The 57,671-nt window shown below is 62.8% G+C and carries 36 protein-coding genes (2 of these 36 cut by a window edge); 27 read left to right on the forward strand and 9 right to left on the reverse strand.

Annotation, left to right across the window (positions count from 1 at the left end; genetic code table 11):
- A protein-coding gene (locus BLT65_RS16420) for an ABC transporter substrate-binding protein (RefSeq protein WP_091779160.1) crosses the window boundary here: on the forward strand, positions 1-370 show its 3' end. 662 nt of this gene lie to the left of the window's left edge; 370 of the gene's 1,032 nt are visible here — the last part of the coding sequence; its start codon lies beyond the left edge, outside the window; the stop codon is at positions 368-370.
- An 876-nt stretch (positions 371-1,246) separates the two neighbouring features.
- On the opposite strand, the gene BLT65_RS16425 is transcribed toward BLT65_RS16420, so the two are convergent.
- Entirely contained in the window at positions 1,247-3,043 is a 1,797-nt protein-coding gene (locus BLT65_RS16425; RefSeq protein WP_091779162.1) for a cyclic peptide export ABC transporter, read from the reverse strand.
- A 255-nt stretch (positions 3,044-3,298) separates the two neighbouring features.
- Here BLT65_RS16425 and BLT65_RS16430 point away from each other — a divergent pair, with 255 nt between their 5' ends.
- From BLT65_RS16430 to BLT65_RS16470, 9 genes are all read left to right on the forward strand, one after another.
- Positions 3,299-12,895: a non-ribosomal peptide synthetase gene (locus BLT65_RS16430; RefSeq protein ID WP_091779164.1), complete on the forward strand. Its 9,597-nt coding sequence runs from the start codon at positions 3,299-3,301 to the stop codon at positions 12,893-12,895.
- Positions 12,896-12,906: 11 nt separating this feature from the next.
- On the forward strand, positions 12,907-17,889 hold the full coding sequence (locus BLT65_RS16435; RefSeq protein WP_091779166.1) for a non-ribosomal peptide synthetase: 4,983 nt from the start codon (positions 12,907-12,909) through the stop codon (positions 17,887-17,889).
- A gap of 16 nt (positions 17,890-17,905) precedes the next feature.
- The gene (locus BLT65_RS16440; RefSeq protein WP_244186508.1) at positions 17,906-18,904 is read left to right on the forward strand and encodes a GNAT family N-acetyltransferase; all 999 of its coding nucleotides are present in this window, start codon (positions 17,906-17,908) and stop codon (positions 18,902-18,904) included.
- 64 nt (positions 18,905-18,968) lie between these two features.
- The gene (locus BLT65_RS16445; RefSeq protein WP_091779170.1) at positions 18,969-20,354 is read left to right on the forward strand and encodes a lysine N(6)-hydroxylase/L-ornithine N(5)-oxygenase family protein; all 1,386 of its coding nucleotides are present in this window, start codon (positions 18,969-18,971) and stop codon (positions 20,352-20,354) included.
- Positions 20,355-20,402: 48 nt separating this feature from the next.
- Positions 20,403-22,592 carry a TonB-dependent siderophore receptor gene (locus tag BLT65_RS16450; RefSeq protein ID WP_091779172.1) on the forward strand — a complete coding sequence of 730 codons (2,190 nt, stop codon included), beginning with the start codon at positions 20,403-20,405 and terminating at the stop codon, positions 22,590-22,592.
- 41 nt (positions 22,593-22,633) lie between these two features.
- Positions 22,634-23,584 (forward strand): GNAT family N-acetyltransferase, encoded by a 951-nt coding sequence (locus BLT65_RS16455; RefSeq protein ID WP_091779174.1) that lies wholly within the window; start codon positions 22,634-22,636, stop codon positions 23,582-23,584.
- A 545-nt stretch (positions 23,585-24,129) separates the two neighbouring features.
- Positions 24,130-25,599 (forward strand): NCS1 family nucleobase:cation symporter-1, encoded by a 1,470-nt coding sequence (locus BLT65_RS16460; protein ID WP_091779176.1) that lies wholly within the window; start codon positions 24,130-24,132, stop codon positions 25,597-25,599.
- Positions 25,600-25,841: 242 nt separating this feature from the next.
- Positions 25,842-26,768: a LysR family transcriptional regulator gene (locus BLT65_RS16465; RefSeq protein WP_042304260.1), complete on the forward strand. Its 927-nt coding sequence runs from the start codon at positions 25,842-25,844 to the stop codon at positions 26,766-26,768.
- A 105-nt stretch (positions 26,769-26,873) separates the two neighbouring features.
- The gene (locus BLT65_RS16470) at positions 26,874-27,437 is read left to right on the forward strand and encodes an RrF2 family transcriptional regulator (RefSeq protein ID WP_042304259.1); all 564 of its coding nucleotides are present in this window, start codon (positions 26,874-26,876) and stop codon (positions 27,435-27,437) included.
- Positions 27,438-27,514: 77 nt separating this feature from the next.
- Here BLT65_RS16470 and BLT65_RS16475 read toward each other — a convergent pair whose 3' ends face one another.
- The 3 genes from BLT65_RS16475 to BLT65_RS16485 form a co-directional block, all read right to left on the reverse strand.
- Positions 27,515-28,186: an FMN-dependent NADH-azoreductase gene (locus BLT65_RS16475; protein ID WP_091779178.1), complete on the reverse strand. Its 672-nt coding sequence runs from the start codon at positions 28,184-28,186 to the stop codon at positions 27,515-27,517.
- Between the two features lie 519 nt (positions 28,187-28,705).
- Positions 28,706-29,146: a DUF3331 domain-containing protein gene (locus tag BLT65_RS16480; protein ID WP_091779180.1), complete on the reverse strand. Its 441-nt coding sequence runs from the start codon at positions 29,144-29,146 to the stop codon at positions 28,706-28,708.
- Positions 29,147-29,471: 325 nt separating this feature from the next.
- Positions 29,472-29,903, reverse strand: a complete 432-nt coding sequence (locus BLT65_RS16485) for a cupin domain-containing protein (protein ID WP_007586358.1) — start codon at positions 29,901-29,903, stop codon at positions 29,472-29,474.
- Between the two features lie 330 nt (positions 29,904-30,233).
- Between BLT65_RS16485 and BLT65_RS16490 the strand changes: the two genes are divergently transcribed.
- Positions 30,234-31,469 (forward strand): YbfB/YjiJ family MFS transporter, encoded by a 1,236-nt coding sequence (locus tag BLT65_RS16490; protein ID WP_091779182.1) that lies wholly within the window; start codon positions 30,234-30,236, stop codon positions 31,467-31,469.
- A gap of 186 nt (positions 31,470-31,655) precedes the next feature.
- Positions 31,656-32,153: a hypothetical protein gene (locus BLT65_RS16495; protein ID WP_091779183.1), complete on the forward strand. Its 498-nt coding sequence runs from the start codon at positions 31,656-31,658 to the stop codon at positions 32,151-32,153.
- A gap of 57 nt (positions 32,154-32,210) precedes the next feature.
- Here BLT65_RS16495 and BLT65_RS16500 read toward each other — a convergent pair whose 3' ends face one another.
- Positions 32,211-33,104 carry a LysR family transcriptional regulator gene (locus BLT65_RS16500; protein WP_091779185.1) on the reverse strand — a complete coding sequence of 298 codons (894 nt, stop codon included), beginning with the start codon at positions 33,102-33,104 and terminating at the stop codon, positions 32,211-32,213.
- 90 nt (positions 33,105-33,194) lie between these two features.
- On the opposite strand from BLT65_RS16500, the gene BLT65_RS16505 reads away from it, so the two are divergent.
- The 3 genes from BLT65_RS16505 to catC all read left to right on the forward strand — a co-directional run bounded on the left by BLT65_RS16505 (position 33,195) and on the right by catC (position 35,757).
- Positions 33,195-34,352, forward strand: a complete 1,158-nt coding sequence (locus BLT65_RS16505; RefSeq protein WP_091779187.1) for a muconate/chloromuconate family cycloisomerase — start codon at positions 33,195-33,197, stop codon at positions 34,350-34,352.
- 91 nt (positions 34,353-34,443) lie between these two features.
- A complete protein-coding gene (catA, locus tag BLT65_RS16510; protein WP_091779189.1) occupies positions 34,444-35,346 on the forward strand; it encodes a catechol 1,2-dioxygenase in 903 nt (300 codons plus the stop codon).
- 120 nt (positions 35,347-35,466) lie between these two features.
- Positions 35,467-35,757, forward strand: coding sequence for a muconolactone Delta-isomerase (gene catC / locus BLT65_RS16515; protein WP_007586367.1), 291 nt, complete (start codon positions 35,467-35,469; stop codon positions 35,755-35,757).
- Between the two features lie 107 nt (positions 35,758-35,864).
- On the opposite strand, the gene hmpA is transcribed toward catC, so the two are convergent.
- Positions 35,865-37,046: an NO-inducible flavohemoprotein gene (gene hmpA / locus BLT65_RS16520; protein ID WP_091779191.1), complete on the reverse strand. Its 1,182-nt coding sequence runs from the start codon at positions 37,044-37,046 to the stop codon at positions 35,865-35,867.
- 134 nt (positions 37,047-37,180) lie between these two features.
- Here hmpA and norR point away from each other — a divergent pair, with 134 nt between their 5' ends.
- From norR to BLT65_RS16550, 6 genes are all read left to right on the forward strand, one after another.
- Positions 37,181-38,779, forward strand: a complete 1,599-nt coding sequence (gene norR, locus BLT65_RS16525; RefSeq protein WP_091779193.1) for a nitric oxide reductase transcriptional regulator NorR — start codon at positions 37,181-37,183, stop codon at positions 38,777-38,779.
- An 83-nt stretch (positions 38,780-38,862) separates the two neighbouring features.
- The gene (locus tag BLT65_RS16530; protein WP_007742890.1) at positions 38,863-39,300 is read left to right on the forward strand and encodes a MarR family winged helix-turn-helix transcriptional regulator; all 438 of its coding nucleotides are present in this window, start codon (positions 38,863-38,865) and stop codon (positions 39,298-39,300) included.
- 185 nt (positions 39,301-39,485) lie between these two features.
- Positions 39,486-39,923 carry a MarR family winged helix-turn-helix transcriptional regulator gene (locus tag BLT65_RS16535; protein WP_042304250.1) on the forward strand — a complete coding sequence of 146 codons (438 nt, stop codon included), beginning with the start codon at positions 39,486-39,488 and terminating at the stop codon, positions 39,921-39,923.
- A 35-nt stretch (positions 39,924-39,958) separates the two neighbouring features.
- Positions 39,959-41,482, forward strand: a complete 1,524-nt coding sequence (locus BLT65_RS16540) for an efflux transporter outer membrane subunit (RefSeq protein ID WP_091779195.1) — start codon at positions 39,959-39,961, stop codon at positions 41,480-41,482.
- A gap of 34 nt (positions 41,483-41,516) precedes the next feature.
- The gene (locus tag BLT65_RS16545) at positions 41,517-42,821 is read left to right on the forward strand and encodes an HlyD/EmrA/EmrK family protein (RefSeq protein ID WP_091779197.1); all 1,305 of its coding nucleotides are present in this window, start codon (positions 41,517-41,519) and stop codon (positions 42,819-42,821) included.
- A 76-nt stretch (positions 42,822-42,897) separates the two neighbouring features.
- Positions 42,898-44,457, forward strand: coding sequence for a DHA2 family efflux MFS transporter permease subunit (locus tag BLT65_RS16550; RefSeq protein ID WP_091779200.1), 1,560 nt, complete (start codon positions 42,898-42,900; stop codon positions 44,455-44,457).
- Positions 44,458-44,537: 80 nt separating this feature from the next.
- Here the strand turns inward: BLT65_RS16550 and BLT65_RS16555 are convergent, their stop codons facing one another.
- Positions 44,538-46,172, reverse strand: a complete 1,635-nt coding sequence (locus BLT65_RS16555) for a tetratricopeptide repeat protein (RefSeq protein WP_091779202.1) — start codon at positions 46,170-46,172, stop codon at positions 44,538-44,540.
- 714 nt (positions 46,173-46,886) lie between these two features.
- Between BLT65_RS16555 and mprF the strand changes: the two genes are divergently transcribed.
- The 4 genes from mprF to BLT65_RS16575 all read left to right on the forward strand — a co-directional run bounded on the left by mprF (position 46,887) and on the right by BLT65_RS16575 (position 54,164).
- Positions 46,887-49,481, forward strand: coding sequence for a bifunctional lysylphosphatidylglycerol flippase/synthetase MprF (gene mprF, locus BLT65_RS16560; protein WP_091779204.1), 2,595 nt, complete (start codon positions 46,887-46,889; stop codon positions 49,479-49,481).
- A complete protein-coding gene (locus tag BLT65_RS16565; RefSeq protein ID WP_091779206.1) occupies positions 49,478-50,755 on the forward strand; it encodes a virulence factor family protein in 1,278 nt (425 codons plus the stop codon). The genes mprF and BLT65_RS16565 overlap by 4 nt, the downstream gene beginning before the upstream one ends.
- A 653-nt stretch (positions 50,756-51,408) precedes the next feature.
- Positions 51,409-53,709, forward strand: a complete 2,301-nt coding sequence (locus BLT65_RS16570) for a xanthine dehydrogenase family protein molybdopterin-binding subunit (RefSeq protein WP_091779208.1) — start codon at positions 51,409-51,411, stop codon at positions 53,707-53,709.
- A complete protein-coding gene (locus BLT65_RS16575) occupies positions 53,703-54,164 on the forward strand; it encodes a (2Fe-2S)-binding protein (RefSeq protein ID WP_091779210.1) in 462 nt (153 codons plus the stop codon). The genes BLT65_RS16570 and BLT65_RS16575 overlap by 7 nt, the downstream gene beginning before the upstream one ends.
- A 29-nt stretch (positions 54,165-54,193) precedes the next feature.
- Here the strand turns inward: BLT65_RS16575 and BLT65_RS16580 are convergent, their stop codons facing one another.
- Positions 54,194-54,550 carry a BON domain-containing protein gene (locus BLT65_RS16580; protein WP_042304241.1) on the reverse strand — a complete coding sequence of 119 codons (357 nt, stop codon included), beginning with the start codon at positions 54,548-54,550 and terminating at the stop codon, positions 54,194-54,196.
- Positions 54,551-54,769: 219 nt separating this feature from the next.
- Here BLT65_RS16580 and BLT65_RS16585 point away from each other — a divergent pair, with 219 nt between their 5' ends.
- A complete protein-coding gene (locus BLT65_RS16585) occupies positions 54,770-55,942 on the forward strand; it encodes a 4-hydroxybenzoate 3-monooxygenase (RefSeq protein ID WP_091779212.1) in 1,173 nt (390 codons plus the stop codon).
- 11 nt (positions 55,943-55,953) lie between these two features.
- Here the strand turns inward: BLT65_RS16585 and BLT65_RS16590 are convergent, their stop codons facing one another.
- Positions 55,954-56,847: a helix-turn-helix domain-containing protein gene (locus BLT65_RS16590; protein WP_091779214.1), complete on the reverse strand. Its 894-nt coding sequence runs from the start codon at positions 56,845-56,847 to the stop codon at positions 55,954-55,956.
- A gap of 145 nt (positions 56,848-56,992) precedes the next feature.
- Between BLT65_RS16590 and BLT65_RS16595 the strand changes: the two genes are divergently transcribed.
- Positions 56,993-57,671, forward strand: the 5' portion of a protein-coding gene (locus BLT65_RS16595) for an SDR family NAD(P)-dependent oxidoreductase (RefSeq protein ID WP_091779216.1). It continues 152 nt past the right edge of the window; the window shows 679 of its 831 coding nt (coding positions 1-679); it begins with the start codon at positions 56,993-56,995; its stop codon lies off the right edge, out of view.

A 57,671-nucleotide genomic window follows, 5' to 3' on the forward strand; every position in this document is an offset into this window, starting at 1 on the left:
GTACTGGGCCTATACGAGCAACAGTATGGCGGGCGGTGTCGCGAAGAAGCTCGGCGTGACGCTATGGCCTTCGAAGCCGACTCGCGAAGGTACGACCTATCTGACGTCGGAAGATTTCTTGAAACGTCCGCAGACGAGTGTGTTGCTGACGAGCGCAACTGGCCCGGAAGTGAAGCTGGAGGCGAAGCTCGATTCGCCGGTTTGGCGGTTTGTGCCTGCACGGCGTGAAGGACGCGTGACGTTGGTCGAACGTAATGTGTGGGGGTTTGGTGGGCCGATGTCGGCGTTGAAGTTGTCGCATGCGATGACGGATGCGTTGCTTTTGCTGCCGGCGGCGGCTTTGCAATCGGAAGCTTCCGCTTCGCGGTGATGGTGTTGGTGGTTTGGTTTTGGTTTTGCTTTTCGCTGGCATCCGCGCTTTGTTAGCGTGCTTCACACGTCGCCCCTGTGCGGGGCGGCACCTACTTTTCTTTGCCGCCGCAAAGAAAAGTAGGCAAAAGAAAGCGGCTAACACCGCCAGCTCGTGTATTTGCCTGAGGGCCCCCACAGGGTCTTACACTTCACACGGCAATCACGTGACCCACGCGCGTTGCCAGCGCTCTGAATCAGCGCCTCATCCGCTTCACGCACCCACAATCCAGTATGCCGCGCCAGACAGTCCACCGCCGCCCAGGTGGCAAACTGTGTGTCGGCTTCCTGTGCTTCGCACGCGTCACTTCGGACCGATTGCGCATGCGTCCCACCCTGTAAGAGCGCTAACGTGTACGTCGCGACAACCTACACACAGTTTGCCACCTGGGCGGCACATACCGTTCGCTGCCGCTGGCCCGTGCAGAAGCATTCGAAGCGGGTGAGGCATTCATTCAAAGCGTTGGCAACAAGCACGAACAGAAATGCTGCCGTGTGAAGCGCGGGGACGTTGGGGGCCCGTGGATAGAGGTCAAGTGTTGGCGGTGTTAGCCGCTTTCTTTTGCCTACTTTTCTTTGCGGCGGCAAAGAAAAGTAGGTGCCGCCCCGCACAGGGGCAACGCGTGAAGCACGAAGACATAACGCGGATGCCAGCACAAATGCCCAACAATCCCGCCAGCGTCGCAGACAAAGTAGGCGCCGCCCCGCACAGGGGGACGCTTGAAGCACGAAGACATAACGCGGACGGCAGCGAAAAGCCCAGAACACCAAACGGCGACGCCCGCGCCGCGCAGGCACAACACGGATGCCACCAAAAGCAAAAAACAAACCCCAACCTTCAGCCCGCATCAATCCTGCTCTGCCGCACATCCCCCCGAACGTACGGCACACGTACTGTGCCATTTCCAGCAACTGCACGTGGCACACCGTGCGTTTCATTAACGATTGCGCCGTTATCCAGCTTCAGCACGCGATCGGCAAGCGGAAAGTAACGGTCATCATGCGTAATCACGACGACCGTCTTGCCGCGACCTCGCAACTCCGGTAACAGTTGCTCATAGAACACAGCCTTGAACGACGGGTCCTGATCCGCCGCCCATTCATCGAACAGATAGAACGGTCGATCCTCCAGATACGCAACGACCAGCGCAAGGCGCTTGCGCTGCCCCGTCGACAGCGCGCGAGTCGAGAACGTGCCGTTTTCAACGCTAACCTTGTGATCGAGCGCAAGCTTGGCGATCAGTGCATTGGCGCGGGCATCGGCGGCGGCGCGGGCGCCGTCGTTCGTGTCGTCGGGATCGACGATGCCGAGCAGCGTGTCGAACAGATGGAAGTCGTTGAACACCGTCGAGAAGCGCTCGCGATATGCGGGCCGTGTGTCCCGCGTGACTGGCGAGCCATCCACTTCGATGACGCCGCCTTCCGGCTCATATAGACCCGTCAGCACCTTCGCGAGCGTCGTCTTGCCGCTGCCGTTGCCGCCGACGATAAACACCAGCTCGCCCGGCTTGAACGTCAGATCGATCGGCCCGATGCGGAACATGCGCTCGTCGCGCTCGTGGAAGTACGCGTGCGTGATACCGCGCAGCGTGAGCGTGTCGAAGGCGGAAGCCAGAGCGCCGGAAGCCGGCAAGGCCGCCGCCGTGCGATGCGGCTCCTCGAATTCGGCGAGCACGCGCTCGATGCGTTCGAGCGACACCCGAGCCGCGTTGACTGTCGGCAGATTGTTCAGCAGCCCATCGAGCGGAACCAGCATGAAAAGGAACACGATCACATAACCAGCGGCCGCTTGCGCATCGGCATGCACGCCGATGGACGGCAGGAAAGTCGCCGCGCCCAGGAACACATAGAACAGAAAGATGATCCAGCCCACGCCGATCGCATAGGCAACGAATGCGCGGCGCCGATGGTCGCGCACTTCGTTGATCGCTGCGCCCAGTTGTCCGTCGACGAATTGCCGCGCGCGCTCGCGATGCAGCTTCAGTTCCTTGGCACCCGCGAACAGCGAGCCCAGGTAATCGAACAGCCTGTCTTGCGCGCTGCCCGCTGCTTCGAGCGACGCGATCGCGCGAATATCGCCGAAGCGATAACCCAGCGAGCCGACGACGATCGCGCTGAGCGCCAGCACGCAAACGGGCCACGACAGCCACGCGAGATACGCAAGGCAGCCCGCGACGATCGAGCCATGCATGACGATGTTCGGCAGCGCGAAGAACAGCATCGATACGTTGGTGGCGTCGTCGGTGAGGATCGATTGCACGGGCGCCGCGCCGACACGCTCGACGTCGCGCAACTCGGCAGCCGCGACGCGCGCGGAAACATGCTCGCGCATGCGGCCCATCGTGTCCTGCGAAAGCCCCGCGAACAGCACGCCCGAAACGATGCGTGCGATCAGCGCGACCAGCGCGCACGCGGCGAAACGCAACGCGAGCGGAAGATCTGCAGCGGTGGGCGCGCTCAGCGCTCGGTTGAGCGTCGCGACCAGCAGCACGCTCGATACGCCATTCGCAATGCATGCGACCAGCGCGAGCGCAAGCGCGCCGCGCGAGCGTCGTAATAGCGACAACAGCAGACGGGTAGCGGGTTTGTTCGGGCGATCCGAACCATTCACGGGCGGTGCGTTGGAAGCAGTCATCGAAAGCGGGCGTGAGAGTGAAGGCGCGCAGAGCGCATGAAGGGTCATCAATCGAATAGACGTTTGGGCATCGCAAAACTTTAGTTAAATCGCCGCGAGCGCGAGCAATCAAGGACTCCGCAGAATTTATTCCACAAAAGGGGTAAATTTTTTTTCGTGCGATTCGTCACCTGTGTGAAGCCGCTGAAATTGGGACCGGGACAAACCGTGCCCCGATGCAGCGGCATAGCGGCCTTGCCGAAGGACTTCACACGAATGACGACTTTTCCGACTGCCTTGCATCAGCGACTGTGCGAACTCGCGCGCAGTACACCCAACGCACCCGCGCTCGCCGCGTTTTCGCCGCATACCGTGCGCATGTCGCGCGGCGAACTCGACGCTCGCGCGTCGAACGTCGCAGCGGTGTTGCGCGCGCGTGGCGTCGGTGCGGAAGTGCGGGTGGGCGTGTGCATCGACAGGTCGTGCGATCTGTTTGTCGCGTTGCTCGCCGTGCTGAAGGCGGGCGGCGTGTTCGTGCCGCTCGATCCGCGTCATCCCGCGCAACGTCTCGACTGGATGGCGCGCGACGCGGGTCTGCGGCATGGCATCGTCACGCGCGCTGCGGACGCAACGATGCGCGCCAGGTTCGAGCACTGCATCGAAGTGGATGCGATCGACAGCACGCAAGCCGTTATATTCGACGATGCGCAGGTTCATCCACGTTCGGCTGCGTACATGATCTACACGTCGGGTTCGACGGGTACGCCGAAAGCCGTGGTCGTCGAGCATGGTGCGCTTGCCGCGCATTGCGATGCCGTGATCGATGCTTATCCGATGACGGACGCAGACCGCGTGCTGCATTTCGCTTCCGTGAATTTCGATCTCGCGCACGAGTATTGGCTCGCGCCGCTGGCCGCAGGCGCGAGCATCGCGATTACCGCGCCCGGCACGGTCGCGCCCGACGATGCGCGTGCGCTGGTCGAGCAGGAGCGCGTGACGATCGCCGCGTTTCCGCCTGCCTATCTGCGTGAATTCGCGCAAGCCGCGCGGCGTCATGGCGTGCCCGCTGCATTGCGCGTGCTCGCGTTCGGAGGCGAAGCGATGCCCGGCGATGTATTCGCCGATATCAGGCAAACGTTTAACGACGTGCGTTTGATCAACGGCTATGGTCCGACGGAGACCGTGATCTCGCCGATGCTGTGGCCGCTCGATGCTCAAGCTGCCTTCAGCGACACGTCTTGCGCATCGTTGCCGATCGGCAGGCCGATTGGTTTGCGCACGGCTCGCGTCAGCACGCCGGGATCGGCTGATGGCGCGTCGATCGGAGATGGATCGACAGGCGAGCTGCTGCTGGGTGGCGCATGTCTCGCGCGCGGCTATCACGGACGCGCGGCGCAAACGGCCGAGCGGTTCATCCCCGATGCGGACGGCGCGCCAGGCTCGCGCGTGTATCGCACCGGCGATCTCGCACGTCTGCGCGCGGACGGCGCTTATGACTACATGGGCCGCATCGACGATCAGGTGCAGATTCGTGGCGTGCGCGTCGAGCCCGGCGAGATCGCACAATGTCTGCGTTCGCATTCCGGTGTGCGCGATGCGGCTATGCTCGTTGAACAGAGTGCAACGCGCGTGCAGTTGACCGCCTGTGTCGTGATTGAAAGCGCAGCTGATGAAAGCGCGTTGCGCGAGCATCTGTTGCGGCACTTGCCGGAAGCCTGGCAGCCGCATCGCTTTGCGCTGCTCGATGCACTGCCTTATACGCTGAATGGCAAGCTGGATCGTGAGTTGCTGCGCGCACGCGTTGCGTCGCAAACGGCGGTTGCGTCGTATCGCGAGCCGCAAGGCGAAACGGCGCGCAAGCTCGCTGCGATCTGGCAGGCAATTTTGGGCGACGAGCCTGTCGGCCTCGATGACAGTTTTCATGCGCGCGGCGGCGACTCGATTGCGATCATGCGCCTGCAAGCCGCGATCCGCGCGGAACTGCGCGTGAATCTGCGGCTGGATGCGCTGTTCGTTGATCGTTCGCTCGAAGAACTCGCGGCGCTCGTCGATGCGAGCGAAGTGGAAGACCTTACGCAGCCGCTTCCATTGAAAGCGCCCGCGCGAAGCACGATGGAGACCGATTACACGGACTATCGCGCGTCATTTGCACAGCAGCGTTTCTGGGTGCTCGCGCAAACGCGCGACGCCGGCGATGCCTATCACATCGCAGCGCATTGGAACATTCGCGGTTCGATCGATCACGCGTTGCTGAAAAAGGCGCTCGCGCAAGTGATCGAGCGTCATGAAGCGTGGCGCACGACGCTGCACGAAGACGACGACGGCATCGTGATGCAGCGCGTTCATGCGCGCACCGCCGTGCCGGTCGATCAACCCGATTTGCGCGGCATCGCGCTCGAGTCACGCAAGGCACGTGCAAGCGAACTCGCCGATGAACATGCGACGCGTCCTTTCGATCTGCAGCGCGGCCCGTTGCTGCGCGCATCGCTTGTTACGTTCGCTGATGACGAGCATTGCCTGATGTTGACGGCGCATCACGCGATCAGCGACGGCTGGTCGTCGCGTTGCGCGTTCGCGGAACTGGCGGAAGCCTACGCTGCGTTGTCGGAAAACCGCGCCGCTGCATTGCCCATGCTCACCGCGCAATACGCGGACTTCGCGCAATGGCAGCGCGAATGGCTCGACGGCGCGGAACGAGAGCGGCAACTCGGTTATTGGCGCGACACGTTGAAGGATGCACCCGCGCCGCTCGCATTGCCCGTTGATCGGACTATACCCGCAGAGCGCACGCTCATCGGCAAGCGCGCTTCGCGGCGTCTCGATCAGCATGTATCGGCGGCTGTACGCGATCTCGCAAGCGGCGCGCACGCATCGACATTCATCGTGCTGCTGACGGCATTGCACGCATGGCTGCATCGGCTGACGGCTGCGACGGATGTCGTGATTGCCGCGCCTGTCGCCAACCGGCAGCGCGCCGAAGTGGCGAATCTGCTCGGTCTTTTCATCAACACCGTGGCATTGCGCGCTCGCGTGTCGCCCCACGCGCCGTTCAATGCGTTGCTCGCGCAAGTGCGCGACACGACCCTCGGCGCATACGCAAACCAGGACATCCCTTTCGATCAGGTGATCGATGCCGTCAAGCCGCCCGTGCGGCGCGGCGAAGAATGGCTGCGCGTGAAGTTCGCGCAGCAGTTCGTGTTCGACGAACCCGTCGCGTTGCCGGGTGCCGTCGCAACGTTGACGCCCGGCCCCGACAACGCGGCGCGCTTCGACTTCGCGCTGGATTTCACCGACGACGCGCGCGGTATCGAACTGGTCGCCGCATGGGCGACGGATTGCATCGACGATGCGACCGCGCAGGCATGGCTCGACAGTTTCGTTGCGCTTCTGACGGATAGCGTGGCGAATCCTGCGTTGGCTGTCAGTTCGCTCGCTTGTGCCGAGCCTCGCAGCAACCTGCTGCAAGGCCGCGCGCAGACGTCCGAGTTCGCTGATGTCGTTGCAGCGTTCACGCATCACGCGAACGCAACGCCAAAGCAGATCGCCGTCACGGACGCGCAACGGCAACTCACATTCGAAGAACTCGACCGCGCTTCGTCGCGTGCCGCCCGCGCGTTGATCGAACATGGCGCAGTCGCGGAACGGGCTGTTGCGCTGTGCATCGACCGCTCTGTCGATTTCGTCGTCGCATTGCTCGCCGTCTTGAAGTCGGGCGCGATGGCCGTGCCGCTCGATCCCGCGGCGCCGCGTGAGCGTATCGAAGCGTCGATCGCCGCATGTGACGCATGCGGCGTGTTCGTGGCCGCCAATGCACTACAGATCGAAACCAAAGCGCCTGTGCTGTCGCTCGATAAATTGATCGACACACACAGCGAAGCCGCATGCGCTCCGATTGCGCCAGAACAGGCCGCTTACCTGATCTACACATCGGGTTCGACGGGCACCCCAAAGGGTGTCGTCGTTTCGCATCGCGCGCTTGCCGACTACGTGCAGGGCATGCTCGACGAACTGAAGTTCGTGCCCGGCGCGAGCATGGCGATGGTATCGACAGTTGCCGCCGATCTCGGCCATACGACGCTGTTCGGCGCGTTGTGCTCGGGCCGCACGCTGCATCTGCTGCCGAAAGAAGCCGCGTTCGATCCCGATCGATTTGCCGCGACGATGCGCGAGCGTGGCGTCGGGGTGTTGAAGATCGTGCCGAGCCATCTGCATGCGCTGCTCGAAGCGCAACAGCCCGCCGATGTTCTGCCGGCGCACGCGCTGGTGCTGGGCGGTGAGTCGCTGCCGTGGACGCTGGTCGAACGGATCACGTCGTTGCGGCCGGCGTGCCGCGTGATCAATCACTATGGCCCGACGGAAGCGACCGTCGGCGCGCTCACGTTCGACGCGACCGCGAACATGAGCGGCGCGAGCGCATCGGCGGGCGTACCCACGGGACGTCCGTTGCCGAACTCGCGCGCGTTCGTGCTCGATGCGAACGGCGCGCCCGTTCCTGTGGGCGGAATCGGTGAACTGTATCTGGGCGGACCGGGCGTTGCGCGCGGCTATCTGGGCCGCGCCTCCGCGACTGCGGAGCGTTTCGTGCCGGACGCAAGCGGCGCGCGCATGTACCGCACGGGCGACCGCGTGCGCCTGCGTGCGGACGGCGCGATCGACTATCTGGGCCGTCTCGACGATCAGGTGAAGATTCGCGGCTATCGCGTCGAGCCCGGCGAAGTGAGCGCGACGTTGCGCGCGCTCGGCGGCGTCAGGCAGGCGGAAACGCTGGCGATCCAGGAAGACGGGCGCGCGCGCCTCGCGTCGTTCGTCGTCGTGCAAGGTGAGAGCGATGAAGCATCGCTGCGCACGCAACTCGCCGCGCGACTGCCCGACTACATGGTGCCCGCGACGTTGACGCTGTGCGACGCCTTCCCCGTCACGCCGAACGGCAAGATCGACCGTGCGAAGCTGCGCGAGCTTGCGCAACAGCCTGTCGTGCAATCGGCAAGCGAAGCACCGCTCGAAGGCATAGAGCGAATTCTCGCGGACGTGTGGAAAGAAGTGCTGCGCGCGGAACGCGTGGGCCGCGACGACAACTTCTTCGAACTGGGCGGCGATTCGATTCTCGCGTTGCAGGTGATCGCGCGTTCGCGCAAACGCGGCGTGCGCTTCACGCCAAAACAACTGTTCGACAAGCCGACCGTCCAGCAACTGGCGCAAGTCGCTCAAGCGGTTGCCGTCGCAGAGCCGAAAGCGGAAACGCGCGCTGTTTCAAAACCGGATGCCTCGCATGTCACGTTGACACCCGCGCAGCGGCGATTTTTTGAGTTGACGATTCCCGCTCGTCACCACTGGAATCAGGCGATCGAGCTGCATGCGACCGAACACTTCGATCTCGACGCATTCGCGCAGGCATTCGACGCGGCGCTTGCACATCACGACGCATTCCGCCTGCGCTTCACACAAGACGCGTCCTCTTCGTGGAGCGGGCGCTACGCCGACAAACCATTCGACACGCTGCCTCTCGTCGCTATTGAAGCGCGCGACGCGCACGACGCGCTCGCGCAATTCGACGAGTTGCAGCGCAGCTTCGATCTCGCGCGCGGTCCGCTTGCGGGCGCGCTCGTCGCGGTGTTGCCCGATGGCACGCCGCGTGTGTGGATCGCAGTTCACCATCTGATCGTCGATGGCGTGTCGTGGCGCGTGCTGCTCGAAGACCTTGATGCCGCCTACGTCGCGGCACGCGAGCGGCGTGCCATCAGGCTCGCGGCGCAAGGCGCGCATGCGTCGGGCTGGGCGCAACGTCTCGCCAACAACGCAGCGGCGCTTTTCAGCAAAGAACTGCCGTACTGGACCTCGATGCAGCACGCGAACGCCGCCGTGCCGTTCGACAATCCGCAAGGCACGGCGACCAATGCCGACGCATGCACGGTCGAATGGACGATCGACGCCACGCTCACGCAGACGCTGCTGACCGATGCGAACGCCGCATGGCGTACGCAGACTATCGATCTGCTCGTCGCTGCGCTCGCTCACACGCTGGGCGCAAGTGTCGAAGCGAATTCGCTGCTGATCGAACTCGAAGGCCACGGACGCGAAGCGCTGTTTGAAGACTTTGACGCGAGCCGCTCGATCGGCTGGCTGACGAGCCACTATCCTGTCGCGCTGCCCATCGGCGCATCGAGCACCGACACGCTCACGGCCGTCAAGGACGCATTGCGCGCGGTACCGAACAAGGGCGTCGGCTTCGGCGTACTGCGCTATCTCGCCGATTACGCGACGCGAACGACGCTTGCCGCGCTGCCGCGTCCGCGCGTGACTTTTAATTACCTGGGCCAGTTCGGCGAAACATCGACCGAGCGCGCGCTGAACGCACGCTTCGGAGGCGCAGGCTGCGAGCGCGATCCAGCCGGGCCGATGTCGAATGCACTGGCGATTCACGCGCATATCGACGGCGCGCGCAAGCTCAAGGTGCATTGGGTCTATAGCGCGGCGATGTTCGAGGCCGGCACGGTCGAAAAACTTGCGCGCACATTCGAAAGCACGCTGCGCGATATCGCGGCGCGCTGCATCGAACGCGTGTCGAAGCGCGGTGCGAGCGCCACGCCCGCTGACTTTCCGCTTGCGCAGCGCGCGGGTCTCTCGCAACCGATGCTCGAGCGCCTCGACCTCGATTTGCGCACCGTCGACGATATCTATCCGCTGTCGCCAATGCAGCAGGGCATTCTGTTCCACTCGCTGTATGCGCCCGACCGCACCACGTACGTCAACCAACTCGTCGCGACGCTGAAATCGCCGGATATCACGCGCGTGACGGACGCGTTCAATCGCGTCGTGCCGCAGCACGACATCTTGCGCACGAGCTTCTGGCATGACGCCGACGTGCCGCTGCAAATCGTGCATCGTCAGGCGAAGTTGCCGGTCGCCGTGCTCGACTGGCGTGGCCGCGATGCGCAAGACGCGAACTTCGAGCAATGGCTGACGGAAGATCGTGCGCAAGGCTTTGATCTGTCGCAAGCGCCGCTAATGCGCGTGACGCTTGTCCGCCTCACGGACGACGAATGGCGTCTCGTGTGGACGCGTCATCACCTGCTGCTCGACGGCTGGAGCACGGCGCGCATGTTTGCCGACGTGTTGCGCGATTACATGAGCGAGCGCCGCGCGTTGTCGTTCGGCCAGGGGGCGCGGCTGCGTTACCGCGATTTCATTGCATGGCTCGATGCCCGCGATCACGATGCCGACAAGGCATTCTGGATCGAACGACTCGCCCGGTTCGACGAACCGACGCTGGTCGCGCCGAACGTGTCGCCGGAGTCGGCCGCCGCTGCGCCGCATGATGTCTGGCGCGCGCAGTTCGATGCCGCCACGACCGCGAAGCTGACCGCGCTTGCGCGCAGCCTCAGGCTGACCGTGAACACGCTGGTGCAGGGCGCGTGGGCGCTCGCATTGCAGCGCATGACCCATCACGCGACAGTCGCATTCGGCGCGACCGTCGCTGGGCGGCCCGACTCGCTGCCCGACGTGGAAAGCGTGTTTGGCCTGTTCATCAACACATTGCCCGTCATCGCCACGCCTGCGCCGCAACGGCGCATCGCCGACTGGCTCGCCGATCTTCAACGCGACAACGCGGCGAATGCCGAGCATGCGCATACGCCGCTCTTCGACATTCAACGCTGGGCCGGCCAGGGCGGCGGCGCAATGTTCGACACGCTTGTCGTGTTCGAAAACTATCCCGTCGATCCGGCGTGGTCGGCGACCGACGAACGCGCGCTGCGCCTGTCGGACATTCACAGCGTCGAATCGACGGATCTGGCCGTCACGCTGGTCGTTCAGGCCGGCGACACGCTGACGATCGACTACGGCTACGACACGGCGCGTATCGACGAAGCGCGCGTGCAGACGCTGCATCGCGCGTTCAATGCCAGCATTGAAGCGTTCATCGCCGATCCACATGCGCTGCTCGGAAGCGTGTCGATCGCGACGCAGGACGACTGCACGCAACTCGCGCGCTTTAACGATACCGCGCACACGTGGCGCGATGAACAACAACTGGCGCTTCATCGTCAGTTCGAACGGCATGCTGCTGCGACGCCAAATGCAATCGCGCTGGATTTCATCGACGCCACCGCAAACCGCACGCGCGTCACGTATGCCGAGCTCGATGACCACGCGAACCGCGTGGCCGCTGCGTTGCTGAATGCAGGCGTCAAGGCGGACAGCGTGGTCGCGCTATGCGTCGAGCGTTCTATCGACATGGTGGTCGCGCTGTTCGGCGTGTTGAAGGCGGGCGCCGCCTATCTGCCCGTCGATCCCGACTATCCCGCCGATCGCATCGCCTATCTGCTCGACGATGCGCAGCCCGCAGTCGTGTTGACTCAACGGGCGCTGCATGCGCGCGTCGTCGCTTCGATCCGCAGCGGCAGCGCGCATGTGCTGTGCGTCGAAGGACTCGATGCGAAAGCCGCGCTCGAAACGCCCATCGCCGTCGAGCCCGATCAGCTTGCGTATCTGATCTACACATCGGGCTCGACAGGCAAGCCGAAGGGCGCGGGCAATACGCATCGCGCGCTCGCGAACCGCATTGCGTGGATGCAGGACGCGTATCGGCTGACGCCGCAGGACGTCGTGCTGCACAAGACGCCGTTCGGCTTTGATGTTTCGGTGTGGGAATTCGTGTGGCCGTTGTCGGTCGGCGCAACGCTCGCCATCGCCGCACCAGGCGATCATCGCGACCCGGCGCGCCTCGCGTCCGCCATCGCAACCTTTGGCGTAACGACACTGCATTTCGTACCGTCGATGCTTGGCGCGTTCCTCGGCCATCTGAAGGACTTCGATGCCGCCGCGCAATGCACGAGCATCGCGCGCATCGTGGCCAGCGGCGAGGCGCTGTCGCCCGAACTCGTGGCGCGCGCGCGCGTGCTGCTGCCGCAAGCGCAATTGCACAACCTGTACGGCCCGACGGAGGCCGCAATCGACGTATCGCACTGGACCTGCACGGAGGCCGATGCACAGGCCGTCGCAGTCCCCATCGGCAAGCCGATTGCAAACATCCAACTGCATGCGCTCGATGCGTCGCTGCATCCGTTGCCCGCGGGCGCAATCGGTGAACTGTATCTGGGCGGCGTCGGGCTCGCGCGTGGTTATCTCGGGCGCGCCGCGCTGACGGCAGAGCGCTTCATCCCCGATCCGTTCACGCCGGGCGCGCGTCTCTATCGCACGGGCGATCTTGTCTGCCGCCGTGCGGACGGCGTGTTCGACTATCTCGGCCGGGCCGATCAGCAGGTCAAGTTGCGCGGTTTGCGTATCGAGCCGGGCGAAATCGAAGCGCTGTTGCGCGCTGCGCCCGGCGTGCATGACGCCGTCGTGATCGTGCGCGACGAGCAGTTGATCGGCTATGTCGCGCGACGCGCCGAAGAATCATTCGATCAAGCGGCGCTGTTCGCGACGTTGAACGCGCAGTTGCCTGCCTACATGGTGCCCGCGCATGTGATCGAACTCGACGCGCTGCCCGTCACGCCGAACGGAAAGTGCGACCGCAACGCATTGCCCGCGCCGTCGCTACAAACGACAGAAGTGGCCGAACCGCAGACCGACACCGAGCGCGAACTCGCCGCGATCTGGACACGCGTGCTGCGCATCGACGCGAGCCACGCGATTGGCCGCGACGCCGACTTCTTCGCGCTAGGCGGACATTCGCTGCTGGCGACGCAGGCGAACGCGCAAATCAATCTGCACTGGTCGCTCGCGCTGCCGCTGCGCACGCTGTTCGATGCCCGCACGCTGTCGCGCTGCGCGGCTGCCATCGACGCGGCGCTCGAAGCGCGCGGCGCTCACTCACTCGACGACGCAGCGCGCGCGATCGACGCGCTGCTCGGTGAACTCGAAGCGCAATGAGGAACGATCGAATGACATTCAAACCCGATCTGCTGGCGCTCGCCGCGCGTTTCGCGCAATTGCCGGACGCGCAGCGCAAGCTGTTCATCACGAAGCTCGGTGAAGCGGGCATCGACTTTCGCGTGCTGCCGATTCCGGCGCGCGCGGACCGCTCGTCGGCCGTGCCCGCATCGTTCGCGCAGACGCGGCTGTGGCTGCACGCGCGCATGATCGACGAGCCGGCGGCGTATCACGTGACGAGCCGGCTGCGGCTCGACGGCGAACTGAATCGCGCGGTGCTGCGGCACGCATTCGATGCGCTGATTGCGCGTCATGAAGCATTGCGCACCACCTTTGCCGAATCCGCAGATGGCGGCGTCGAGCAGGTCGTGCAAGCGCCTGCGCGTTGCCCGTGGCGCTTCACCGATCTGTCGCGCGCGGCGAACGACGAGCGCGAACGCATCGCCTCGGACATTGCGGCGAAAGACGAAGATCAACCGTTCGATCTGGCCCAGGACTCACTCGTGCGCGTGCATCTGATCGCGCTCGACGACTCGACACACTGGCTCGTGCTGACGATGCACCACATCGTCTCCGACGGCTGGTCGATCGACGTGCTGCTCGATGAGCTGGCCGCGTTCTACCGTGCGTACGCCAACGGCGACACCGTTGCGCTCGCGCCGCTGCCGGTTCAATACGCGGACTTTTCGCTGTGGCAGCGCCGCTGGCTAGACGCGGGCGAGGCTGAACGTCAGCTGCAATTCTGGCGCGAGCAGGTGCGAGCGGACGCGGGTGTGATCGCATTGCCCGGCAGCGGCGCGCGCCCGATGCAGCGCAGCGCGCGCGGCGGACGTCATTACTTCACCGTCGATGCAACGACGGCACAACGTGTTCGCACGCTCGCGCAAGCGCGTCGCGCGACGCCGTTCGCGGTGCTGCTCGCGGCCTTGCACGCATTGCTCGCGCGGGCGAGCGGCGAGTCGCACGTGCAGATCGGCGTGCCCGCCGCGAATCGCGAGCGCGCGGAAACGGCGGGGCTGATCGGCTTTTTTGTCAATACGCTCGCGGTGGGCGCACACGTCGATATGCGCGAGCCGTTCGAGGCATTGATCGACAACGTGCAGCGCGCGCTCGTCGATGGTCAATCGCACCAGGACGTGCCGTTCGAGCAGGTGGTTGAAGCGCTCGGTGTGCCGCGCAGCGCGAGTCATCATCCGTTGTTTCAGGTGATGGCGTCGTATGCGGCGCGCCGCGCATTGCCCGCATTCGACGACGTGCGCGTGACCGATCTCCCGTTTGGTGCGCCGTATGCGAAGTTCGATCTGACGCTCGGCTTCGAGGAACGCGAAGACGGCGCGCTCGATGCCGCGTTCGTCTATTCGACCGATCTGTTCAACGCGCAGGCCGTGCAGCGGATCGCGGGCGAGTACGCACAGTTGCTCGACAGCGCGCTTGCGTCGTCGCACGCGCCCGTGGGTGACCTCGAATGGCTGACGCGGGACGAACGTGAGCAACTGGATGCGTGGAACGCGTATGAACATGCAGACGGGCCGTTTGTCCCCGTGCATGTGAAGCTCGCCCAGCACGCGAAGAAAAAGCCCGACGTGAGCGCGGTGATGAACGCCGAAAAGACGCTCACGCGCGCCGAACTCGACGCACGCGCCGCGCGGCTCGCGGCGCGGATGATGGCGGCGGGTGTCGGCGCGGAAACACGGGTCGGCATCGCAGTGGGCCGCTCGACGGATCTGTTCGTTGGGCTGCTGGCTATTCTCAAGTCGGGCGGCGCGTTCGTGCCGCTCGACCCGACGCATCCGCGCGACCGCCTTGCGCATATCGTCGACGACGCGTCGATCGAGCATGTCGTCACCGAGCGGCGCCATGTGCCGAAGCTTCCGCTGCGGCACGGCACCCGCCTATGGTTGATTGACGCGGAAGACGAGTCAGCGCAAGACGACGTTGCCTATCACGAACCGGCCATTGCACCGACGCAGGCCGCGTATCTGATCTACACGTCGGGTTCGACGGGCAAGCCGAAGGGTGTCGTGGTCGATCACGCATCGATCGCGATGCACTGCGCGGCGATTGCCGCGCGCTACGGCATGCGCGAGAAGGACCGCGTGCTGCACTTCATGTCGATCAATTTCGACGGCGCGCATGAATGCTGGCTCGCGCCGCTGACGGCGGGCGTCGACATCCGCATCACCGACGATGCGTTGTGGCCACCCGCGCAAACCTGCGAAACGATCGCGAGCGAACGGATCACGATTGCTGCATTCCCGCCGAGCTACGCGCTGCAAATGGCCGAATGGGCGCGCGCGCATGGCGCGCCGCGTTCGCTGCGCTCGCTCACGGTCGGCGGCGAGGCGACCTCGCGCGAAGCGTTCGCCGCGCTGCGTCAGGCGTTTCCCGATGTGCGCGTCGTGAACGGTTATGGTCCGACGGAGACGGTGATTACGCCGTTGCTGTGGATGATCGACGCGCACGAAGACGCGAGCGATATCGCGGATGCCGCTTACTTGCCCATTGGCACGCCCGTCGGCGAGCGCACCGCGCATGTGCTCGATGCGAGCCTGCGGCCGTTGCCGATTGGCGTGACGGGCGAACTGTATCTGGGCGGCACGGGCGTCGCGCGCGGTTATCACGCGCGCGCTGCGTTGACGGCTGAGCGCTTCGTGCCCGATCCATTCGGGGCGCCGGGCACGCGGCTGTATCGAACGGGCGATCTGGTTCGGCGGCGTGCGAATGGCGTGCTGGAGTTTGTCGGGCGTATCGATCATCAGGTGAAGGTGCGTGGGTTGCGTATCGAGCTCGGCGAGATCGAAGCGCGCCTGATGGCGCACGACGATGTGCGTGACGCGGTGGCCGTGGTGCGCGGCAGCGGCGCCGACGCTGCGCTCGCTGCGTATGTCGAACTCAGCGACGAGGCACGCAAGCGCAGCGAGCGGGTCGATGGCGATGCGCTCGCAGCGCATTTGCGCCGTGCGTTGCCGGACTATATGGTGCCGCCGCATATCGTCGTGCTCGATGCGCTGCCGCGCAACGCGAACCGCAAGATCGACCGCGCGGCGTTGCCGGAACCGGTACGCGTCGAGCGTGCGTTCGATGCGCCCGCAGCGGGCATCGAAACGGCGCTCGCGGCGATCTGGTGCGAAGTGCTGCGCGTCGAGCGCGTGGGCCGCGCCGATCACTTCTTCGAACTGGGCGGCCATTCGCTGGCGGCCGTGAGCGTGGCAACGCGCGTCAGCGAACGGCTCGCGCACGACGTGCCCGTTCGCACGCTGTTCGAAGCGCCGACGCTCGCTGCGTACGCGCAACGCGTGGCCGAAGCGCCGCGTGTCGGGGCGCGTGAGAACGAGCGTCACGAGCCGGAATCGAAAGACGCGAGCGACCTCGCGTTGAGCGATGCGCAACGCGCGCTGTGGTTTCTGTGGCGCGCGCAGCCGGAAAGCGCGGCGTACAACATTCCCGTCGCGCTGCACCTGCGTGGCGCCGTGGATGCGGCCGCGCTGGAAAACGCATTCGATCACGCAGCGCACAAGCATCCCGCGTTGCGCGCGCGCCTGGTATCGGCAAAGGGTGCGGCCGAACCGCGTCAGGTGATCGACGCGTATCGTCGCGTGACGTTGCCCGTCGTCGATCTGCGAGCGCTGGCGTCGATGGATGAACGCATTGCTGCAGCGACGCAGCTAACAGATGAAGACGCGCTCACGCCGTTTGATCTCGCCAAAGCGCCGCTGTGGCGCGCGCGCCTGATCCGTCTCGCCGACGACGATCATGTGTTGTCGGTCGTGATCCATCACATCGTTGCAGACGGTCATTCGATCGACGTATGGCTCAACGACGTGCAGAGCGCTTATTCGGCACCCGCAACAGGCGAGCCGTTGAGCACGTCGCCGCTGAAACCCGTATTCGCCTCCCGCACGAAGCCGAGGCAAGTCGACCTGAAGTACTGGCGCGACGCATTGCGCGACGTACCGTTGATGCGTTTGCCGCAGCCTTCGGGCGAGCGTCCCGTTTCGCCCGAATGGAGCGCGGGACGCATCGCGTTCGAGTTCGACGCGCAGACGGTCGAACGCGCGAAGGCGTTGGCGATGTCGTCGCACGCAACACTGCCGATGCTGTTGCACGCGGTGCTGAACGTCGTGCTCGCACGGCAGACGGGCGCGCTCGATCAGGCTGTCGGCGTACTCGCATCGACGCGCGATGCCGGCACCGACGACGTGATTGGTCTCTTCATCAACGCTGTCGTCGTGCGCACGGCGATGCGCGAAGCGGGATCGCCGCGCGAAGTAATTGCCGCCGTGCGCGAAGCCGCGCTGGGCGCGTATGCGCATGTCGCCGCGCCGTTCGCGCAGGTTGTCGATAGTGTGCGCGCGTCGCGCACCGCGAACGGCAATCCGCTCTTCCAGGTGATGTTCAACTATCTGCGGCCTGCGCAAAGCGATACGCGCCAATGGCATGGCATCGAAGTGGATGAGTTCAACGACGTGCGTCATCGCGTCGTGTTCGATCTCGAACTCGATATCGTCGAGCATCCGGATGGCCGCGTGACGGGCGCGTTCTCGTATGGACGCGAACTGGTGGCTGGCGAGTTCGTTGCGCGGTTGTGCGCCGACTATCTGGCCGACGTCACGCGCTTTATTGAAGCGCCAGAAGAAGCGATTGTCATTTCGGGCGAGACGCCCATCACCGCGCAGACGAAAGCGCATCAAGCGTCCATCGATCCTTCGCCGCGTACCGAACGACTCATGCATGCGCTCGCACGCATCTGGGCCAATACCTTCGACGGTGACGCGCCCAATCACGACGACAACCTGTTCGAAGCAGGCGCGACGTCTTTCGACGTCGTGCGCTTCGTCGATGCGGCGAGCGCGGCGGGCTACGCGATCACGATCGACGACGTGTTCGTCCATCAAACGCTAACGAGCGTGGCCCATGCGCTGGCGCTGCGACTCGACGCGAACATCGAACAGGAAGCACGCGAACCGGCTACGGAGGTGCGCGATGCACGCTGATTTCATACGGAGTGACATGAACACGTTCAAGCAACCGTCGCTGGCGGCGTATCTGGAAGGCGACGCGATCACGGTGGCCGAAGACGGCCGCGCCGAAGGCATCGTGCTGCACGCGCGCTGGACGCGTGAAGCGGGCCTGCGCATCGTCGAATGGTGCAAGGGGATTTCGCCGCTGGGGCAACGCCGCGCGGTCCTGGCCGCGTTGCGCGCGGCATTCGGCGCGAGTCGCGACAGCAAGTCCATCGCGCTCGATATCGACAAGCTGCATCGCGACGCGTTCGACCCGCTGCGTCACAGCGGCGTGCTGACCGCGCAGAACCTGTGCCTGCGCGACGCTTGGGCGCAGCAGCCTGATTTGTGGCTCACGCGCGATGCGTCGACGCCGCACGCGGCGCTGTCCTATGCGATGACGGACGGCGCGCGGCACCCGCGGCGCGCGCCTTATGTCGACGGCGTCGTGTATGCGCGCGATGTGCCCGAGTTCGGACACCGCTTCACGTTGCACACGGCTTGCGTCGCGCAGCACCTCGAACACCTGCATGCGTGGATGAACGAACCGCGCGTCAACGCGTTCTGGGGCGAGGCGGGCACGCTCGACGCGCATCGCGCGTACCTCGAACGCGTGCTGTCGACGCCGCATGTGCATCCGTTGATCGGCGCGTTCGACGGCGAGCCCTTCGGTTACTTCGAAGCGTATTGGGCGAAGGAGGACCGCATTGCGCCGTTCGCGGCATCGACGGATTTCGACAGAGGTCTGCACATGCTGGTCGGTGATACGCGCTGGCGCGGCGCCGCCTGTGTGGCGGCATGGCTGCCGTCGCTGGTCCATTACCTCTTTCTCGACGATCCGCGTACCCAGGCTGTCGTGTGCGAGCCGCGTCACGACAACGCTCGCATGATCGATTACCTGAAGCAGCACGGCTTTTCGAGCATCGCGCATTTTGATTTTCCGCACAAACGGGCGTTGCTGATGCGCGTGGTTCGCGAAGCGTTCTTCGACGGTCGTCATCTGTGATGCCCCGCTGCGCTTTCCGTCACACGCACAACGTTCGTCGCCACTGGTAGAAGGGAGACATTTCATGAGTCAACGAGAATACATTCACGATCTGATCGGCGTCGGCTTCGGGCCGTCGAATCTCGCGCTGGCCGTGCGCCTCGCGGAAAACGGCGGCGCGCCGGGCGCGCACTGCTTCATCGAACGGCAGCCGGAGTTCGGCTGGCATCGCGGCATGCTGCTCGACGACAGCCGCATGCAGATTTCCTTCCTCAAGGATCTCGTCACGATGCGCGATCCGAAGAGCCGCTTCACGTTCATCAACTATCTGTTCGAGCGTGGACGTCTGCAGGATTTCGTCAACCTGAAGAATTTCTATCCGACGCGGATCGAGTTTCATGACTATCTGCGCTGGGTCGCAAGCGCCTTCGACGATCAGGTGCATTACGGCGAATCGGTCACGCAGATCGAGTCCGTCGCGGACGAGAACGATGCGCGCACCGTCACGCACTTGCGTGTGCATTCGCGCGATGGGCAAGGCAAGGAGCGTCATCGGCTGACGCGTGCGTTGTCGGTCGGCATGGGCGGCGTGCCGCAGATTCCGGCGGCGTTCGCAGCCTTGCGCGATGCCGCCGTGGTTCACTCGTCGAACTATCTGACGACGATCGGCGATGTGATCGGCGACGGCAAAGGCGACACGGCACGGCGTCGCGTCGCTGTCGTCGGCAGTGGCCAGAGCGCGGCTGAAGTGTTCATCGACCTGACTCGCCGCTTCCCGCACGTCGACGCGACGCTCGTGATGCGCGCGCCCGCGCTGAAACCAGCGGACGACAGCCCGTTCGTCAATGAAATCTTCAACCCGTCATTTACCGATCTCATCTATTCGCAGCCGAAGGACGCGCGCCGCTCGCTGCTCGATACGTTCCGCGACACCAACTACTCGGTGGTGGACCGGCCATTGATCGAGCAGATCTATGAGCTGCTGTATGTGCAAAACGTGAGCGGCACGGCGCGTCATCGTCTGCTGAACAACTGCGCGATCGAATCCGTGCGTGAAGTGCAAGGCGCGCAAGGGAATGAAATCGACATGCGTCTGCGCGACCGCATGGACGGCGATGCGCGTGGCGAGCGTTTCGACGCCGTCGTGCTCGCGACGGGCTATCGGCGCGACGCACATCACGCGTTGCTCGACCCGCTCGCCGACGCATTGGGCAAACCCGTCGAGCAATGCGAAGTCGCGCGCGACTACATGCTCGCAACGCCGGCGCATTTCCACCCGCGCATCTATCTGCAAGGGTGCTGCGAAGACAGTCACGGCCTGAGCGACACGCTGCTGTCGATCCTCGCGCGCCGCGCAGACGAAATCGCCGGCTCGCTCGAAGCAGGCAACAACGAAAACAGTTTCGCAGTTCAAGCGCGCACAGGGGCGCAAACCGGGGTGAGCGGCGGCCGCGTGGCTTTCGCTCTTTGATAACAACAAGCGGCGCGACGCGCCGTCATCAATATTCCGAGGTATCAGATGGAGTGGGTCACAGGCACGCAGCGGCGTGCCATTGCTGCGGCAGCCAGCATGACTTTTCTCGCCACGGCAACGGGTTACGCGCAGGCGCAACAGGCGCCGGATAACCAGAACAGCGCGCAAGACAAGACAGCGACGTTGCCCGCCGTGAAGGTGCAAGGCACGGCGGCGGGCGATACGGAAGGCTTCGTCGCGCATCGAACCGCGACGGCGACGAAGACGGATACGCCGCTCGACGAAGTGCCGCAGACGGTGAACATCGTGACGGCGGCGCAAATCGAAGAGCAGGGCGCGACGTCGATCAATCAGGCGCTGCGTTATGTGCCGGGCTTTTCGTCGTACGGCGCGAGCACGCGCTCGGACTGGTACACGGCAATTCGCGGCTTCACGCCGAGTGTGTTCGTCGATGGGTTGCAGGTGCCCAACACGCTGAACCTCGCGAGCTGGCGCGTCGATCCGTATCAGGTGGAAAGTATCACGGTGCTGCGCGGACCGACGTCGGTGCTTTACGGACAAGGCGACCCGGGCTCGCTCGTCGACATTCAGACGAAGCAGCCGACAGCCGAGCGTATCCGCGAAATCGAATTGCAGATCGGTACCGATGCACGCAAGCAGATCGGTATCGACCTGGGCGGCAAGATCGACAAGGACGGCACGCTCACGTATCGCTTCGTCGGCGTGGGGCGCGACGGCAACATGCCGACGGGGCCGAATGCGGATCAACGACTGATGTTCGCGCCGTCGATCAAATGGCAGCCCACGGCCGATACCTCGTTGACGCTGTACGCGACCTATCTGCGCGATAACACCGACGTGTCGGATAACTTCCTGCCCGCGTCCGGCACGATTCTGCCGAACCCGAATGGCGTGATCTCGAACGACCTCTATACGGGCGACGGCAACTTTGCGCGTTATGACAAGCGGCAGTGGTCGGTCGGCTATCAGTTCGAGCAGCGCTTGAATCCGACCTGGACGTTCCGACAGAACACGCGCTACATGCACCTGTCGTTGAACAACTCGACGGTGTACGGCGGCGGCCTCGATCCAACCGACCCGACGGAAGCGTCGCTGACGCGTTACGCGGGCCAGTTCCAGCCGAACTACTCGCGCTTCGACATCGACAATCAGGCGCAGGCGCAATTCCACACCGGCTCGATCGAGCATACGGTGCTGCTCGGCTTCGAATACAACCGGCAATTGTCGACGGACAGCGAACAGCTCGCGCTGGCGCCGAGTCTGAACATGTTCAATCCCGTCTACGTTCCCGTGACGTCGGATATCTTCAGCGGGCCGAATTCGTTCGGTTATAGCGATACCAAAACGAAGCTCGACAGCTTTGGCGTCTACGCGCAGGACCAGATCAAGCTGACGCCGCGCATCGTCTTCACGATTGGCGGCCGCCAGGACTGGAGCCGTAACACGACGACAAATACCGTCGCGAACACCGAACAGCGGCAGAACGATCACGCGTTCACGTATCGCGTGGGCGCCGTGTATCTCGGCGATTACGGTTTGTCTCCGTATATCAGCTACGCGACGTCGTTCAATCCCGTGATTGGCGTGAATGCGGACGGCACGCCGTTCCAGCCGACCAAGGGCAAGCAGATCGAACTCGGTTTGCGCTGGCAGCCGTTCAACAAGAACCTGATGTTGAACGCGGCCATCTATCAGATCAACCAGACCAACGTCACGACACCCGATCCGAACGATCCAACGGGAACGTTCAGCGTGCAGACGGGTGAAGTGCGTTCGCGCGGCATCGAGTTCAGCGCCGTTGGCAACGTCACGCGCGATCTGAGCATCATCGCTTCGTACGCGTATCAGGATGTGAAGAACATCAAGGCCAACGACGCTTCGCTGAACAAGTGGCCAGTCGCGATTCCGTTGCCGCACCAGACGGCTTCGCTGTGGGCCGACTGGACGTGGCACACGGGGCCGCTGACGGGTCTTGGCTTCGGCGCAGGGCTGCGTTACGCGAGCTATAGCGCGGGCGCGGCGGACAACTCGCTGCACGTGCCGGGCTATACCGTGTACGACGCTGCCGTCCACTACAACATCAGCAAATGGCGCTTCGCGGTGAACGCGACGAATATTTTCAACCGCCGCTATGTGACCGGTTGCCAGAGCGCGTTTGCGTGCTTCTACGGCAACCAGCGCACGGTATTGGCGACGGCGCGTTACGACTGGTAAGCGCCGCGACCATTGGATCATTTGAGGAAAGGAAGACAAGCATGAACGCTCGCGTGGCCTTTGAGGAACTTGTTCCGACGCCGGACGGCTTTGCATTGTCGGCGTGGCCGCGCGATGCGGCACCCGTGCAGCTATTGCCCGCGCTCGCGGAGATCTTTTGCCGCGATGCGAAGCGACAGCAGGTGTCGCTGACCTTGCCGTTCGAACATGACGACGATGCGACGCATGCGTTCGTCACGCGTGCGATCCGCGAAGGTATCGTCGATACTGCGGCGCATGAAGGCTCGATGCTGCGGCTCATGACGTCGCGCGTGACCTTCTGGCAGCAGCCGTCGCTGTGGCTCACAGCGCCTTCTTCGGCAGGCATGCCGATGCGCTACACGATCCATCACAACCGGCGCCATCCCGTGCGCGCGCCGAAGCCGAAGGGTACGGTGTATCGGCGCTTCATGCCGACGGTCGGCATGACTTTCACGCTGCGCACGGTCGACGTCGAGCGCGACACGGACCTCTTTCACCATTGGCAGAATCAGGATCGCGTTGCGCACTTCTGGGATTTCAAGGGGACGCGCGAGCAGCATGCGGCGTACCTGGCCGAGCAGTGCGCGGACCCGCATGTGCATCCGCTGATCGGATGCTTCGACGACGAACCGTTCGCGTACTTCGAGGTCTATTGGGCGAAGGAAGATCGCGTCGCGCCGTTCTATGATGCCGGCGATTTCGATCGCGGCCTGCATCTGCTCGTCGGCAACAGCGACTATCAGAGCGCGGGCAAGCTGCGCGCGTGGTTCAACGGCATCCTGCATTACATGTTTCTCGACGATCCGCGCACGCAACGCATCGTCGGCGAGCCGCGCATCGATCACACGCGGCACATTGCATGGATGCACCGGCTGGGCGCCTTCACGCTGAAGGAGTTCGATTTTCCGCACAAGCGTGCGGCGCTCGTGATCGTCGAGCGCGAGACGTACTTCGGGCAGTTCGGGCCTTGAGGTGTTGCGCGGTTAGACCTGCACCTGCACGCAGTGGTCGACATTGCCGACGCGATTGCGGGCTTGCAGATTGGATCTGAAATAATGTTCTGATTATTTCTGTTACGAAGGAATAATCTTCCGGTTTGTGGCGGTCGAAACCCGTAAACAGGGAGCCTATCCACAATGTGACCCGGTATATTCTTCCACATGCTTCCTTGCCCGCAACGACAGCGGATTACCCTCCGCCGACGGGCGCCGCGTCATCCGCAAGATGACGCCGGCAGGGGCGGTCAGCGGCGAAACCCACGCCGTGCGACGCGTTCATCGGTCACGGAAGCATTCATCCCTCCGCGCTTTTCTCCTCCTCTGTTCTCCCCGCTTTTTTGAAAGCATCGACAGACGCTTTTATTACTAAAACAATCTATATTGCAGAAACAAGACCCTTCATCGCGAGACGCGACTCCCATCGGGCTTGTGGTAGACCGTGCCTGCGCGCCACGTCGCATCGTCAGATCATGGCGGTCTTCAGAAGACGGCCATGCTTCAACCAGCAGGGGGGAGCCATGTCTTCGTCACCGCTTTTCGATGCGCCGCACGGTCTTGGCGATTCCGGCGAACAGGTCGATTCGCGTCTGCACAATCACGATCTAGCGCCCGTGCCGCACGCCCGGCGCACGTGGACGGGCTATAGCATCTTCGCGATGTGGATGTCCGACGTGCATAGCGTCGGCGGCTATACGTTCGCTGCGAGTCTGTTTCTGCTCGGTATTTCCGGCTGGCAGGTGCTGATTGCGCTGACGGTCGGCATTCTCGTCGTCTACATGCTGATGAACTGGGTGGGCAAGCCGAGCTATATGCACGGCATTCCGTTCCCGGTCATGGCGCGCGTGAGCATGGGCGTGATGGGCGCGAACCTCGCCGCCGTGATTCGCGGCGTGGTCGGTATCGTCTGGTATGGCGTGCAAACTTACTTCGCTTCGAAAGCGGTCGCGACGCTGCTGGTTTTGTTTCTTCCAGCATCGACGGCATTGCAAGGCTTCAGCTTTCTGCGCCTGGACGGTTTGGGGTGGGTGAGCTTCCTGTTCATGTGGTTCTTCCAGTTAGTGATCTTTCAACGCGGCATGGAGACGATCCGCAAGTTCATCGACTTTTGCGGGCCGGCCGTGTATGTGGTGATGTTCGTCTTGATGGCGTGGATACTCTCGCAGGCCGGGCTTGGCAGTTTGAATCTGACGCTCGGCGGTAAAGCGCTAACAGGCGCGGAACAGTTCGCGGGCATGGGCAATGCCGTGCTGCTCGTCGTCAGCTATTTCGCTGCGTTGCTGTTGAATTTCGGCGATTTCTCGCGCTTTGCGAAAAGCGAACATCAAATGAAGGTCGGCAACTTTTTGGGGCTGCCCGTCAATTTCATCGTGTTCGCGATCATCACGGTGATCGTGACTTCGGGTAGCGCGACCGTGTTCGGCTCGATGATCATGGACCCGGTGGCGATCGTCGCGCACATCCAGAACAAGGTGGCCGTGGTGATCGGCAGCGTCACGTTTATCGTGGCGACAATGGGCATCAATATCGTCGCCAATTTCGTTTCGCCCGCCTACGACATCGCGAATCTTTTCCCCAAACATGTCGATTTCAAGCGCGGCGGCCTGATCGCTTCCATTCTCGCGGTACTCGTGTGCCCGTGGATATTCGTCGACAGTCCCAAGGCCATTACGATTTTCGTCAGCGTGTTCGGCGCCGTGCTTGCGCCGCTCTATGGCGTGATGATGGCCGACTTCTATCTGATCAAAAAACAGCAGGTGCAAACGGCCGAGTTGTACACGATGTCGTCGACGGGCCGCTTCTATTACGACGGTGGCTGGAACAAGGTCGGCGTCGCGGCGCTCGTGCTGTCGGGCTGCATTTCTATTGGCTGGGAATTGTGTACACAACTACTGCACGTCCTGCCTGAAAACAACTTTGGCTGGCTGATCGGCGCGGTGGCGGGCGCGGTTCTCTACGTTGGGATGATGCGCGCTGCCCACAGAACCTGACGCAACTGAAACCGGCCGCATTGGCGCGATAGCACGAATACTGACGCAATAGCGTTATGGACCGATTTAAGCGCTAGTTTGTCTTTAGAGACCGATCAAAGTATTCGATACTCAGGAGTCGATTCGCGACGTGCGATGGCGGGCCACTGTCGTTATATGCGTGCATATCCGACCGTATATGGCGGCAAGGCCACCGAATCGAAATAACTCCATACTGCTACGACTTTCGAACGGACACGAAGATGGACCGGCTTGACGCGTTAAGGCTGTTTGTCGAAATCGCCGAGGCCGGGAGCTTTTCCGCGGCCGCGCGAAAGAGCACGGTGTCGACATCGACAGTCACGCTCGCGCTGCAAAAGCTGGAAGAGGAAGTGGGCGCGCGCCTAATCATGCGCACGACTCGCCGCCTCGCCTTTACCCATGAAGGTCAGCGCTTTCTCGACGACGCGCGCCGCGTACTCGCGGATTGGGATGCCGCAATTCTGAGCCTGCGCGAAGACGGTCCATTGAACGGGCCGATCCGGCTGACCGCCAGCAACGATTTCGGCCGCACACGCGTCGTACCATTGCTCGACAAGTTCATGAGCGAGCATCCGCAAGTGCAGGTGTCGCTGCTGCTGACGGATGGCCATGTCGATCTCGTCGATCAACATCTGGATCTCGCGCTGCGCAACGGCCCGCTGATCGACTCGCGGCTCAAGGCGCGGCTGTTGCTGACGGGGCCGCGTGTGGTATGCGCCGCGCCGTCGTATTGGGCGACGCATGGCAAGCCGATGCACCCGGCGCAATTGTCTTCGCACAACTGCCTGATTCTCGCGCGTCCCGATGCGCCGTTTTCGAACTGGCCGTTCGTCGTCGACGGCAAGCAGATTGCGGTGAGAGTGTCTGGCAACCGTGTGGCGAGCGACGGCGGCGTATTGCGCGAATGGGCCGTGCATGGCTACGGCGTGATACTGAAGAACCGCTGGGATATCTATCATGAACTGATGTCGGGCCGACTCGAAACGGCGCTTGATTCTTTCATCGGCGAGCGCGTCGATCTGTTCGCCGTCTATGCGGGCGCGGTGCCGAGCCGCCGCGTTGGCACGTTTATCGACTTCATCGCGCGCGAACTGTCGGTCGACGATACGCTCGAACTGCATCCGCTCGACAGTCTGCGCCCGCTTTAGCGACGGGCTTCGATTGTTCAGACTTTAATAGACCTTCCGTGACGCCGGTTGCACCGGCTTGCAAAAGCGGGTAGCCTAACTCCGATTGTACTTGTCGGAGTGGCTATGTCTCATATCAGCGCAGGCGTCGAATATGGGTTGCACTGCCTGCTTTTTTTGACGGAAGCGGCGCCCGGCGGCGTGGCCGAAGCGAGTGTGCGCGATCTGGCGGAACTGCAAGGCGTGCCCGCCGACTACGTCGCGAAGCTGTTTACGAAATTACATAAGGCCGGGCTGGTCATTGCAACGGAAGGGGCGAAGGGCGGTTTTGCGCTCGCGCGTCCGGCAAACCAGATTTCGGTGCTCGACGTGGTGACGGCGATCGATGGCGACAAGTCCTTGTTCGAGTGCCGGGAAGTGCGCACGCGCTGTGCGGTGTTCGGCGAGACCGCGCCAACGTGGGCGACGAGCGGCGTGTGCTCGATTCATGCCGTGATGCAGAACGCCGAGAAGCGCATGCGCGAGGCGCTGGCATCGCAATCGCTGGAGGACCTGGCGGTCCGCACGACGGCAAAGGCGCCGCGCACCTATGGCCCGCAAGTCGTGAAGTGGCTGGACGGCCGCACGACGGGCAGGCGGCGCGAGCGTGGTGGTTCGCGCAGTGGTTCAACGCCCGGCGCGCGTTCCTGAGCGACACGCCGTTGACATGACAAAGGCCGCAGCCTTGAAAGCTGCGGCCTTTTTGTTTTGCGGCTTTGTGCTGACGATTACGCCGTCTCTTGCAACTCGCTGCCCACGCGCGCACGCTCCCATGCGGCCCAATCGGCTGCGACGCTTGCCAGCTCGGCGTGCGCGCGTTTCAGCGCCTCGATGCGCGCTTCCTGATCGGAGAACTGCAATGGCTGTGCATCAACGAAGCGCGGATCGTTGGCACCGATGAAAGCAAATGCGGCTTTGAGCGCCGGCGTCAGCGCATCCATCGACGAAAACGGGTTCCCGGGACGCAAATCTGCGCCGCGCGTCGTGATGAACAGCACCTTCTGACGGCTCAACTGGCCGACGATGTTTCCGGCCGCGTCCGCCTTGTAGGTAATGCCGGGACGCGTGGCGCTGTCGATGAACGCCTTGAATGCCGAAGGCATCGACCAGTTGTACATCGGCATCGCAAACACGAACGCGTCGGCTTCGAGCAGCCGTTTGCAGAGCGCGTCGGAGGCGGCCAGCGTAGCGCGCATCTCAGCCGTGCGCTCGTGCTCTTCCTTGTAGGTCGCGATGGCAAAGGCCTCGGTGACGTGCGGCGGCGTATCGACCGTGACGTCCAGATAGTCGAGCTCGACATCCACGCCCTCGGCGCGCAGGTTTTCGATGAACTGGCGCGACAGGGCGCGGGAGTTGGACCGTTCGCGCTTGGCGCTCGAATCGACGTGGAAAATTTTCATCTGGATCTCCAGTAACTGCGATCAAAGTTGTCGTAGTTGTGAGGATAGAGAGTTTGCCCGCAGTGCGCAACAGAGGGGGCGCGAGCGCGGGTGGACGCGCGTGCATTTCGACGGGGCGCAGGAAAGCGGCGAACGCCTTACGCAGCAAGGCATTGCGGGGTTGTTGCGCAGCGCGACGGGCTGATAAGAGAGAAAAACGGGATTCAGTGTTGCGCGGGACGACTGCGGTTGCGACGCAGGTTTCACCTCGGTGCCGCCGTGCCATCGAATGGGCGAATGGGCGCTTTTCGCGTAACCCTTGCAAAAGTCATGCGTATGACAAAGGAACGCAACGCCATAACAGGCCATGCGTACACAGAAGGATGGATGCTGCGCGTGCAACGAATGTTGCCGCGTGAAGCGCATGCGTCAATCGACGACGCGCAGCACCAATATGTGGAAGCGCCGGAGCTTCACAGCCTGTGGCGTTTAAGGTTTGTTCAGGTTTTTCGCCGCACACACAAGAACGTGTATGTGACATCAATCGAGCATGATTGCGCTCGGACAGGACGGCACGGCGGATGCCAGAATCATCCTGTCGCGGTTAGCGGGGAAATAGCTTTCGCAAGCCCTCGGTCGAAACACCGGGTCGCCACGCCGGATCGGCATACCCGTCAGCACGCAGAACGAGTCCATGCGTGCGAGACCGATTCGCCATACCTGATCCGCGTAATGACCTGAGCGTGGATCGCTCCAGCACACGCTAAGTGTCTTCGATGACAGCTGTTCAAGAATGGAGATATGCGCCGGCGGTGGCTCGACCTCGACAGGCTCTAACGCTTCAGGCGGTGGCCGCTTGGTCATGCGAAATTTCTTTTTTGGACCGTATTGTGCTTTCCTGGCAGATTCAATGGGTGTGGGCATCAGGACGCCTACCAATGCGCGTCTAACGATATCTTCTTCAACCGGACGAGTCATCATTCACCTCCGTCACAGAGTTTGGCTGGCGGCACGCTCCTTCGCGGCCGAGGTGCTGCTGCTGACGTCAACAGTGTTGTACGGTGTGGCTCGCAAGGCAGATCAGCGACTTGCCTGCATGGCGCGCAGCGATACGCGAAACCGAGTCCCGACATCAACGCGCCGTGACTCTATATTGGACGTTCAGGCGGCCATACAGCAAGTTAAGCGTTGTTAACCGGAAAGTGCAACGTAATACTTTCCACTTCAGGTGTCTTTTCTTAACGCCCGATAAAGCCTGCGCTAACTATATGTAAAGCAAGCATGTCGGCTTAAAGATGTATTGCCATTACTTCTTGTCCCATGTGACGAGGTCTTTATCGTTGTCGTCAGCGACAAAGATGGCGAGCAGCTTTGCAGGCTTCGTCTTGCTTGCGTTTTCGCTGACCATGTGATGCACGCCCGGTGCTTCTGTCCAGCTTTCACCTGCGTGATACACGCGCGCTTCGCCATCGTCGACCTTGCTTCGGATCTCGCCCTGCAGCACGTAGCCGACCACGAATGCCTGACCATGACGATGCGACGGCGACACGCCGCCCGGTTTGTAGTCGACGACGATGGCCGTCATGGTCTTGCCGGGCACATTTGCAATCGGCGTCTGGAACGCCGGGCTGATGTGCTCGCGCGGCCCATCGACACCATGCGCGTGCGCCGCGTGAGGCGCCGTCAGTGCGATGCAGGCTGCCGCCGTGGAGGCAAGAACGGTCTGAACGAAATTCACTTTAACTCTCCGAAGAATGAATGGTTTGCAATGGCGCCGCGCAGCAAGCGGGCCAGGCCGGCATCGTCTGCATGACGGCTATGTTATGCAGACGTTTTAACTACGACTAACAAAGTCGTAGTTCGGAGAGTAAACGCTTTTTTGACGGCATGCAACGGAACGTACGTTCACCTCCTTGCGATTTCCATTTTCACGGAATGGATTCTTGCCATCTTTGTCATCTGTGTCTAGAATTCGCGAAATTGACAACTATGTCAAAGATGGCGGGAAAATGACCCGAACATGACAAAACTGCCACGCGTCGCGCGGCCTCAAGCGGAATCCATACTCATGTCCACCGATGCTTCACTTCCAACAACATCTGCCAACGGTCAAACTGCCGTATGGCGGCACATCTTCGCGGGCTTCTGCGCGAGCCTCGTCGGCATCGGGCTGGCGCGCTTCGCCTATACACCGCTGATTCCGCCGCTCATTCAGGCGCGCTGGTTCGCCGCATCGGACGTGGTGTACCTGGGCGCAGCGAATCTTGCCGGGTATCTGCTCGGTGCGTTGCTCGGCCGTCCGGTCGCGCATCGTCTGACGAACACACATACGTTGCGGGCCATGATGGTGCTGGTCACGGTGACCTTTCTGGCGTGCGCGTTTCCCGTCTCCGTCGCGTGGTTCTTCTTCTGGAGATTACTGTCGGGCGTCGCGGGCGGCGCGATCATGGTGCTGGTCGCTGCAACGGTGCTGCCGCATGTGCCGGCGGATCGTAAGGGTCTCGCAAGCGGTGCGATCTTTCTGGGCCTTGGCGTCGGCATTGCGGCTTCGGGGACGATCGTCCCGTTGCTGCTCAATCTCGGCTTGCACAACACGTGGATCGGCATCGCGATCCTCTCCGCGGCTTTGACGCTGGCAACGTGGTACGGATGGCCGTCGGCGACGAAAGCGCACGCGCATTCCGCGCACGCCGCTCCAACTGCGAAGCCGCACAACCCGTCGACAGTTCGTGTGCTCTACGCCGAGTACGCGTTGATGGCGGTCGGCCTTGTTCCCACGATGGTTTTCCTGGTCGATTTCATTGCGCGCGGACTTGGCGCGGGCGCGCATGTCGGTGCGGCATATTGGATTCTGTATGGCGTTGGTGCCATTTTCGGCGCGCCCGTATATGGATTCATGGCCGATCGCCTAGGCGGGCGCTTTGCAATCCGCGCGCTTACGCTGTTGCAGATCGTCGTGGTCGCAGCGTTCGCGATGTCCAGCAATCAGATCGTGATCGGCGTGCTGACACTGGTCATCGGCAGCTTTCCGCCGGGCATCGTGCCGATGATGCTTGCGCGCGTCCATGAAGTCCTGCCGCACGATCATGCCGGGCAGCACAGGGCATGGAGCCGCGCCACGACGACGTTTGCGGCATTTCAGGCGCTCGCGGGCTACACGTATTCGGCATTGTTCAATAGCAGCGGTGGCAACCATCGCCTACTCTTTGCGATTGGCGCGGTGGCGCTCGTGTTCGTCGTCCTGGTCGACTGCGTCGCGCCGTTGCTTGCACGAAAGCCTGGTCAAAAACGGAACAACCGATAAGGCAAAAATCGCAGCGTTACTCATCGTTTGAAAAGCGCACCCGATCAGGTCGTTTAAAGAAGATCGCGGGGCGCCTCGCGTGAGTCACGTTAACAAGGATTAACTACCGCTCACGCGTTCAGCGACCGACAATTCCCACTTCCAGTTTCGCAATGACGTGCGTGTATCGACGCGGAGGTTTCGAACGTGAAGGCAGGCGTGGACCGTCCGTTCCGGAACGCCACGGATGACGCCGATGCGCAGCGTCCCGAAGGCGTGTTGCCGCTGTCGTTGGCACGCGGCAGCACGCGGCTCGCGCTGATACCGCGTCTGCTGATTCTCGGCGTGTGCGGCTGGTCGCTGATCGAAACGCCTGCGGAGTTCGATCCTTCCGCTGGCGATCTGGGCATCGCGGCCCTCGCACTGGCGAAGATTGCGTGGATCGTGATCGGCGTGGCAGCCGCGCGTGGAACGAGGCGCGCGCAATGGATCTTTTCGTTTCTTTGCGGACTGAGCCTCGTCGCCATCGTGCCGGGCCTGCCCGTCGAACTGAACCAGTCGGCGTGGATCTTTACGCAATCGCTCGTGGAATGCGTGCTCAAGGCAGGCGCTCTGCTCGCATTGGGGTTGTCGCGCGTCACGCGTCCCGCCGCCGTCGATATCGCGTCATGGCATGACGACGACGCAAACATCCAGCGGCCTTGAAAGCAGCCTTAAAGAACCTCTCACGTACTGCATTTCCCGAATGCTCTGCATCGACTTCTAGACGGCTAACGGCCTCTTGAACAGATCGCGCGCGATCGAGCAGAACAGTTCTGTCGTAGAGCTTTGATCCTGCAAACGCCGGCTCATGATGATCGGCGACGACACATTCGTTTCCTCGATCGACCGATAGGTCACGCCGCGGGCCCGCAAACCCCGCACACTCTCCGGCACGAGACACACGCCCACTTGAGCGGCAACGAGTCCTAATGCCGTCTGCAGTTCCCGTACCTCGTGAACGGCGGTCGGTTCGACGGCGTGGTCGCGGAACGCGGACAACTGCTGATCCGCGTAGCTCGGGCGCGGCGTCGACGGATAGATGATCAGCGTTTCTTTCGACAGCGCGTCGAGCGTCAGTTGCGCCACGTCGGCGAGCGCGTGGCCCGCAGGCAAGGCGGCAATCAACGGTTCCTCGACGAGCACTTCGCGCGCCAGTTGCGATTCGTCGAAACGCAGCCTGCCAAAGCCCACGTCGATGCGTCCGCCCTTGAGCGCGCTCAGCTGCTCGATCGTAAACATTTCGATCAGCGAAATCTGGATCAGGGGCGCGGCTTCCCGAAACGCGCGGATCACGTCGGGCAGCGGGCCATACAGCGTGGACGGCACGAAACCGATCACGATGCGCTCCGCGAGTTGCGCAAGCCGCCGCGTGAGCGGCAGCAACTCATCGCTTTCTTCGAGCAGGCGCTTGGCCTGCGCATAAAAGACGCGCCCGGCTTCCGTCAGCTTGAGCGGGCGCGCGCCGCGTTCGAACAGCGCAAGCCCCACCGTGTCTTCGATCTGCTGGATCTGCCGCGAGAGCGGCGGCTGCGTCATGTTCAGGCGCTCGGCGGCCCGGGTGAAGTTCCTTTCCTCGGCGACCGCCACGAAATAGCGAAGTTGACGCAGTTCCATCTATGCCCCGAAGGTATGGAAATAGACTTAATCGGACTTGGACGGATTCTGCCGGCACCCCTAGTATGGGCACATCAGCAGGAGAGCCGTATGATACCAAGCGCCGTTCAGATACAAGCTGTAGAGACTATTCTCGTCGATGTTCCGACGATTCGCCCGCACCGCCTGTCGGTCGCCACGATGAATTGCCAGGCACTTGTGCTGATCCGCATTCAATGCGCGGATGGTATAACGGGCTGGGGGGAGGCGACCACGATCGGCGGTCTCGCGTATGGCGAGGAAAGCCCCGAAAGCATCAAGACCAACATCGACACCTATTTCGCGCCGCTGCTCAAGGGCATGGACGCGACCCGTCCCGGCCAGGCGATGGCGAAGCTGCGCGAATGCTTCCAGGGCAACCGCTTTGCGAAGTGCGCGATCGAAACCGCGTTGTTCGACGCGCAGGCACAGCGTTTCGGCGTGCCGCTGTCGGAGCTGTTCGGCGGCCGCGTGACGGATTCCGTCGAAGTCGCATGGACGCTGGCGAGCGGCGACACGGGCCGCGATATCGACGAAGCGCATCAGATGCTGGAAATGAAGCGGCACCGCGTGTTCAAGCTGAAGATCGGCACGCGCGCACCGGCTGAGGACATCGCGCACGTCGCAGCGATCAAGGCGGCCGTGGGCGACCACGCCGAAGTCCGCGTCGACGTGAATCAGGCGTGGAGCCAGGCGGAAGCGCTGTGGGCGTGCGAACGCCTCGCGGACGCGGGCTGCAATCTGATCGAGCAACCCATCGCCGCCGACGACCGCCGCGGCCTCAAGCGTCTCACGCATCACTCGAAAGTGCCCATCATGGCCGACGAGGCGCTGCATGGTCCCGTCGATGCATTCGATGTCGCCAGCGAGCATGCGGCCGATGTATTCGCCGTGAAGATCGCGCAATCGGGCGGCCTGACGGGCGCGGCAAGCGTGGCGGCGATTGCGCTTGCTGCGGGCGTCGACCTGTACGGCGGCACGATGCTGGAAGGCGCGGTCGGCACGATCGCTTCGGCGCAACTGTTCAGCACGTTCCGCGAATTGAAGTGGGGCACTGAGCTGTTCGGGCCGTTGCTTCTCACACAGGAAATTCTCACCGAGCCGCTGCGCTACGAGAACTTCTCGTTGCAATTGCCGCAAGGCCCGGGACTCGGCATTCAACTCGACCTCGACAAGATCGGGAGACTGCGCCGCGATTCGAAGCATGGCGCGAGTGTGGTCAAAGGTTAGCAATGGCGGTGCTGAATCCGCAGCGCCTTAAGAACCGCCCTAAGCACATTTGGCATCGTCATCAGTGATTGGACTAAAAGGAGACATCCCCATGGACATCAAAACCATCGACGCCCTGTTGAACAAGATCAACGAAAGCGCCACGCACGAAGGTAATGCCCGCACGAAGCAGGTGGTCAACCGCATCATCCGCGATCTGTTCATCACGATCGACGAACTCGACGTGACGCCGAACGAATTCTGGTCAGCGCTGAACTATCTCGGCGAAGCGGGCCAAAGCGGTGAGCTGGGTCTGCTGGCGGCGGGTCTCGGCTTCGAGCACTTCCTCGACGTGCGTCTCGACGAAGCGGAAGCCAAGGCAGGCCTCCAGGGCGGCACGCCGCGCACGATCGAAGGTCCGCTGTATGTGGCGGGCGCGCCGGAATCGACGGGCCATGCACGGCTCGACAATGGCAACGAACCGGGCGAAACGCTGGTGATGCGCGGCCGTGTTCTCGCCGAAAACGGCGAGCCGGTACGCGGCGCGCTGGTCGAAGTGTGGCACGCGAACCATCTGGGCAACTACTCGCACTTCGACAAGTCGCAGGCCGAATTCAATCTGCGACGCTCGATCCGTACCGACGAAAACGGCACGTACAGCTTCCGCAGCGTGGTGCCGATCGGCTATAGCGTGCCGCCGCAAGGCAAGACGCAGCAACTGCTCGATCTGCTTGGTCGTCACGGTCATCGCCCGGCGCATATTCACTTCTTCGTGTCGGCACCCGGTTATCGCAAGCTGACCACGCAGATCAACATCGAAGGCGATCCGTATCTGTGGGACGACTTCGCGTTCGCAACGCGTGAAGGTCTCGTGCCCGCCGTCAAGAAGGAAGAGGGCGCAACGGGCAAGCCGTATGGCATCGACGGCCAGTTCGCGTTGATCGACTTCGACTTCAGCCTCGTCAAGGAACGCGACAACGTGCCGACGAGCGAAGTGGAACGCGTGCGCGCCTGATATCAGCGGTATCGCTGAAAGTGTATGAATGCGGCCGCCGTTCGAGGTGGCCGCGTTGTTTGAAAGCGCGGCATGCAGTGGAAGCCGCGCAACTGCAATGAATCTACAGGGAGTCCACGAATGCTATTTCACGTGAAGATGGTCGTTAAGCTGCCGCCCGATATGCCTGTCGAGCGCGCCAATGAATTGAAGGCCACAGAAAAGGCCCTGGCGCAGCGTCTGCAAAAGGAAGGCATCTGGCGGCATCTTTGGCGCATTGCGGGCCTGTACGCGAATTTCAGCGTGTTCGACGTGGAAAGCCCCGCGCAGCTCAATGAGATCCTCATGCAGTTGCCGCTTTATCCGTACATGGAAGTGACGGTGGATGCGATGTGCCGCCATCCTTCGTCGATTCACGAAGACGATCGCTAGGCGCTGGCACAAATAAAAAAGGAAGAGACGCGGAGTACCGTCTCTTCCAAAGCACTACCAGGGTAGCCTCAACAGACAACAACAACCACTACAACAAAAACGCTATATCAATCGAGCGCGGAAGCGGGACCGAAGAACTCGTAGCGGGTCTGCTTTTCCGGCACGCCAATCGTCTTCAGATGGCGCTTCACCGCCTGCATGAACGACTTGGGTCCGAGGAAGTACACATCCACATCACGCGAAGCCGGCAGCCATTCGATCAGACGAGCTTCGTCGATATAGCCTTCCGCGTGATACGCGTCGTCGTGCTGACGCGGCTTCTCATACACATAGAAGCGCTTGAGTTGCGGATGACGCGCAGCCAGTTCGTCGATATGGTCGCGGAACGCATGCACGCCGCCGTGACGCGTGGCATGAATGAAGTGAATGGGACGCGACGTTTGCAGCGCGGCGTTCAGCATCGCGAGCGTCGGCGTGATACCAACGCCACCGCTGATCAGCACCAGCGGCTTGTCGTTGTGCTCCAGCGTGAAGTCGCCCGACGGTGTGAGCAGGTCCAGTGTCGCGCCTTCATTCACCGAGTCATGCAGATAGTTCGACGCCTTGCCGTTCGGCTCGCGCTTCACGCTGATCCGATATTCGCGGCCGTTTGCCGCAGCCGACAATGAATAGTTGCGGCGAATCTCTTCACCATCGACGATCAGCTTCAGGCCGATGTACTGGCCCGGATGGAATTCGAGCAGCTCGCCGCCGTCGGCGGGGCGCAGATAGAACGACGTGATCTCGTCGCTCTCCTTGACCTTGCGCGCCACCACGAATGGCCGCGTGCCGCGCCAGCCGCCCGTTGCGGTTTCCTTCTCGACATAGACATTCTCTTCGAGGCCGATCAGCAGGTCGGCCAGTTGCTGATATGCGGCGCCCCACGCTTCGATCACGGCATCCGTGGCGATTTCCGCTCCGAGCACTTCGCGGATCGCGCGCAGCAGACATGCGCCGACGATCGGATAATGCTCGGGCAGGATGTTGAGCGCGACGTGCTTGTTGACGATCTGCGAAACCAGTCCGCCGAGTTGTTCGAGTTGATCGATATGACGCGCGTACATCAGCACCGCATTCGCGAGCGCGCGCGGCTGATCGCCCGATTGCTGGTGCGCCTGGTTGAACAGCGGGCGCACACTCGGGTACTCCGCCAGCATGGTCTTGTAGAAGTGCGTGGTGAGCGCTTCGCCGCCGCTTTCGAGCAGCGGAACAGTTGCCTTGACGATTGCGCGATGTTCGGCTGACAGCATGTGTTGATTCCTCGCAGTTGGGGTGAGTGGTGGTCCCGCGCGAATTCGGCGGGCTTCGGGTAATCTCTTATGCATCTATCGGGCCAGCTTCAAACAACCGTAAAATCAGCGGCTTAGAAACATCAGACGTGAATATGACAAGGGTTAAAACGACCTCATCAGAGGTTAAACTGACTGCATCCGAGGTGCTCGACGCGCTGATTCCGCTGGTCGAGGACCTGTCGCGCGACCTGCCGGAGCTCGAGCGCTATCGCCGTCTTCTGACGACGCTGCGCACGCTGTTCCCCGGCGATGCAGCAGCCCTGTTGCGTCTCGATGACGACACCCTCGTGCCGCTCGCCATCGACGGCCTGTCGGGCGACACCCTCGGCCGCCGCTTTCGCGTGAGCGACCATCCGCGTTTCGAAGCGCTGCTATCGAGTGAAGAGCCCACGCGTTTTCCCGCCGATTCCGATTTACCCGATCCGTATGACGGCCTTGTGCAGGGCGTGAGCGGCCATCTCGAAGTGCATGACTGCCTCGGCTGTCCGCTGCTGATCGGCGGCAGGCCGTGGGGCTTGCTGACGCTCGACTCGCTCGACCCCGAGCGTTTCGACAGCATCGACATGAACACGCTGCAGGCGTTTCTGAGTCTCGCGGCGGCGACGGTGAGCGTCGCGGAGCGCATCGATACGCTCGAGCGCAACACGGAGGAAGAGCGGCAGCGTGCGGAGGCGTACCGCCAGGCAAGCGGGCAGAGCAGCCGCGAGCTGATCGGCAGCAGCACGGCGCATCAGCAGCTGGTCAACGAAATCCGCGTGGTCGCAAACAGCGAGCTGACCGTGCTCGTGACGGGCGAAACGGGTGTCGGCAAGGAACTGGTCGCGAACGCGATTCACAGCGGCTCGCCGCGCGCCAATAAGCCGATGATCAGCCTGAACTGCGCGGCGCTGCCGGATACGCTCGTCGAAAGCGAGTTGTTCGGGCACGTGCGCGGCGCATTCTCGGGTGCGTCGTCGGACCGGCGCGGCAAGTTCGAACTTGCCGACGGTGGCACGCTGTTTCTCGACGAGGTCGGCGAGTTGCCGGTCGGCGTGCAGGCCAAGCTGCTGCGCGTGTTGCAGAACGGCCAGTTGCAGCGTATCGGCTCGGATAGCGAGCACAAGGTGGACGTGCGGCTCATCGCCGCGACCAATCGCGATCTCGCCGAAGAAGTGCGCGCAGGGCGCTTTCGCGCGGATCTGTATCACCGGCTGAGCGTGTATCCGTTGCGCGTGCCGCCGCTGCGCGAGCGCGGACGTGACGTGTTGCTGCTCGCGGGCTACTTCCTCGAAGAGAACCGGGCGCGGCTCGGGCTGCTCAGCATCCGGCTCGGCCAGGACGCGCAAACCGCGCTGCTTTCGTACAACTGGCCGGGCAACGTGCGCGAGCTCGAGCATATGATCGGCCGCAGCGCGTTCAAGGCGCTGTCGCGTCATCGCGAGCGGCCGCGCATTCTCACGCTGACGGCGGCGGACTTGGGCATGTCGGCGAATAACGGCGGCGAGTTGCCAGCAGCTGCGTCCCTTTCGGCTTCAACGGGCGCAGACGAAGCGAGCGAAACCGATTTCCGCAGCGCCGTCACCGCCTACGAGCGCACGCTCGTCAGCGACGCGCTGGAACGCAACAACCACAACTGGGCAGCCGTCGCGCGCGCGCTCGGCATGGATCGCGCGAATCTGAACCGGCTCGCGAGGCGTCTTGGCCTGAAATAACGCACAATTTGCCGGGCCGCCGAGAACTGATTTGGTAGTATCTGATTTGTCAGTCAGATTGCCGTTCGTTCAGGAGGCTTCGCGTGCGTCACTACACCAAAGACAATTTCAGGCTCACGGAGAGCGTCGGCTACCAGCTCGTGAAGGCGCGCAACCTGATCACGACGGAGATGGACGCGGCGCTGAAGGACCTCGACATCTCCAGCCAGCAAATGGGCATCATGCTGATGCTCCGGCAGAAGCTCGCGTCGACGCCGTTCGAACTGTCGAAAATGCTCGGCATCGACACCGGCCTGATGACGCGCATGCTCGACAAGCTCGAAGCGAAAGGGCTAGTGGTGCGCTCGCGCGACGACGAGGACCGCCGCGTCGTCAACCTGACGCTGACCAAACCCGGCATTGCCGTCGCCGACCAGATTCCCGAAATCGCCCCCGACGTCCTCAATGCGCGCCTGAAAGACTTCACCAAGGCCGAGCTGAATGAACTGCGCCGGCTGCTGCGCAAGTTCCTGAGCGACTGAACGACTGAACGACTGAGCGCCACCTGAGCCTCCTTCCCGCCGCCTTCGGGCGGCGCGTGTCCGCCGCATTATCCGATTGAACGATAAGAACTGCTGCATCTGATGAAACAATGAGTTTCGTCGTAGTGCTGTTGACTATATCTGACCTGTCAATTATTGTTCGTGCAAATAGCGAGGAGTCAGAGATGTCGCACTATTCGAAGGAAGATTTTCATTTGACCGACAACGTCGGTTTCGCGATCACGAAGGCGCGCAACCTCTTGACGGGACGGATGGATGCAGCGGTGAAGGGTCTGAACGTGCGGGCGCACCACATTGGGATTTTCATGTCGCTGTTGCGCGGCATCGACACGACGCCGGCCACGCTGTCGCGCCATCTCGGCATCGACACGGGCCTGATGACGCGCACGCTCGACAAGCTCGAAACGCTCGGCTTGCTGACGCGCACGCGCAGCGCGGATGACCGCCGCGTCGTGAATCTCGAACTCACCGAGGCGGGCCGCGAAGTCGCTTCGCGCATCGCGGAGATCGCCCCCGATGTGCTGAACGAGCGTCTTCAGTGCTTCACCAAAGACGAATTCGACGAACTGCGCCGTCTGCTTGGCAAGTTCCTCAACGATTGAGCATTTTTTTACCCAATTATCTGATAGGTCAGACAATGAGCAATCAATTAAACGCCAGGCAGCGCGTTACAGGTGTACTGAAAGTCGGTGTCTCCGTGATGTTCGCGGCGGTGCTGTCGGCATGCGTGAACTACGCGGGCATCCATAGTGACGCGAAGACGGCCGAGCCGCAGCAGTACGCGACGCAGCAGAGTATTCCCGCCGGGCAGGGTCATTGGCCCGCCGCCGATTGGGCCGACCAGTTCGGCGACGCGCAACTGAAGGCGCTGATCGACGAAGCACTGAAGAGCAGCCCGACGCTCGACCAGGCGCGTTCCCGCGTCGCAGCGGCTTCGGCGTATAGCGAAACGGCGAAGGCGAGCACGATGCCGCGCGTCGACGCCAGCTACTCGCTCACGCGCCAGCAGTATTCGGGCACGGCGCTGGTGCCGCCTCCGACGGGCGGTTCGTGGCAGACGGAGAACAAGGGCCTGTTGAGCGCTTCGTACGATCTCGACCTGTGGGGCAAGAACCGCGAAGCGCTGAAGGCGGCGATCTCTCAGTTGCAGGCGAGCCAGGCCGATGCGGAAGTCGTCAAGCTGACGCTCACCACGTCGATTGCGCGCACGTATAACCAGCTCGCACGCCTTTACGTGCTGCGCGATATCGCACAACAGGAAATCACGCAGCGCGAGCAGATCGACCGCATCACGGCGGGACGCATCGCGACGGGGCTCGACACGGAAGTCGAACGCAAGACCGCGCAGGCGAATCTCGCGACGAGCCGCGCCGCGCTGAAGGCGCTCGACGGACAGATTCTCACCACGCGCTATCAGATCGCCGCGCTGCTCGGCGCCGGTCCGGACCGTGGCCTGCAGATCGCGCGCCCGACGCTCGGTATCGGCGATGACGTGAATCTGCCCGACAACCTGCCCGCCGATCTCGTGAGCCGCCGGCCGGACATCGTCGCTGCGCGCTGGCGCGTCGATGCGATGACGCATGACGTGAAGGAAGCGAAGGCCGAGTTCTATCCCGACATCAATCTGAGCGCCGCGATCGGGCTCGACGCGTTCGGCTTTGGCCGCTTCCTGACGGCGGCGAGCCGCACGGCCTCGGCGGGTCCCGCGATCCATCTGCCCATCTTCGACGCGGGCGAACTGCGCGCGCAACTGAAGGGCCGTTACGCGGACTTCGACTACGCCGTCGCAACGTACAACCAGACGCTCGTGACCGCATTGAGCGAAGTCGCCACGCAACTCGCCGGCGTGCGTTCGACGGACGGCCAACTCGTCGATGCGCAAACCGCGCAGACGGCCGCGCGCCAGGCGGACCAGCTTGCACTCGTGCAATACAAGGCGGGACTCACGAATCAGCTGACCGTACTGAATGCCGACGTCAATGCGCTCGCCGCCGATCAGTCCGTCGCCAACCTGCGCATGGATCGCCGCGACCAGCAGATCGCGCTTGCGTCGGCGCTGGGCGGTGGTTTCGTCGACACGTCGAACGCCGATCAGAACGCGCGCGTCGCCTCTACCACAGAAACGTCTGCCGCCAAAACGTCTACTGCCGCTGCGCAGTGAGCGGCCCCTCATCGCATTGCCTGGAGAACTAGAAATGAGCGAAATCAACACCCCGGAGCGCGAAACGACGCAAGCGCCGGATGCGAAGCCCGATGCGAAGTCCACTGCGGCACCGGCGCAAGCTGTCAAAGCGAATGAACCCAACACGCGCAAGCGCAAGTTGCTGCTCTCGCTGCTGGGCGTGGCTGTCGTCGTGTCGACTGCGGCTTACGGCGCGTACTACATGACCTATGCGCGCTACCACGAGACCACCGACGACGCGTACGTCAGCGGCAATCTCGTGCAACTGACGCCGCAAGTGACGGGCACCGTGATCGCCGTGAACGCCGACGACACGCAAATCGTGAAGGCAGGCGACCCGGTCGTGACACTCGACAACGCCGATGCCAAAATCGCGCTCGGCAACGCGGAAGCGGCGCTCGGACAGACGGTGCGCCAGGTGAGCAGCCTGTACGTGAACAACGACTTCTACGCGGCAAACGTTGCGCAGAAGCAATCGGACCTGGCGCGCGCGCAGGATGATCTGCGCCGCCGCCAGGCGGTCGCGGGCACAGGTGCTGTCTCCGCTGAAGACATCGCGCATGCACGCGACGCCGTGAACGCCGCGCAAGCCGCGCTCGACGCCGCGCGTCAGCAGGCGGAAGCGAACCGCGCATTGACCGACCACACGACGATCGCCCAGCACCCGAACGTGCAGGCCGCCGCATCGAAGGTGCGCGACGCGTACCTTTCGTACGCGCGCAACACGCTGCCCGCGCCGGTCACCGGCTATGTCGCGAAGCGTTCGGTGCAGGTCGGCCAGCGCGTGTCGCCGGGTACGCCGTTGATGGCCGTCGTGCCGCTCGACGGCGTGTGGGTCGACGCGAACTACAAGGAAAGCCAGTTGCGCAACATGCGTATCGGCCAGCCTGTCACGCTGACGGCTGACGTGTACGGCGGCAAGGTCGAGTATCACGGCCGCGTGGTCGGCTTTTCGGCGGGCACGGGCAGCGCGTTCGCGACGCTGCCTGCGCAGAACGCAACGGGCAACTGGATCAAGGTCGTGCAGCGCCTGCCCGCGCGCATTCAGCTCGACCAGAAGGAGCTGGAAGCGCATCCGCTGCGTATCGGCCTGTCGATGGACGTCGATGTCGACACGCGCGACAACGCGGGTCCGCAACTCGGCGCCGCGATGAACACGACGTATCGCACGGATGTGTTCGCGCAATACGGCGCGCAGGCCGATGCCGAGATCGAGAGGATCATCGCGCAGAACATGGTGTCGCCGCGTGACGCGTCGCGGCCGCTCGCGAAGCGCGAAGCAGGCGACAAGAGCGCCGCGGCGCAGCGCGCGGGCTAAGCCGCATCGGAGGACGCAGCGCCAAAGCGCGTCCTCGTTCGTTCAAGTAACTGACAGGTCAGACAAAGAAAGCGCCATGAATCCCTCGACGCAAACCGCACCGGCCCCGTTCACAGGCGGCAAGCTGGTCCTCGCGACACTTGCCGTCGCGCTCGCGACGTTCATGAACGTGCTGGATTCGTCCATCGCGAACGTTGCGATTCCCACTATCTCCGGCAATCTCGGCGTCTCCGTCGATGAAGGCACCTGGGTGATCACGTTGTTTTCGGCGGCCAATGCCATCGCCATTCCGCTGACGGGCTGGCTCACGCAGCGCGTCGGCCAGATCAAGCTGTTCGTGATCTCGATCCTGCTGTTCGTGTTCTCGTCGTGGCTGTGCGGCATCGCGCCGAACCTGGTGGTGCTGCTGGCCGCGCGTATCCTGCAGGGCCTCGTGGCGGGACCGTTGACGCCGCTTTCGCAGGCCATTCTGCTCGCTTCGTACCCGAAGGAGAAAAGCTCGACGGCACTGTCGCTGTGGGCGATGACGGCGACCGTCGGCCCGATTGCGGGCCCCGCGCTCGGCGGCTGGATCACGGACAGCTATAGCTGGTCATGGATCTTCTATATCAACATTCCCGTCGGCATGTTCGCTGCGGGCGTGACCTGGATGCTCTACCGCGACCGCGAATCGCTGACGCGCAAGTTGCCCATCGACAAGGTCGGTTTGTTGTCGCTGATCGTCTGGGTTGCATCGCTGCAGATCATGCTCGACAAGGGCAAGGATCTCGACTGGTTCAACTCGCCCGTGATCTGCACGCTCACGGCTATCGCGGCCGTCAGCTTTATCTTTTTCCTGATCTGGGAGTTCACGGAAAAGAACCCGATCGTCGATCTGCGGCTCTTCGCGGGGCAGAACTTCCGTGGCGGGACGATTGCGATTTCGGTGGCGTATGGCGTGTTCTTCGCGAACCTCGTGCTTTTGCCGCAGTGGATTCAGGGCTATCTCGGCTATCGTTCGGTGGACGCGGGTCTGGTGACCGCGCCGCTTGGCATCTTCGCCGTGCTGCTCGCGCCCGTGATGGCGAAGGTCATGCCAAAGTCCGATGCACGGGTGCTCGCGACGTTGGCCTTCCTCGGCTTCGCAGGCGTGTTCATCATGCGCTCGCATTACACGACGGGCGTCGATCCCTATACCCTGATCGTGCCGACGCTGCTGCAAGGCATTCCCATGGCGCTCTTTTTTACGCCGCTGACCGCGATCATCCTGTCGGGACTGCCTGCCGAGAAGATCCCCGCCGCAGCGGGCCTGTCGAACTTCGTGCGGATTTTCGCGGGCGGCGTGGGCACGTCGTTGATCTCGACGGGCTGGAACAACCGGACGATCCTGCATCACGCGCAACTCGCGGAACAGTCGAGCGTGAACAACCCCGGCTACACCAACGCGCTCGCCAGCATTCACGCGACGCTCGGCGGCAGCATGGATCAGGCCAGAGCGTTTTTCGAGCAATCGCTCAATGCGCAGGCTGCGATGCTCGGCTTGAACGACATCTTCTGGTTGTCGGCGATGATCTTCATCGTGATCATTCCGCTGATCTGGCTGACGAAGCCGCGCAAGGGCAGCGGCGGTGGCGCAGCGGCAGCGGGCGCGCACTGAGTACTGCCAGTTGAGAAAAGAAGGCCCCGGCATGCAGATGCTGCCGGGGCCTTTCTTTCGCTAACGTAGCCGCGCGTCGTTCAACCGCGTTGCTGCTGTGCGATGGCGCGGTGACTCGGATCGGCATCGCGCGGCTTCGGCGTCTCGTTGGTGTTCTTCACTTCGATCATGTCATTGGCTTTATTCATGTTGCCGGTCGTGCCTTTGGCGGGCAGCGTCAGTTCGGGCTTGCTGCACGTTTGATTACTCGCCGTGGCATGCATCGCGGCAGGCTGCATGTCGCGCGCGTCCTTGCTCGCGCCTGCTTCGATCTGCGCGTCGCTGCATCCCCACGATTCGAGCAGCGAGCGCGCCATGCCTGTCGCGCACTGCGCACGGCTGCGCGTGATGCGCGCCGCGACCTTCACAAACGCGCTGTCGCGCAGCGTCGTAAGCCGCTCATACGCCCGGCCCCCATCGTCGATGTTCAGCGCAACGGCGGTGCGGTACGCGTCGCGCGCTTCATCGAGCGTTGCCGCTGGCACGAGGCCCGTTTTCATCGATGGCAGCCGCAGCGCATCGCCGAGATTCACATACGCTTCCTGGTAGCCGGGATTCTTCTCGATCGCGAGCCTCAGTTCGCGTACGGCCGCCGCGCGATAGTCGCCATGTCCTTGCGACGCCGCGCCCGCGAGCGCCGGCCTTTGCGCGAGCGCGAGCCATGCGCGGCCCAGCGCGTTGTGAGCGGGCGCGTAGTCGTTGTGCAGTTCGACCGCGCGCCTGAGCACGTCGGCGGCCTGCTGGTAGCAACCCATGTCCATCAGGGCGACGCCCCAGTTGTAATACGCCCACGGACGCACGCGCTTCCACGAATGCAGTTCTTCGCTCATGTCGACGATGCTGCGCGCGTGACGGATCGAGCCTTCGTAGTCACGCGCATAGGTGTCGAGCTTCGACAGCGCGAGCATGGCCCACGCCGCCTCTTCCCTCGACGCCCCTGACGCGTCCCGACCCGAGCCCGCCGCGATCTGCGCGAAGCGCTCGCGCACGTCGTCGAACTGACATGGCGCATTGCCTTGCAGGCAGCGCTTCTGCTCCATCTGCGTCAGATACGACGCGTGCAGCAGCGGGCTCTGATGCTGGAGGATCGTCGTGGCGGCCTGACGCAGCGCATGCCGCATGGCCAGCGATTCGTTGGTCACGTTGGGCTTCGCGCCCGTGTCGGGCGGCACGTCGTTGCCGAGCGCGACGGTGCGGCCATCGGGGTCGCGCAGCGTCAGGATCACCGCAAACGACGACGGCGAGCCGACGACGCTGCCATATACGGACGAATCGCGCTTGAGCAGCGTGCGCGCAAATTCGATCAGCGGACGCACCGACAGCCCTGTTCCGGGGACCGTGAAGTCGGGCAGCTTGAACTCGGCGAGCACGTTTTCGGTGTCGTTGGCGGGCGTGACGGATTCGGCTTCCTTGCGCACGTCGCTGAGCGTATCGACGAGCAGGTGCTGCAAGGTCTGATCGGTGTAGCCCTGTCGCCTGAAATCGTCGGAGACCTCGATCGGCTGGACGAGCGTCAGCGGATCGAACCACACGCCGCACAGCGCGACGATACGCGGCCCCAGATAAAACGCGGCGACGAGGATCAGCGGCACGACGATGCCGAGATACAACACGTGACGGCACAGGAACCGGACAGCCCAGAGTAACGAGGCGAGCGGGGTGTCGAAGGGCTTCATGCGGAACTCCTTGCGGCGCGCTGCGATTGGCGAACCTGTCACTACGCATCGAACATGCCAATTCGTCAGACGCTTGCAGTGCAAGGAGGGGCGGGAAAAGGCCGTGGAGTATGTTGGTTCGCGGCCAACCAACGGGCGCGACTGAGTCGGATTGCGCCCGTCATGTCGAAGGCGGCTCGCTCGCCGAATATGAAGCGAAACAGCCGGTTTGCACTGCGCGTCCGTTCGCAAACCGTAGGGCGACGAAAGGCGGTTGAATCTTCGATAAAGCTAAACGCAAGGTCAAATCTGGTATCGTGCGTCCGGGCTCGAATAGCTGGAATGTGAGACGAATGCCGTCAGGGTTTGTACCAGCCGGTACATCCGACGCAAACGCGCCGGCTGTAAAGCGAGTGCCCATGCGGCCTGCGGCCGCGCGGAGCGGCGTGACGCTCGTGAGCCGCGCCGCGCCGGGCCCACAGGACGATTCAACTCAATTTCCGATCGATCATCGGCTACATCAGGATTTCTTAAGCGAAAACTGCAAATAATCGCCTCCGGGTTGCTCCCGGTGTCAACCTTTTGGGCAAATTGCCGTTGTCCATTTGTAAAGAGTTGAAAAGGCGAGATCAGGACGGCTGTAACGATCGTCCGGCGCGCTCCGAAATCCAACCTCATTCGATGCCATAGCAACGAGACCATTGCTACTGCATCAGGCATTACCCGGGTTCATCCATGTCTGACCTTCCCCGTTCTTTTTTTAGCCGCGCCGCCGCGCTGCTTCAGCGAGCGTGCGCCGTGGCCGGCAGCCGGCGCGTGCTGTCGCCTGCGTTGTCGCTCGGCGTCTGCGTGCTGCTTCTGATCGTGCTGCAGCACCTGTCGCAGGCCGTCGATTACCGCTCGGTGATCCGCCATCTGCGGCATCTGACGGCGGGCGAATGGTCGGCGGCGCTCGGCGCGACGATCCTCAGCTATATCGCCCTCGTCGGGCGCGATGCCGTCGGGCTGCGGTACATCGGCAAGGCCGTGCCGCGCGCGGCGCTGTGGATCGGCGCGACGGCGGGCTCGGCGCTGGGCAACGCGACCGGCTTCGGCGCGCTGACGGGTGGCGCGGTGCGCGCCCGCGTCTATGCCGTCGCCGACGTGACGCCGGCGCAAATCGGCCGCATGACGGTGTTCACGAGCGTTTCGCTCGCCCTGGCCCTCGTTCTGATGACCGCGCTCGGCATGCTGTGCGACGCGCACACGCTCGCGCCGATGCTTCACAGCCCGACGGGCGCGCTCGCCTGGGGCGGCGCGGCGCTTCTGACGGTGCTCGGTCTGCTGACACTCGCCTGCGGCAAGCAGACACGCCAGATCCGCACGCGCTGGAGCTGGCTGGCGTTCGACGTGCCCGCGCGCCGCGATTTCGTCGAGCAGGTGCTGCTGGCCGTGCTCGACGTCGTCGCAGCCGGTCTCGCGCTGTGGGCGCTGCTGCCGCATGCGCACGTGGGCTTCGTGTCGTTCATCACGATCTATTCGGCTGCGATGCTGCTGGGCCTGATCGGCCACACGCCGGGCGGTGTCGGCGTGTTCGAGGCGGCGATGGTGTTCGCGCTCGGCGGCAGCGTGCAGACGCATTCGATGGTCGCCGCGCTGCTCGCGTACCGCGCGATCTATTTCGGTTTGCCGCTGATCGTGTCGGCGGGTCTGCTGGCCGGTTTCGAAGGACGCGCACTGAAGAAGCACCTGCCGCTGCATCACGCGGCTACTGTTTCGCAACTCGCGCCGCTGTTCCTGAGCCTCGTGACCTTCGTGGTCGGCGGCATGCTGGTGATTTCGAGCGCGACGCCCGCGTTCTGGCAACGCATCGCGATCCTGCGAGACCTCGTGCCGCTGTGGGTGCTCGAAAGCTCGCAGATGCTGTGCAGCGTGGTCGGCGTCGCGTTGCTGTTCGTCGCGCGTGGTCTGTCGCGGCGTCTCGATGCCGCATGGTGGCTTACGCTGGGTCTCGCTGTGGTGAGTCTCGCGCTGTCGCTGACCAAGGGTCTCGCGTTCGTCGAAGCCGGCGTTCTGACGACGTTGATCGTGCTTCTGATCGCGACGCGCTCGCGCTTCAATCGCCGCTCGTCGTTGTTCTCTGAGCCCTTCACGGCGGGCTGGCTGGTTTCGGTGGCGATGGTGCTGATGCTCGCCGTGTGGGTGATGCTGTTTGCGTTCCGCGACGTGGCCTATACGCGCGACCTGTGGTGGCAATTCGCATTCGACGAGCGCGCGCCCCGTGCGTTGCGCGCGACGCTCGCCGCGAGCCTGTTTGCCGCGACGTTCGCTTTCTGGCAATTGCTGCGACCCGCTGCGGGCCGCTTCGTGAAGCCCGTCAAGCAGGACCTCGAAGACGCCGCGCGTATCTTCCGCGCGCAGGAGCGCAGCGACGCGGGCCTCGCGCTGATGGGCGACAAGAGCTTTCTCTTTTCCGAGTCGCGCCAGGCGTTCCTGATGTACGCGAAGTACGGCCGCACGTGGGCGGCGCTGCATGACCCCGTTGGTCCGCGCGCGGAATGGGCGGAGCTGATCAGCAAGTTCGTCGCGCTCGCGCATACGCACGGCGGCCGCGCGGCGTTCTATCAGGTGCGCGCGAATGCGTTGCCGCTCTATCTCGACGCCGGCCTTACGCTGATGAAGCTCGGCGAGGAAGCGCATGTCGTGCTCGACGAATTCGATCTGAAGGGCTCGCACCGCGCGCATCTGCGCTATGCGCTCAAGCGCGGCGAGCGCGATGGCTTCGCGGTCGAAGTCCTCGAGCCGGCGCGCGTGCCCGAATCGATTGCGACGCTGCGCGAGATTTCCGATGGCTGGCTCGACAGCCGCGATGCGCGCGAGAAGAGCTTCTCGGTCGCCGCGTTCACGGAAGACTATCTCGCTGCGCAATCGGTGATGCTGGTGCGTCAGAACGGCGCGCCTGTCGCATTCGTCACGTTCATGACGACGGACCTCAACACCGAGGCCACCGTCGGCGTGATGCGCCACGTGCCGCAGGCTTCGGCGTATGCGATGGAGTATCTGTTCACGCAGCTTGCGCTGCATTTGAAGCACGCGGGCTTTCGCTCGCTCAGCCTCGGCATCGCGCCGTTCTCGGGCATGTCGCCGACGCCGCTCGCGTCGCGCTGGCACCGGCTCGCGAACATCGTGTGGCGCTTCGGCGGCCGCTTCTACAATTTTCGCGGACTGCGCGCTTTCAAGAGCAAATTCCAGCCTCAATGGGAACCGCGCTATCTCGCTGCATCCGGTTCTGTCGGCGTGTTCTTCACGCTCGCGGACCTTTCGCTGCTGGCAGGGGGCCGGCGTTCATGATCATGCAAAAGTTTTACCGGCTCGCCGCATTGGCGAGTGTTTCGTTGTGCTCGCTCGCAGGCGTCGTGCCGACGGCGCACGCCTATGAGACCGTGTCCGGCGGCCGATACGGCCAGGTCACGGTGACCAAGCCCACGGGCGACGTGCGTGGCTTCGTCGTGCTGTTCTCGCGCGAGAGCGGCTGGAACCCGGCGGACCAGCAGGCCGCCGACGCGCTCGCGAAGAACGGCGCGATGGTGGTTGGTGTCGATACCGCGAAGTACGCGGCGAATCTCGCTGCGAAGAAAGAAGCGTGTCATCAGCTGGTGGGCGATGCCGAAGCCGTGAGCCATCAACTCGAACGGCAGGTGCAGTCGAACCGCTACTTCATGCCGATCGTCGCCGGTTCGGGCCAGGGCGCGACGCTCGCGATGCAAGTGCTGAAGCAGGCGCCTGAAAACACCGTGGCGGGCGCGGTATCCGTTGCCGGGCAACGCGATCTCGACAAGCGTTTCAACCCGTGCGCGCCGGACCCGACCGTGACGCACGGCCCCGGCCTGCCGGGCTTTGCCGAAACCGACGCGAACGCATCGGCTGGCACGCAGCGCATCGTCGAGCTGACGAGCCCGCATCTGCGCGTCGCCGCAATGAAAGAAGAGGACGTCTCGGATCTGCCGTTGATCGAACTGCCCGCCGCGCATCCGACGGGCATGATGGCGATCGTGATTTCCGGCGACGGCGGCTGGCGCGATCTCGACAAGACGATCGCCGAGGAACTGCAGAAGGATGGCGTGTCCGTGATCGGCTGGGACAGCCTGCGTTACTTCTGGTCGGAGCGCTCGCCGCAGCAGACGAGCAACGATCTCGCGCGCGTGCTGAAAACCTATACGACGCGCTGGCATGCGGATCATGTCGCGCTGATCGGCTATTCATTCGGCGCCGACGTGATGCCGTTCGCGTACAACCGCTTGCCCGATGCGGTGCGCGCGAAGGTTTCGCTGATTTCGCTGCTCGGCTTCGCGCCTTCCGCGGACTTCCAGATTCGCGTGACGGGCTGGCTCGGCATGCCTGCAAGCGACAAGGCGCTGCAGGTGCAACCCGAGTTCGCGCGCTTGCCGCCGAAGATCGTGCAGTGCTTCTACGGCGAACATGAGGAAGACACGCTGTGCCCGACGCTCACGAAGACGGGCGTCGAAGTGATCCGCACTTCCGGTGATCATCATTTCGGACACGACTATGCCGCGCTCGAAAAACGCATTCTCGGCGCGTTGAAAAAGCAGGCTGGCGGAACCTGATGCTGGAAAGCAGTGCGGCGACTGTGCGTCAATCAATGCGCAGTCGCCGCCCTTGCAATGAACCGCAGACAGGCGCGGTTCTGCTGAAAAGATGCGGTCGCAATGACCGCGATCGCTGTGCGTCCTAGTGGAAAATCAGATACAGAATCACAAGGACGATAAGCGGCACACCTAGCAACCAACCGATCAGATAAGGCATCTCCTTCTCCCTGTGCGACTGCCGAGACCAGGCGGTCGTCGTACACAGCGCTTGTGGCGATCATTGATGCAAGCGATATGCCACTGCGCTCGAATTGCGGCGCAGCATATGCGTCGGCACACGCTAAAGCCTTGTCTTAGCAGGCTTTAAATGCCTTTTGACGGCATGCGTTTATTGCGCTTCACATAGGCTTTGCGACCGCTTTGCACGGGTCAGCACTGCGCGAATTGCCGCTTCTTCGCAATCTTTTCAGCCTGTATTCCTGCTCATTCAATGCGGCGAAATTCAGAACGCGCACTAATATGATCTTTGACGGGATCGACTGACGCTTGTCGAACCGGGCAAACGCGGACTCATGAAGCGACGTGACGCTGGTATTCGAATGCGCCATTTCAGTTGAGCCGCGGCTGGTGCGTTTTACTGGTGTCCATGCTGGATTCCTCTGAGAGATGCCATGCTGAAGCGTCGAACCTTCCTGCTGGGCGGCGTGGGCCTGGCCGGCGCGCTGGTGGTCGGTTGGTCGGCGCTGCCGCCGCGTCAGCGGCTCGTCGCGGCGGAACCGTTGCCGGTGCGTCCCGGCGAAGCGGCGCTCAATGGCTACGTGAAGATCGCCGCCGACAACACCATCACGGTCCTCATGTGCAGGACGGAGATGGGCCAGGGCGTGCATACGGGGCTCGCGATGCTCGTCGCGGAAGAGCTGGATGCGAACTGGGCGGATATCCGCGTCGCCAATGCGCCGCTCGACCAGATCTATAACAACGTCGAAAGCGTGATCGGCGATCTGCCGTTTCGTCCCGACGACGACAGCGTCGTCAAGGAACTCGCGGTATGGCTCACGCGCAAGCTCGCGCGCGATTTCGGCACGGTGATGACAGGCGGTTCGTCGACCATCAACGATCTCTGGCAACCGATGCGCGAAGCAGGCGCGTGCGCGCGGACCATGTTGATCGCAGCGGCGGCCGAACGCTGGAGCGTGAAAGCCGCCGATTGCCGCATCGAAAAGGGCATCGTGGTACACGACGCGGGACATCGCGCGTCGTTCGGGCAACTCGCGATGGAGGCCGCGCGCCAGCCGCTGCCGCGCAATCCCGCGCTGAAAGATCCCGACACGTTCCAACTGATCGGCAAGCCGCTGACGCGCATCGAAGCCGCTTCGAAGATGGACGGTAGCGCGATCTTTGGCATCGACGTCGTGCCCGATGGCCTGCTCTACGCAAGCATCAAGATGTGTCCGACGCTCGGCGGCACGGTTCGGGATTTCGACGGCGCGGCGGCTGCGGCATTGCCCGGCGTGCGCAAGGTCCTGGCCGTCGATGCCTACAACGGCGGCACGGGCGGCGTCGCGGTGATCGCGGACAACCTGTTCATCGCGATGAACGCGCTCGACGTGCTGACGATCCACTGGAACGATGGGCCGACCAAAGGGCTGACCAACGCAGAGGTCGACCGGCGGCTCGTGCAGGCGCTCGACGAAAGCGAAGGCCACGCATGGTATCGCCATGGCGACGTCGAAGACGCGCTGAGCCATGCCGCGCATACGTGGAAGGCAACGTATCGCGCGCCTTATCTCGCGCACGCGCCGCTGGAACCCGTCAATTGCACGGCGCAGGTGAAAGACGGCAAGGCAACGGTATGGGCGGCGACACAGGTGCCCGCTGTCGCGCGCATGCATGTCGCGCGGGTGCTCGGCATCGGCACGGACGATGTCGATTTGCAGCAGCAGATGCCGGGCGGCGCGTTTGGACGCAGGCTCGAAGTCGACTTCATCGTGCAGTCCGTCGCGATCGCGCGTGAAGCGGACGGGCGTCCTGTGCAAACGCTCTGGACGCGCCAGGAGGACATGCAACACGACTTCTACCGTCCCGCGTGTCTGTCGCGCTTCAGGGCGGGACTCGATGCACAGGGACAGCTGGTTGCGTGGCACAACACGTCGGTGAGCCAGTCGGTCGTCGCGAAGTGGCTGGCCCGCAACTATCGCATTCCCGATCTCGGCCTCAACCTGGACAAGACCATTTCTGAAGGCGCGTTCGATCAACCCTATGAAATGCCGAACGTGTGGATCGGGCAACGCGTGATCGAATTGCCGATGCCCGTCGGCTTTTTCCGCTCGGTCGGGCATTCGCATCAGGCGTTTTTTATCGAAAGCTTTATCGACGAACTGGCTGTGTTGGCGCACAAGGACCCCGTTGCATTTCGCGCGAGTCTGTTGAGGCGGCATCCGCGTCATCTCGCCGTGTTGCAGAAAGTGGCGAGCATGTCGGGTTGGCGAGCGTCCGCCGTCTGGTCGGACAAGGGCGTCAAACATGCACGGGGTGTCGCGCTTCATGAGGCATTCGGCAGCGTGGTCGGGCAAGTCGCGGATGTGTCGCTCGAAGCGGACAACACTGTGAAGGTCAATCGCGTGTATTGCGCGATCGATTGTGGCTTGCCGGTGAATCCGAATCTGATCCGTCAGCAGGTGGAAGGCGCGATTGTGTTCGGGCTTTCCGCTGCGTTCAAGGAAGAAATCACGCTCGCTAACGGCGCAGTCGTAGAGGGCCTGTATACCCAGTTCGACGTGGTGCGGATGGACGAGTGCCCCGACATATCCGTCGAGATCATGCCGTCGAGAAACCATCCGCAAGGCGTCGGCGAGTCTGCGGTGCCGCCTGTCGCGCCTGCCGTCGCGAATGCGTTGTTCGCGTTGACGGGCACGCGCAGCTACGCGTTGCCGCTGAACATGAAGCTGTATCCCGGGGGCGCAACATGCTGAAGCTGAACATCAACGGCAAGACAATGGATGTGTACTCCGATCCCGCGACACCGCTGCTTTGGGTCTTGCGCTGCGAACTGAAAATGACGGGGACGAAGTTCGGCTGCGGTGTCGGGGTATGCGGCGCGTGTACCGTACACGTCGGCAAAGAGGCGAAGACCTCGTGTCAGGAAAAACTCTCGGATATCGGCGCAAACCACGTCACGACGATTGAAGGTCTGCAAGGGACGCAAGCGCGTGCGCTGAAAGAAGCGTGGACGCATGTCGATGTCGTGCAATGCGGCTATTGCCAGAGCGCGCAGTTGATGGCCGCAAGCGCGCTCATACAGCGCAACCCGACGCCGAGCGTGAAGGAAATAAACTGCGCGATGCACGCCATCATTTGTCGTTGCGGCACCTATCCGCGCATCAGGCAGGCGATTCTCGAAGCGACGGGGCAAGCCAAACGAACGTGACGTTACCCCGTCTCGCCTGTCGCAACCGTCTAGTTGTTTCCGTGCGAGTACAGCGTCAGCTTGTTGCTGACCGACGTGACGCCGGGCACGCCTTTGGCCACTTCCGCTGCCTGCGGAATCTGCGATCCATCCGGGACGCTGCCCGAAAGCACTACCGCGCCGCCACGCGCTTTCACGAAGACGTTCGATACGTTGAAGCCCGGTGCCTTCGACAACGCCTTGCGCACATCGCGTCCGAGCTTCTTGTCTGCAGGTGTCGCCTTCTTTGAAGGCGCCGCCGGTGTGGAGGCCATCGACATCGAATCGCTGGCTTGCGCGTACGCGTTCGACGTCAGCGTGACGCAACCGATGACGGCGAGCAGCGTCAGGACATTGCGGATCTTCATGGTTGCTTCTCCTTGTTTGCTTGTGGGACCGCTCAGTAAAGATAAGCCAACAATCCGCTTCCACCAAAGCTGCGTTTGCTTTCTCAGGGAAAACCCGCATCCATCTACTATCTCGAATTTAGATAACGCTTATTCACGCTATTGCGTTGCTCGATAGAGGCGCCGACGGCACACTTTGACCCACATCAAAGACACGCACCACGCATCCTGGAGACACCTATGCGTACTCAAGTCGGCATCATCGGCGCCGGTCCCGCTGGACTGCTTCTTTCCCATCTTCTCCATCTGCAAGGTATCGATTCTGTCGTGCTCGAATCGCGCAGCCGCGAGCAGATCGAATCGACGATACGCGCAGGCGTGCTCGAACAGGGCACGATGGATCTGCTCACCGAAACAGGCGTGGGCGAGCGCATGAAAGCAGAAGGCGCGCTGCATCATGGTTTCGAGCTCGCATTCGAAGGCAAGCGCCGCCGCATCGATCTCACCGATCTCACAGGCAAAGCGATCACGGTGTATGCGCAGCACGAAGTCATCAAGGATCTCGTCGCGGCACGAGTGGCGGCGCAAGGCGCGCTGAAATTCGAAGTGTCGGACGTGTCGCTGCACGATATCGACGGTACGACGCCGACTATCCGGTATCGCCATCAAGGCGAGGCGCACGAACTGCAATGCGATTTCATCATTGGCTGCGACGGCTCTCAGGGCATTTCGCGCAATGCGATTCCCGAAGCACTGCGCCGCGATTATCAGCGTGTCTATCCGTTCGGCTGGTTCGGCATTCTGGTCGAAGCACCGCCTTCATCGGATGAATTGATCTACGCACGCCACGAGCGCGGCTTTGCACTCGTCAGCACCCGTTCGCCGAATGTGCAGCGCATGTATTTTCAATGCGATCCGAAAGATACCGCCGACAACTGGTCCGATGATCGTATCTGGGCTGAGATGCACGCGCGCGTCGACTCTGACGACGGCCACAAGGTTGTAGAAGGCAAGATCTTCCAGAAGAACATTGTGGGCATGCGCAGCTTCGTATCGACGACGATGCAGCACGGTCGTCTTTTCCTTGCCGGCGACGCCGCGCATATCGTGCCTCCGACGGGCGCCAAAGGCCTGAATCTGGCCGTCTCCGACGTGCGCATTCTGTCCGACGCATTGCGCGCGTTCTACAAGGAAGACCGCAACGATTTGCTGAATAGCTATAGCGAAACGGCGCTCAAGCGCATCTGGCGCGCAGAACATTTCTCGTACTGGATGACGCGCATGATGCACCGTCTCGACGATGCGTCGCCGTTCGAACAGCAATTGCAGGTCGCGGAACTCGAGCACGTGACGACCTCGCGCAGCGCGGCGATTTCGATGGCTGAGAACTATGTCGGCGCGGTGCCGGTATAAGCGGCCTGCAATCAGTTCAAGGACAGATCGGTGTGCGCGGCGGCCTGGAATTCTTTCGGCGTCGCGCCCGTCTGCTTGCGAAAATAGCGGCTGAAATACGCCGCGTCCTCGAAACCGAGCGCGTGCGCGATCTGTTTGATCGTCAGGCCCGAATAGACGAGATCGCGCTGTGCTTCGCGTATCAGATGTTCATTCACGAGCGACATCGGCGAATGGCCGAGTTCGTCGCGGCAAATGCGGCTTAGCTGCGCCGTCGTAATGCCGAGCCTTTCCGCGTAGAACTCGACAGTCCGATGCTCGCGGAAATGCGCGGCAACCAGCTCGCGAAAGCGCTTGATCTGCCCGCTTCGACGGTCGGCCACGGCGCTCGTCGCGGGCATCGCCGCGGCATCGCCCAATCTCGACACTTGCACGAAAAGTGCAATCATCAATGACATGCCCGCAGCGATATGACCGCGTGCATTGCCGCGGTATTCCTGTTCGAGCAGCGTGAAGAGCGGCATCAATGTGTCGTCGCCCGCTGACGCCTTCACGGGAATCACGGCAGCGCGCTGAAATACGGGCAGTAGACCCGGCGACACCGCCTTCGAAATCGACTCCAGCGCGCGCTGCGCAGCCGTAATCACCAGCCCGTCGATATCGGGCGAAAACACGAAACCATGCACGGTTTGCGCGGGCAAAACGACGATGCACGGCGGCGCGAGCGCGTGTTTCTCGCTTTCGATCACGACATGCCCGCTGCCGCTGCGAATGTACAGAACCTGTAGCAACGCGTCATGCCGATGCGCGGCGATATGCCAGTCGTTGGGGCGGCTGCGCTCGGCAATCCACTCGAAATTGAAGGCGTCGAACCACGGCGGCCGCGCGGATTCGCCGTACAAATCGTAGTTAGGGATTTTCCTCATGCTTTTTCCTCTGCCGTGTACGGATTGTCCTGCGATGCGTGCTCTTTGTCCAATCTCGGCGAGCGGCGCGTCCCTATACTTTTCTCCATGAACCGAGCGGACCTTTTCGGGGTTCGTCGATAAAGAACAGTACATGGAGGTTGGGATGACTAAACAAAATGGCGGTGCATGGCTCGCTCTGAATGACAAGGTCTGTGTTGTCACGGGCGCAGCGGGCGGTATAGGCAGTGCGATTGCGAAAGTGCTCGGTGAAAGCGGCGCGCGTCTCGCATTGCTGGACCGCGAAGCAGGAAAGTGCGAAGACCTCGCGCAGACACTCGGCGCGAACGGCATCGAAGCGTTTGCGTTTGAGTGCGATATCGGCGATGCGAAAAGCGTTGAAGCGGCAGCGGCAAGCGTCGAAGAAAAACTCGGCGCTGCGGATGTGCTCGTCAACAATGCGGGGCTGTTGCGGCCGGGTGGCATCGAAGACATCGCGCTCGATGCATGGAACGCGATACTGCAAGTCAACCTCACCGGCTACATGCTGTGCTCGCAGGCGTTCGGACGCGCGATGTTGCGCAAAGGCGCGGGCAGCATCGTTCACGTTGCGTCGGTGGCTGCGCATCATCCGCAGACCTGGAGCGGTGCCTATAGCCCCGGCAAGGCAGCCGTTGCGATGCTGTCGAAGCAGATCGCGGCCGAGTGGGGACCGCGTGGCGTGCGCAGCAACGCGGTTTGCCCGGGGATGATCCGTACGCCGTTGTCGGCGTCTTTCTACGCACAAGGCGATGTCGAACAGCGCCGCAGCGCGATGACGGCGAACCGCCGCATCGGCGAGCCGG

The organism is Paraburkholderia steynii, assembly GCF_900100565.1.
Lineage (GTDB): Bacteria > Pseudomonadota > Gammaproteobacteria > Burkholderiales > Burkholderiaceae > Paraburkholderia > Paraburkholderia terrae.

Excerpts from the sequence above, each read along its gene's own strand:
- catA (WP_091779189.1), top strand. The coding sequence starts at position 34,444 with ATGGACATCAAAACCATCGACGCCCTGTTGAACAAGATCAACGAAAGC.
- BLT65_RS16545 (WP_091779197.1), top strand. The coding sequence starts at position 41,517 with ATGAGCGAAATCAACACCCCGGAGCGCGAAACGACGCAAGCGCCGGAT.
- BLT65_RS16590 (WP_091779214.1), bottom strand. The coding sequence starts at position 56,847 with ATGAGGAAAATCCCTAACTACGATTTGTACGGCGAATCCGCGCGGCCG.
- BLT65_RS16465 (WP_042304260.1), top strand. The coding sequence starts at position 25,842 with ATGGACCGGCTTGACGCGTTAAGGCTGTTTGTCGAAATCGCCGAGGCC.
- BLT65_RS16480 (WP_091779180.1), bottom strand. The coding sequence starts at position 29,146 with ATGATGACTCGTCCGGTTGAAGAAGATATCGTTAGACGCGCATTGGTA.
- BLT65_RS16550 (WP_091779200.1), top strand. The coding sequence starts at position 42,898 with ATGAATCCCTCGACGCAAACCGCACCGGCCCCGTTCACAGGCGGCAAG.
- BLT65_RS16490 (WP_091779182.1), top strand. The coding sequence starts at position 30,234 with ATGTCCACCGATGCTTCACTTCCAACAACATCTGCCAACGGTCAAACT.
- BLT65_RS16575 (WP_091779210.1), top strand. The coding sequence starts at position 53,703 with ATGCTGAAGCTGAACATCAACGGCAAGACAATGGATGTGTACTCCGAT.
- BLT65_RS16440 (WP_244186508.1), top strand. The coding sequence starts at position 17,906 with ATGAACACGTTCAAGCAACCGTCGCTGGCGGCGTATCTGGAAGGCGAC.
- BLT65_RS16500 (WP_091779185.1), bottom strand. The coding sequence starts at position 33,104 with ATGGAACTGCGTCAACTTCGCTATTTCGTGGCGGTCGCCGAGGAAAGG.
- BLT65_RS16505 (WP_091779187.1), top strand. The coding sequence starts at position 33,195 with ATGATACCAAGCGCCGTTCAGATACAAGCTGTAGAGACTATTCTCGTC.
- BLT65_RS16580 (WP_042304241.1), bottom strand. The coding sequence starts at position 54,550 with ATGAAGATCCGCAATGTCCTGACGCTGCTCGCCGTCATCGGTTGCGTC.
- BLT65_RS16460 (WP_091779176.1), top strand. The coding sequence starts at position 24,130 with ATGTCTTCGTCACCGCTTTTCGATGCGCCGCACGGTCTTGGCGATTCC.
- norR (WP_091779193.1), top strand. The coding sequence starts at position 37,181 with ATGACAAGGGTTAAAACGACCTCATCAGAGGTTAAACTGACTGCATCC.
- BLT65_RS16430 (WP_091779164.1), top strand. The coding sequence starts at position 3,299 with ATGACGACTTTTCCGACTGCCTTGCATCAGCGACTGTGCGAACTCGCG.
- BLT65_RS16450 (WP_091779172.1), top strand. The coding sequence starts at position 20,403 with ATGGAGTGGGTCACAGGCACGCAGCGGCGTGCCATTGCTGCGGCAGCC.
- BLT65_RS16565 (WP_091779206.1), top strand. The coding sequence starts at position 49,478 with ATGATCATGCAAAAGTTTTACCGGCTCGCCGCATTGGCGAGTGTTTCG.
- BLT65_RS16470 (WP_042304259.1), top strand. The coding sequence starts at position 26,874 with ATGTCTCATATCAGCGCAGGCGTCGAATATGGGTTGCACTGCCTGCTT.
- BLT65_RS16540 (WP_091779195.1), top strand. The coding sequence starts at position 39,959 with ATGAGCAATCAATTAAACGCCAGGCAGCGCGTTACAGGTGTACTGAAA.
- BLT65_RS16435 (WP_091779166.1), top strand. The coding sequence starts at position 12,907 with ATGACATTCAAACCCGATCTGCTGGCGCTCGCCGCGCGTTTCGCGCAA.
- BLT65_RS16585 (WP_091779212.1), top strand. The coding sequence starts at position 54,770 with ATGCGTACTCAAGTCGGCATCATCGGCGCCGGTCCCGCTGGACTGCTT.
- BLT65_RS16455 (WP_091779174.1), top strand. The coding sequence starts at position 22,634 with ATGAACGCTCGCGTGGCCTTTGAGGAACTTGTTCCGACGCCGGACGGC.
- hmpA (WP_091779191.1), bottom strand. The coding sequence starts at position 37,046 with ATGCTGTCAGCCGAACATCGCGCAATCGTCAAGGCAACTGTTCCGCTG.
- BLT65_RS16535 (WP_042304250.1), top strand. The coding sequence starts at position 39,486 with ATGTCGCACTATTCGAAGGAAGATTTTCATTTGACCGACAACGTCGGT.
- BLT65_RS16425 (WP_091779162.1), bottom strand. The coding sequence starts at position 3,043 with ATGACTGCTTCCAACGCACCGCCCGTGAATGGTTCGGATCGCCCGAAC.
- BLT65_RS16570 (WP_091779208.1), top strand. The coding sequence starts at position 51,409 with ATGCTGAAGCGTCGAACCTTCCTGCTGGGCGGCGTGGGCCTGGCCGGC.
- BLT65_RS16445 (WP_091779170.1), top strand. The coding sequence starts at position 18,969 with ATGAGTCAACGAGAATACATTCACGATCTGATCGGCGTCGGCTTCGGG.
- mprF (WP_091779204.1), top strand. The coding sequence starts at position 46,887 with ATGTCTGACCTTCCCCGTTCTTTTTTTAGCCGCGCCGCCGCGCTGCTT.
- BLT65_RS16555 (WP_091779202.1), bottom strand. The coding sequence starts at position 46,172 with ATGAAGCCCTTCGACACCCCGCTCGCCTCGTTACTCTGGGCTGTCCGG.
- BLT65_RS16475 (WP_091779178.1), bottom strand. The coding sequence starts at position 28,186 with ATGAAAATTTTCCACGTCGATTCGAGCGCCAAGCGCGAACGGTCCAAC.
- catC (WP_007586367.1), top strand. The coding sequence starts at position 35,467 with ATGCTATTTCACGTGAAGATGGTCGTTAAGCTGCCGCCCGATATGCCT.